The sequence below is a fragment of the Streptomyces actuosus genome (genome assembly GCF_016921115.1).
Taxonomy (GTDB): Bacteria; Actinomycetota; Actinomycetes; order Streptomycetales; family Streptomycetaceae; genus Streptomyces; species Streptomyces actuosus_A.
In genome coordinates this window covers 1-55047 of record NZ_JAFFZS010000003.1, presented here as the reverse complement: position 1 = coordinate 55047, position 55047 = coordinate 1, and the positions used below count along the sequence as shown (strand labels likewise).

The window sequence follows — 55047 nt, the reverse complement described above, 5'->3', positions numbered from 1 at the left end:
GGGCGACCGACGGCGGGCGCGCGGCGTCCCACCGGCCGCGCGGACTCTCCTGTGCCACGGGATCGAGCGGTGCCGTGTCGTCCGACTGCCGTACGTCGTCCACGACGTCGGCGAGCCACCGCCGGTACCGGGCCGGCACGTCTCCGCCCGCTCGGGCGGCCGGTCCGCTCACCCCCGCGGCCCGCGCGTCGGCCGTGCTCAGCGGGCCGATGCCACGCGTCAGCCAGTACAGGGTCCGTGACCGCCCGACTCGCCGGGCGAGGCGCTCCGCTCGGGGCAGGACCGCCGAAGCGGGCGCCTCCGCGAGCAGTTCGTCGCGCAGGCGCCGGGCCGCCACCGCCTCGGCCGGCCAGCCCGCCACCGACAGCAGTCGGCCGAGGCTGTCCAGACGCGCCGCTGCCCGCCGCCGGGCCGCCTCCCCCACGGCCACCGGCTCGCCCGCCGCGGCCCTGGTCCACGGTCGCGTCCAGAAGAGGTCGGTCGACGTGCAGGCGGGTGGCCCGTCGAGGGCGGCCTCCTGGACGACATCGCCCTGGAGCACCAGGCGGACGGTCAGCCCCGCCGGCCAGTCGGCCAGGAGCGGCCCCAGCGGCACATGCAGACGATCCAGCGTCAGACCGTCGCGATCCTCGCCCTGCTCGGCCATCGGCAACCCACCCGGCAGCTCCATGCCGCCGTTCCCGTGGCCATCGTGGCCGCCGGAACCGCCGCCGGGGTCCGCGCGACCGCCGTGCTCGCCGTTTCCACCCTGACCGCCGTGGTCCGCCCGGCGGTCGTCGCCGTGCTCCGCCGTGTCGTGGGGATCCGGGTGGCCGCCACGGCGGTCGTCGGGGGCTGCGCGGTGCGCGCCGACGGCCCCTTGGCGCCCGCCGGGGCGACCGCCCCGGGAGCCGTCTTCAGGGGGCTCTCCGTACGCACCGCTCCCCGGCCCTCCGTCCTCCGCTGCGGGGTCGCCCGCCCTGGGCACCCCGCCCCCCACGCCCCGGTCGCCGGGGTGACCGCGGTCGCTGTGCCCGTTCCCGTCGGCGGTCCCGCGGACGTCGGCACGCGAGCGGCCGGGGGACCTCAGCCGGTCGCGCGCCGCGTCGAGCACGGATGACACGTCGTCAGGCGCTTGCGCCCGCACGCGGGCACGCGGCTGCGGCATGTCCTGCCACAGCCGGTCCAGCGCCGACCGCAGCGGCGGACAGTCGGGCCCGGCGACGACCATCAGGTCCGCTCCGGCGGGAGTGGAGGCCGACGGCCAGTCCCGCGACCGCAGGGCGCGCTCGGCGGCCAGACGTACCGCCGTCCCGCCCGGCACGGTCACCAGCAGCACACGCGGCCGGGCCGCGGCCGCACGCAGCACAACGGCCGTCAGGTCCATCGCAGCGCCCCCTCACGCCAGGCGTGGACGACACCGGCGAGCAGGACGGCGAGGAAGACGAACATCTCGATCACCGCGCTCGGACCCATCACGGAGATCACGAGTGTCCACGGGTACATGAAGACCATCTCCATGTCGAAGGCGAGGAAGAGCATCGTGACCGTGTACCAGCGCACATGGAACCGGCTGACCGCGTGCTCGGCGGGCTCCAGCCCCGACCCGAAGGGCTGCGCGGGCAGCGGACCGTGCGAGACGCGGAACGCCCGGGCGGCCCCGTACACCCCGGCGACCCCCAGCACAGCCACCCCCAGCAGGGACAGCGCGGCCGTGAAGCCGCTCACCGCACCCCGCCACTCACCGCGGAACCCGGCACACCGGGAGTCGCCTGCCCCGCCGAACTGCCGCTGCGCACGCCCGCCCGCGTGCCTTCCGTCCGTGCCGTCACCGGCCGCTCCCTTCTCTCCGTGCCGACCGAGCGTGTACCCGCGAAAGGGCGTGACCCATCACTCCGGGGTGCCCCGGCGGCAGGCCCGGGACGAACTGCCGCGACAGAGCCGCGGTCATCACCCCCCCATGGCCTCCGCACCCGGCATCCGCCCGAGCATCACGGCCACGGCGCCGGAAGCTGAGCCGCCACGCGGAACGGCCGGTGAGCCGGCACCACAAGGAGTAAGCCGGTCACGACCGGCGGAGCGGTCGGAGGCGCGGAGCCGGGCCGGGGCGGTGGACCTGGGCCACGCACCTCCGCGAAAGCGGGTGGGTGATCGGATCCGGGCGCGAGGCGAGCAGGCGGTGGGCGGCCAGGGGAAGGACGGGGCCCGCCTGATGGGTGGTGGTCGGTCGTCGGCGAACATGACGGTCGCGCCGGTGCTCGCCCAGCCGGCGAGGAGGCCGAGCGCGTTCCGCCCCCCGTGAGTCCGGTGCGGGGGTGTGGACGTCGAGGCGCGGGCCGGGGTCGGCACGGAGCCCACCCGTCGCCGGACAGGACGTCGTCGGCGCGGGAGGCGGACGCGGGCGATGCCCCCCGACGACCCGCTGGGCGGGGGCCGGCCCCGAGCCGGGGAACGTCATGCTCGCCGACCAGGGCCGCACCGCCCCCGAGGCCCGGACGGAGGGCCCCCGTGCTTCGGGCCCCCCGCACCGCGCCTCACGGCAGGCGCCAGTCCACCGGCTGTGCGCCCATGCCGATCAGCAGGTCGTTGGCCCGGCTGAACGGGCGCGAGCCGAAGAAGCCGCGGTCGGCGGACATGGGGGACGGATGGGCGGACTCGATGGCCGGGAGGTCCCCGAGCAGCGGCCTCAGATTGCGGGCGTCCCGGCCCCACAGGATCGACACCAGCGGCTTGCCGCGCGCCGCCAGCGCCCGGATGGCCTGCTCGGTCACTTCCTCCCACCCCTTGCCCCGGTGGGCCCCCGGCTTGCGCGGAGCGGTGGTGAGCGCCCTGTTCAGCAGCAGCACCCCCTGCTCGGTCCACGGCGTCAGATCGCCGTCGGACGGCCTGGGCAGTCCGAGATCGGCGTTCATCTCACGGAAGATGTTCTCCAGGCTGCCCGGCAGGGAACGAACCTCGGGCGCGACCGCGAAACTCAGGCCGACGGCCATCCCGGGCGTGGGATAGGGGTCCTGACCGACGATCAGGACCCGTACGTCGTCGAAGGGCTGCCGGAAAGCCCTCAGGACGTTCGCTCCGGACGGAAGGTAGGTCCGGCCGGCCGCTATCTCGGCCCGCAGGAAGTCCCCCATTCCAGCGATGCGTTCGGCGGCGGGTTCAAGAGCCTTCGCCCAGCCGGCTTCAACCAGTTCATGCAAGGGTCGTGGTGCCACACCGCGTCACCCTACTGGCACACACCACGGTCCCGCACACGAGCCGAAGCCCCCGCGCACGGCGCCGCGCGCGACGCTACTCTTCCTCCTCGTCGAGGTCGTCCAGGTCGTCGAGCCGGTCCAGCGGATCGCGCAGCCGGTCACCAGGAAGGCGGAGAGCCTGTTGCGTCCACTGATCGAGCCGCTCCGCCGCGCTGATCGCGTCCCGCCGCTCCGGCGGGCCGGACGGCCGGCCCGCCGGCGCCTGCCGTGACCTCCGGGGCGCCTCGGGCCGAGGACGGTACGTCACCCCCTGAGGACACCGGCTTCCTCGCCGTCGACTCGGGAGGCTCCGGTCTGCGGGTGGCGGTGGGCACGGCCCGGCGCGGTGTGCTCGGGCGGCGCTCCACCGCGACGCCGGTGCCGACGGGTGCGCGGGGCATCGACGCGGAGCGTTTGATGGAAGACCTGGTACCGCTGGTGGAGGCGTTGACCGCGGACACCGGCGCGCCGCGCCCGTCCGCGGCCGTGGTCGGGGCGGCCGGGCTGAGCACGCTCGGCGACGCGCTGCGTGCCGAACTGCCGGGTGCGCTGCGCCGCGCCTTCGGCGTGCGGCGGCTGGCCCTGGCCGCCGACGCCGTGACCGCCTACTGCGGCGCCCTGGGGGCCCGGCCGGGCGCGGTGATCGCCGCCGGCACGGGGCTGATCGCCGTCGGTACGGATCTGGTCCGCTGGCGGCGTGCGGACGGCTGGGGCCATCTGCTGGGCGACTGCGGCAGCGGCGCCTGGATCGGCCGGGCCGGCCTGGAGGCCGCCCTGCGGGCGTACGACGGGCGGTCCGGCGGCTCGGCGGGACTGCTGGCGCGCGCGGAGGAGGCGTTCGGGCCGGTGCAGGGGCTGCCCGGCAGGTTGTACCCGCGGCGGGACCGCCCGGCGGTGCTCGCCTCCTTCGCTCCCCAGGTGGCCGGCTGCGCCGCCGACGGCGATCCGGTCGCCGTCGGCATCCTCGCCTCGGCGGCCCGGCACATGGCGGAGTCGGCGCGCGCGGTGTGCCCGGACGGCGGGCAGCCGCTCGTCGCGCTCACCGGCGGGCTGTGCAGGATGGGCGATCCGCTGCTCGCCCCGCTGGCCCTGGAGCTGACGCGACTGCTGCCGCACGCGCGCAGGGTGCCCGCAGCCGGAGACCCGCTGCACGGCGCGGTACGCCTCGCCGTCGACCTCGCCGCGGGCACCCTCGCTCTTCCGCCCGACGAGAAGATGCTGCAGGTGGTGACCACGGACCGGGGCTGAGGACCTGCCGCCGCCCGGCGCGCGGAGCCCCGGCGAACCAGCTGATCACTTCTGATCCGTCCGTACCTCATCAGACAAAACCGGACGGATACCGCTCACCTGCACCCTCCCCGAACGGGGGAACCGCGGAAACAAGTAACATGCGGCGCCATGAGTTCCCCCACTGGGCCCGCGTCCGGCCTGCCCGTACGAATGCCGCGCCCCCGCCAGCCCGGCCGGCACCGCCGTCCCGAGCCCCTGGCGGCTCCCGAGGGCGCGCCCGCGCTCGTCCTCGCGGTGCCGGGCACGCCCCGCGCCGGCGTGCGCGGCCTCGCCGAGGAGGTCGTGAGCATCGCCCGCTCCGAGCTGCCCGGCCTGGACGCCCGGATCGGCTACGTCGACGGGGACGACGCGGAGTTCCCGACCCTGCAGGCCGTGCTGGCGCACGCCGCCGACGAGCGCACCGCCCGCTACGAGCAGGCCCTGGCCGCCGGTGTGGAGGCCAAGGCGCCCGAGGGCCCCGTCGCCGTCGTCGTGCCGCTGCTGGCCGGACCGGACAACGCGCTGCTGCGCCAGATCCGTCAGGCCCTCATGGACAGCCGCGTCGCGGCCGAACTCACCGATGTGCTCGGGCCGCACCCGCTGCTGGCGGAGGCGCTGCACGTGCGCCTGTCCGAGGCCGGTCTGGCGCGCGCCGACCGGGCCCGCCTGTTCACCGTGGCCACCGCCGCCGACGGCATCGTCCTGGCCGCGGTGGGCGGCGAGGAGGCCGTGCAGGCTGCGGGGATCACCGGCATGCTGCTCGCCGCGCGCCTCGCCGTGCCGGTGATGGCCGCCGCCCTGGACCAGGAGGGTTCGATCACGTCGGTGGCCGAGCAGCTGCGGGCCTCGGGCTCGCAGCAGCTGGCTCTGGCGCCTTACCTGATCGGTCCGGAGATCGACGCGACGCTGGTCGCCGAGGCCGCGAAGGAGGCCGGCTGCTCCGCCGCGGAGGCCCTCGGCCCCTACCCCGCGATCGGCAAGCTGGCTCTGGCCAAGTACACGTCTGCGCTGGGCATCGCCCCCCAGCAGCCGCAGGGCGCCGCCCACTGAGTCGCCCGCGCCCCTGGACGCCGTGGAAGGGCCCGCTCCGAGCGCCGGAGCGGGCCCTTCGGCGTCCGGCAGCGCGGGCCCGGCGGGGGCTCGTCCGCGGGAGGCGTCGTGCGCTCAGCGCGACGGGACTCGGCCCGGTCTCCGCCGGCTCCCGGAGCCCCTCTGCGGGCGACCGCGGCTGCGTGCGGACCGCGGGCCGACGGGGATCAGCCGAGGACCACGCAGGACGCCGCGGGCACCGCGATCGCGCCGGCCCGGCGCGGCAGCCCGGTGTCCGGGTCGAGCGCGAACCAGGTGACGTCCCCGGAACGCTCGTTGGCGACGTACAGCACTCCGTGCGACTGGGCGATCGCGCGCGGCCAGTGCCCGCCGCAGGGCACGGTTCCGACCGGCCGCAGCACCTCGCCCTCCGCGCCGACGGCGAACACGGACAGCACGTCCTCGCCACGCGTCGCGGTCCACACGAAGCGGCCGTCGGGTGAGACGGCGATGCCCGAGGGATAGGCGTCCCCGGCGGGCGCGGCGGGCAGCACCGGAGTCTCGGCGAGCGGCTTGAGCGTGCCGTCGGCGGCGTCCCAGCGGCAGACGGTCACGGTCGGGGTGAGCTCGTTGACGATGTAGGCGTGCTCGCCGGACGGGTGGAAGGCCAGGTGCCGGGGCCCGGAGCCGGGCCGCAGCGCGGTCTCGCGGTGCAGGACCGGTGTGCCGTCGGTGAGGGTGCAGGCCCGCACCGAGTCGGTGCCGAGATCGACGCTGACCATCCATCGGCCGCTCGGGTCGGGCTGCACCTGGTGGGTGTGCGGGCCGTGCTGACGGGGGGCGTGCGGGCCGGAGCCGGTGTGGCGGAGCACCCCGGACGGGGCGGGTGCGAGGCTGCCGTCGGCGCGCACCGGTACGGCGGTGACGCTGCCGGAGCCGTAGTCGGCGGTCAGCACGTGTCCCCGGTGCACGGCGAGATGGGTGGGGCCGCTGCCCACCGGCACGCGCGGTCCGGCGGGTTCCGGCTTGCCGCCGTTCACGCGGTAGGCGGCGAGGGCCCCTTCGGCGGTCTCACTGACCGCGTAGAGGGTGCCGCCGTCGGGCGAGAGGGCCAGGTAGGAGGGATCCGCGAGGCGGTTCACGGTGCTCAGGACGGTCAGCGAGCCCGTGTCGGCTGCCACGGCCGCCGTGACGATGCCGGGGCCGCCGGCTGCTGTGAAGGACCCGATGAACGCCCGCAGTCTTCCGCCGTGTGCCACGGCTGTCCCCTCTCGTCGCCGCAGTGTCCCGGGGCGACGGTAGCAGTCGGCCGGGCTAGGTCTAGACCAAGACCCCAGGCCTTGGCGCGGCGCGGCGCCCCGTCGTCGGGAGTCCGCGGCAGGGGTGGCGCCGGGGTACGGGGCGGTGCCGGGGTACGGGGCGGTGCCGGGACTGCGGGAAGGGGCCGCACGGCGGGCCGACGGACGTCCTGTCCGCTGCGTGGACCCGCGCGTGTCTCAGGCGCCGACGAGCGGTGAGCCGGAAGGGCTGCGCAGCGGAGCGGCGAGCTCGGACAGCGCACGCTCGATGCCGTGCAGGTGGGCGAGCGCGGGCTCGGCGACGTCCGGCCGTTCCGTCGCGGCGACCTCGGCGTCGCCGCCGGTCAGTGCCTCCACCGCGGCCTCCACCCGCCAGCACGCGGCGGCCAGGCGGGCGTCGTGGGAGGCCTCCGGGTCGGCGGCGACGACGACCAGGCCGCGGATCTCGCGGGCGCAGTCGTCGAGCAGGGCGAGCACCTGCCGGGCCCGCCGCTTGCGGCCGAGCATCGGGTTCGACGGGTGGACCAGGGGTGCCACGGACAGCCGCACCCGGCCGAGCAGCTGCTCCAGTTCGGCCACGCGGGGCGCCGGGTCGGCGCCCGGTGTGCCCGCGAGGCGGGCGGCGGCCTCGGCGGTGCAGGCGTGCACGCAGCGCAGGGCGCGCTGGATCCAGGCGTCGGTGACGGCGTGGGTGGTGACGGGCAGGACGAACAGCACCGCGAAGGCGGCACCGAGGGCCCCCACACCGGTCTCCGCCAGGCGCAGGCCGAGCAGCCCGGGTCCGAGGACACCGAGGAGGCCGTAGAGCAGTTCGGCGAGCAGCGTCACGCACAGCATCATCCAGGTGTAGGAGACGGCGGCGCTGTAGAAGATGCCGAAGACGCACACGGCGACGAGGAGGACGGTGGGCAGCGGCGCGCCGTGCAGCGGGACGGCGACGAGGAAGCCCAGACCGAGGCCGATCACGGTGCCGAGGACCCTGCGGAAGCCGCGCACCAGGGTCTCACCGCGCGAGGTGGTGTTGACGAAGATCCACCAGGTGGCGCCGACAGCCCAGTACCAGCGCTCCCCGGACACCAGCTGCCCAGCGACGAGGGCGAACGCGGCGCCCGCCGTGGCCTGGACGGCCTGCCGGGTGGTCACCCGGGTCAGGCCGGCGCCGCCGGGCGGGGCGGGGACCGCGGACGGCGGCAGGCGGCGCTCGTAGCACCACAGGCCGAAGCGGACCGCCGCGGCGGCGAGCACGGAGAGCACGACGGCGGCGTACAGCGCGGGCAGCTGACCGGGGGTGGCGCGCAGGAACTGCGCGACGAAGAAGGTCATGAACGCGAACACGCCGAGGCTGTGGCCGCGCGGGCCGAAACGGCGCGCGTACACTCCGGCGCCGACCACGGCGAGGAAGGTGAGGTCGCGCAGCAGCGGATGATCGTGCAGCTCGGCCGCCGCGGCGAGCACCGGCAGCCCGGCGACCGGCAGCAGCGCGGTGGTGACCGCCTGTTGGCGCACGGTGCTGTCGGTGACGGTGAACAGGGCGAGCAGCGCGGCGAGGCCGCCGGTGACGGCTCCGGGGAGGGAGTGTCCGGCGAGGCCGGAGACGACGACCGCCAGGCCGATGCCGAGGACGGCCCGCGTGGCGAAGCGCAGCCGCGCCCGCCCCGGGTCCGGAGCCACGAACACCCTCTTCAGCACTGTGTACCGCCCTTTCGGACATCGGCATGAAAAAGGCGCCGCGGGGATCCGCAGCGCCATCGACCCGTCTATGACAACACCCTTCCCACCACTGGCTCAAGTCTGCCCCGTTCCACTGGTCCATTGGCTCGATCTCATTGATGGTGGGACGGCCACCGGAGTACCAACGGTCCAGCGGGAGCGGGCCGACCCGCTGGGCCATTGGTACAGTCGCCGATGATCACCGGCGGGACGGGAGGAGGCCGAACGGCCATGACCGTGGACGCGCTCGACACCCGCATCCTGCGGCTGCTGCTGGAGCAGCCGCGCACGAGCGTGCGCGAGTACGCCCGCATGCTCGGCGTCGCCCGGGGCACGCTGCAGGCCCGGCTCGACCGGTTGGAACGGGACGGTGTGATCACCGGTACCGGACCGGCGCTGTCCCCCGCCGCGCTCGGCCACCCGGTGCTGGCGTTCGTGCACATCGAGGTCACCCAGGGGCACCTCGACGACGTCGGGGACGCGCTGTCCGAGGTACCGGAGATCGTCGAGGCGTTCTCGATCACGGGTGGCGGCGATCTGCTGACGCGGGTCGTGGCACGCGACAACGCGCACCTGGAGGACGTGATCCAGAAGCTGATCAGCCTGCCCGGCGTGGTGCGCACCCGCACCGAGGTCGCCCTGCGCGAACGTGTCCCGCACCGGCTGCTGCCCCTGGTGGAGTCGATCGGCCGTACGGCCGGGAAATGAGCCCACCGCGGCCGAGCGCGGACGCGGGCGGTGAGGACCTCCGGGGAGCCCGGCCTCAGGAACGGCGGCGGGGCCGGCCGCCGCCCCGGCGGCCGGTGCTCTTCGCCGAGGCCGAGCGCCCACGCTGGGCCTGGCCCCCGGACCGGCCGGACGCCCGGCCCCCGGTCTGCCGCGCGGCCTTGCCGGTCTGCCCCGACCGACCTGTCTGTCCGGTCTGCCCGGCCGCCTTGCCCGTGCTCTCCCGGCGCTCCCCCTTCGGCTGGTCGGCGGGCGCCTGCGGGCGGCGTCCCCGTGTGCTGTTGACCGTCCGGCCGCGCACGATGCCGATGAGGGCCTCCACGAGGTCGGTGGTCGCCTCCTCCGGCCACGACAGGGCGATGCTCGACCGGGGCGCGTCGGTCACGGGCCGGTAGGTGAGGTCCTTGCGGTGGAACAGGCGGGCCAGCGACTGGGGCACGTAGAGCAGTCCGACGCCGGCCGCCACGAGTTCCACGGCGTCCTGGGTGGTGGCGGGACGCTCGAAGCCCGGCTCGCCGGGCGGCTGCTCCCAGCCGAGCACGTCGTCGAGCGGATGGAAGACGACCTCGTCGGCCAGGTCGGCCAGCGTGACCTCGTCGGCCGCGGTGGCCACGTGGTCCTTGGGGACGACGACGACCGTCGTCTCGGTGTAGAGGGGGATCGCGCTGAACACCGTACGGTCGACCGGCAGCCGCACCAGGCCCGCGTCGGCGCGCCCCGTGCGCAGCACCTCGGGCGTCTCGGCGGCCGCGACCTGGAGCAGGGTGAGGGGGACGTCCGGCAGGCGCTCGTTCCAGATCCTCGCCCACTTGGCGGGCATCACGCCCGGGACGTACGCCAGCGTGAAGGAGGGGGCGTCGGCGACGGCCTCCGGCGGGGAGTCGGCGGAGGGCTGCGGGGGCGGATCCGCGGGGGGATCCGTGGGGTCGTCTGCGGAGCCGGTCACCCCGTCAGGTTACCGGCTGCGGGAGCAGATCCCGCCCGCCAGCCCGTCCAGTGCAGGACGGTGACCACGATCACCGGCCCCTCCGGCGGCCGTTCCCCGTACTGGGGGTACTTCCGGCACAGCAGGGCGATCGCGGCGCCGAACTCCGTACGGGCCTCCTCGTCCCCCGTCGAGGCCTGGAGGGTGCGGGCGCCGCCGTCGGCGCGGACCCACCACAGGCGCTCCCAGTCCTCGTCGTAGGCGTCCACGAGCAGGCTGACGGCCGGGTGCACGGCGATGTTGTGGAGCCGTGCCAGGTGCCGGGAGCGTTTCGGCTTGTGGTCGACGGCGGTGACGATCCGGTCGCCGTCGCGGGCGAAGACGACCGGCACCAGGCGCGGGCGCCCGCCCGGGTCCACCGTCGCCATCCGTGCGACGCGGGCGTCGGCGAACCTCCGGCGCGCCTCGTCGGGATCCATGTCGGGCACGATCGGCCTCCTCTCCCCCGCTCACCCGTACGCGGAGACGATCTCGGCGTACTCGTCGAGGCGTTCCAGCGTGGCGTCCACCGGGCGGGTGGGCAGGTGCAGCAGGACGCGTTCCACACCGAGAGCGGCGTAGGCGTCGAGGGACTCCCGGTCGCGCCGGCCCGCGTACACCACGACGGGGGTGTCGGTCCCCGTCACCTGCCGCATGCGGTCGATCTGCTCGCCCAGGTCCTCGGGAGGTACGCCGGTGGGCATCCAGGCGGACCCGTAGGAGGCCAGGCGGGAGAAGGCACGGTCGCCACCGCCGCCGACGCAGATCGGCGGGTGGGGCCGCTGGACCGGCTTGGGCCAGCAGAAGACGGGATCGAAGTCGACGAACTCGCCGTGGAACTCGGCCTCGTCGCGCGTCCACAGTTCGATCGTCGCGCGCATGCGCTCGTCCATCAGCCGGCCGCGGGTCCGCGGATCCGTGCCGTGGTTGCGCATCTCCTCGCGGTTCCAGCCCGCTCCGATCCCGAAGACGGCCCGGCCGTTCGAGACCAGGTCGAGTGTGGCGACCTCCTTGGCGGTCATGATCGGGTCGCGCTGCACCACGAGCGCGATGCCCGTGCCCAGCAGCAGGGTGCGGGTCGCGGCGGCGGCCGCGCCGAGCGCCACGAACGGATCCAGGCTCCTGTAGTACACGCGGGGCAGTTCACCGCCACCCGGGTACGGCGTGCGGCGCGAGACCGGGATGTGCGTGTGCTCGGCGACGAACAGGGCGTCCAGGCCGCGTTCCTCCAGGGCGGCTCCCAGCGCCGCCGGGCCGATGCCCTCGTCCGTGAGGAAGGTCGACACTCCGAACCTCATCCGCTCCACCTCGCCGCTCGTGCTCCGCCGCCCCGGGACGGCCTGCCTCTCCTCCCTCACCAGTACCCCGGCTCGACGCGGCACCCCTCCCGGAGGGACGATCGGATCCGGACACACATCCGGGCACACGTGGCCGGACGGACCTGTGCAGGTGATGAGCGGCATGGTCGGTGACACGGACGACGACATCCAGGAACGGCGCCGGGGCGGCAGCGGGCACCGGACGGTCCCGCATCCGGCGGACGTGCGCATCGAGGCCTGGGGCGCGAGCCGGGAACGCTGCCTGGTGGAGGCCGCGCTGGGCATGGTGGAGTGCTTCGCGGACGTCCGGGCGGTCCGGCCCACCTCCGTCGAGCACGTCCGGCTGGCGGAGACCGACGACGACGATCTGCTGTCCGCGCTGCTGGACGAGGTCGTCCACCGGCTGGAGGTGGACGGGCGGGTGACGGTCGACCTGGAGGCGGACGACGCCGAGGAGGGCCTGGAGGTACGGCTGGCGCTGGCCGGGCTGTCCGAGGTGAGGACGACCGGCACCGATCCGAGGGACGTGTCGTGGCACGGGGTGCGGTTCGCTCCGGACCCCTACGGGTGGTCGTGCGCCGTGACCGTGGACGTCTGAGGTCGGGCTCCTCGCCCGGGGTCGCGGTCCTGCCCCTGGTCGCGGTCCTGCCCGAGGCCGGAGTGCTGCCCGAGGCCGGGGTCCTGCCCGGTGTGGGTTCCCCGTCGCCCGGATCCGGCGGGAGGGTCCCGGGGGCGGCGCGGCCCGGCCCGGCGCGCGCCGTCGCCCGGCTCGTACCGTGGGGGTATGGCCGACGGCACGGTGACGCTGTTCCTGTGCGGCGACGTGATGCTCGGGCGCGGCGTCGACCAGATCCTGGCGCGGCCCGGCGATCCGGCCCTGCGCGAGGAGTTCGTCGGCGACGCCCGATCGTACGTGCGCCTGGCGGAATCCGTCAGCGGGCCCATTCCGGCCCCGGTGGCCCCGTCGTGGCCGTGGGGCGAGGCGCTGCCGCTGCTGGACGCGGTCGCACCGGACGCCCGGATCGTCAACCTGGAGACGTCCGTGACGCGCAGCGACGCGTTCGCCCTCGGCAAGGCGGTGCACTACCGCATGCATCCGGACAACCTGCCGGCGCTCTCCGTCGCGCGGCCCGACGTGTGCGTGCTGGCCAACAACCACGTGCTGGACTTCGGGCGGCCGGGCCTGGTGGAGACCCTCGACGTGCTGGCACGCGCGGGGTTGCGCACCGTGGGCGCGGGCCGCACCGCCGAGGAGGCCTACGCCCCGGTGGCGGTACCGGTGCCGGACGGCGGGCGGGTGCTGGTGCTCGCGCTGGGCGCCCGTTCCAGCGGTGTCCCACCGGGGTGGGCGGCGCTCGCGGACGTGCCGGGCGTGGCGTACCTGCCCGACCTGTCGCCGGCCACCGCAGCGACCGTCGTGCACCGCCTGCGGCAGGTCAAGCGGGCGGGTGACGTCGCCGTGGTGTCGGTGCACTGGGGCTCCAACTGGGGGTACGCGGTGCCCCGCGCGCAGACGCGCTTCGCCCACGCGCTCGTGGACGGCGGCGCCGACGTGGTGCACGGGCACTCCTCGCACCATCCGCGACCGGTCGAGGTGTATCGCGAGCGTCTGGTGCTGCACGGCTGCGGCGACTTCATCGACGACTACGAGGGCATCACCGGGTACGAGGAGTTCCGCGACGACCTGCGACTCGCCCACGTCGTGACGGTGGAGGCGGGCACAGGCAGACTGCTCGGGCTGCGCATGGTGCCGCTGCGGGCCCGGCGGATGCGGCTGGAGACGGCTTCGGAGGAGGACCGGACCTGGTTGTGCGGAGTGCTGGACAGCGTCAGCGACGGCGTGCGGATCGCCCCGGGCCCCCACGGCACGCTGACACTGCTTCCGCCGGACGCGGAGCCCGGTCCCTGAAACGGCGGCTGCGGCCGGCGTCGCTCCAGGTGCGCACGGGCCGAGCGCCCCGGCAGGCGCCGGCGGCCCCCGGCCCCGCAGCCGTACCGCACGCAGTCCGCGGCCCGGCGGTGGAACCCGCCGCCGGGGTCGCCACGGGGCCCCTCGGACCATGGCTCTCGGACCATGGCTCTCGGACGGCCGCCCGTACGATGCGGTCGCTCCGGGCCATCGGCCCAGGAGGACACCGGAGCGGGGCGCGGGAGGGGGCGACCGGCCCGGCGCGGGGAGGAACACCACGCCGTCGGCCGTCCGACGGCGCCGTTCCGGCGCGGCGAGCGCACACTGGATGTATGACCCCGTAACCGCGAGTGAGGTCCAGGGGGTGTCATGAGCACTCTCGAAGAACATGTCGACATCGGTGTCCCGGCCGACCTGGCCTGGGACTTCCTCCATCGGGTGGAGAACTACCCCCGCTTCCTGACCGGTGTGCACGAGGCGCACGCCGAGGGCGGCGGCCGGGCCCGCCTCGGCGTGACCGCGGGTGGCCGGACCCGGGAGGTCGACACCGAGATCACCGACCATGATCAGGGACGCACCATGGAATGGCAGACCACGAGCGGCCCCGGCCTCGCCGGATCGTTCACCCTGCAGCCCGTCGACGCGCAGCACACCCGGCTCAGCACCCGTCTGGAGTACGACCCGGCAGCCGTCCGGGAGGCGTTCGGCGGACCGGGCGGCTTCGCCCAGGCCATCGCCGTCGAACGGTTGGCGCACAGCGGGCTCGAACAGTGCCGGCGGCTCCTGGAACAGGGCGCCCGGTGATGCGCCGGGCTGCGTCCGGTGCCGGTCCGTCGCATGGTGGTGCCATGGACAAGCACCCCCCGGTGGTCGTGCACCCCCCGTCGGACGACGGCGGACGGCGGGTGACGATCGAGGACGAGCAGGTGGGCACCGCCTACAGCTTCTTCGACGTCCTGGACCTGGTGCACGGGGCGGGCCTGCCGGGCGAGGACAGGGCCGTGGACGACCCCGACCTGATCGAGTGGCGCGGCGGCGGACCCTACGACTGGGCCGACAGCGTCCGGAGGGACGCCGACGGCAGCGAAACGGACGACAGCGCCGACGGCGACGACGACCGGACACCCCGGGAGCCCGGCTGACGGCAGCCGCCCGTCCCACGCACCGCCCCACCCGGAGGCACCGCGCCGACGCCTGTCCGCCGGTCCTCGCACCACCCCTCGGAGTCCGGGTCCGGACGGGGCCCGGCGCCCCGCGGCGGGACGACACCGCACGGCGCCTCGGGCGACCTCAGACGGGCGCGCTCCTCTTCCCGCGTGAGCGGGTGCCGGTCGGGGTACTCGTCGCAGCGCCCGCCGCCGAGTCCGCCGGCCGGGCGGAAGCGGGGTCGGCCGCCGAGGGGTGAGCACCCATGTCAGAGATGTACGAGCAGACACCGTCGCAGGCCGAGGGCGAACGTGACGACCTCGCCGACGAGGGGCGGGGCCCACGTGGCCGAACGGCGAGGCGCGACGTCTACGATCCGCCGCGGACCACGCCCTCGCAGGCGGAGGGCGAACGAGACGACGAGACGCAGGGCATGCCGAACCGGTGACGGCGGTCCGACGCCCGACCCTGGACGAGCGCGGAGAGACGGGTGCGAGAGCCCGTCCCCGGCCGGCCGTCGGACGATCCCGACCGCGAGGATGCGCCCGGATCGGGCGGCCCCGGGCCGACGGGACCAGGAGGGCGCGTCCGCCCGGGATCCGTGGCGCGTCCCCCGGGGTCCACGAGGCGCACAGCGGAGATTCGGGGACGCACGACCGTGGCGCCGCCGCCCCGCCGAGGACCGCACGAGGAGGGTGATCATGAAGTACGCGGACATGGTCAGAACAGCGGGCGACAGGATCGGGTTCATCGACCTCACCGAGGCCGAGCAGACGCTCCGGGCGGTCCTGCGCACGGTCGCCGAGCGGGTCCCCGCGGGCCTGGCGGATCACCTGGCCGCACAACTCCCGCACGAGCTCGACGGTGCGCTGCGGCCCGCCGACCCGGCCGCGGAGGCGGGGCATCCCCGCTCCGTCGGCGAGCGCTTCGACCTCACGACGTTCGCGGGCCGTGTGGCCTGGCGCGCCGGGGTCTCCGAGGACACAGCGCTCCGGCGGTCGGCCGCGGTGCTGGAGGTGCTGGACGCGGCCGTGGCCCCGGAGTCGATGGAGAAGCTCGCCCGTGCCCTGCCGCTCGACATCCGCGCACTGCTCCCGACGGCGCGCGCCTCGGGGCCGCCTGGCGCGTAGGCGAGGCCGGTCGTGCCGACGCACCGGGGCAGCAAGGCGGCGAGGCGGCGGTACCCGGACCGCCCCGAGGGGCCTGACGGCTGCCGGCGCCGTGGCCACGCCGACGGCCGTGAACCGTGCCGGCGCGTCGTCGGCGGTGCCGTGCCGCGAGCGCTCGGGCCGCGGGCCGTACTCTGCGAGGCGCCCGCCTAGACTGGACGGACAGGCCCGGACCACCTCCGCGGTGCTCCGGTGCGGGAAGGCGGTGGCGTCCCATGGCGTACGTCGCGGTCAGCGCGCTCAGCCATCCCGGTCTGCTGCGCGAGCGCAACGAGGACAGTCTCGCCGTCGGACCGTGGACGCTGTGCGCCACGGTGACCGAGAACCCGCAGACGCTGGTCTTCCCGCTCGGCACCCCGCTCGCCGTCGCCGTCGCCGACGGGCTGGGCGGACATCCCGGCGGTCACCTGGCCAGTTCGCTGACCGTCCGCCGGATCGCTTCACTCGGGCCGGTCCTGGACAGTGCGGACGCGGTGCGCGAGGCTCTGCGCGACTGCAACCGGGCCGTGTTCGAGGCCGGCAGAGGGGCCGAGGGCGGGGATCTCACCGCGATGGGCACGACCGTCGCCGGCATCGTGGTGCAACCCGAGTCACTGCTGGTCTTCAACGTGGGCGACAGCCGGGTCTTCGCCCACTCCCCGGACGGGCTGCGGCAGATGAGCGTCGACGACAGCCCACCCCTGCGGCCGGGGCAGCGCACGACCTCCATGGTCACCCAGTGCCTCGGCGGCAGTCCCGGTTTCCAGGACGTGGAACCGCATGTCACCGCCGTGCCCCGCACGCCCGGCGAGCGTTACCTGTTGTGCAGTGACGGTCTCACCGATCCGGTGCCGCCGGAGGTGGTCGACGAAGTGCTGTACGAGCACGACGACGGCGGGGCGGCCTTCGCGCTGTGGAAGGCCGCGATCGAAGCGGGCGGACCGGACAACATCACCGTCGCGCTGGTGCGCACAGGGGACGAGTAGCAGGACCGGGAGGAGTGCAGCGGCCTCGCTCAGGCCGGGCCCGGCATCCCGGTGCCCTGGAGGCGCTCCAGGTCGGACGGGCGGACCTGGATCACCACCAGGGCGATGACCGCGGCGATCGCGGCGAAGATCGCCGCCATGATGAAGGCGGACGAGACGCCCGCGGTGAGGATCTCGTCGGACCAGGGCGGCGGGAGCTCACCGGTGCGCTGGAACCGCAGCCGTTCGGCCGGCGTGGCCTGGGCGAGGAAGTTCGGGATCTGCGTGTCCGCCTCGTTGCCGCTGGCGGTGCCGAACATCGTGACGAGGATGGACAGTCCGAGCGAACCACCGACCTGCTGGGTCGCGTTGAGCAGCCCGGAGGCCGCTCCGGTCTCCCGGACCGTGACGTTGGACAGGGCCATCAGCGTGAGCGACACGAACTCCATGCCCATGCCGAGGCTGAAGACGAGCATCGGCCCGAGAATGCTGCCCGCGTACGTGGAGTGAACGTCCGTCAGGGTCAGCCAGGCCAGCCCGCTCGCCGCGAGGAGGGCGCCCACCACCATGAACGGCTTGGGCCCGAACCGGGGCAGGAAGCGGGAGGCCAACCCGGCGCCGATCGCGATGACCGCGCTCACGGGCAGGAACGCCAGGCCGGCCCGCAGCGGGCTGAAGTCCAGCACGTTCTGCACGAAGAGCGTGAGGAAGAAGAACATGCCGAAGATCGAGGCGGCCAGGCACAGCATGATGCCGTAGGTGCCTGCCCGGTTGCGGTCGGCGAACATGTGCAGCGGGGTGATCGGCTGCCGCGAGCGCCGCTCGACCAGCACGAACAGACTCAGGACGGCGACGGCCGCGGCGAAGGAGGCCAAGGTGATGGCGTCGCGCCATCCGTCCTGCGCCGCTCTGATGAACCCGTAGACCAGCAGCACCATGCCCGCGGTGGAGGTGAGCGCCCCGACGACGTCGAAGTGGCCGGGATGGCGTTCGGACTCGCGGATCCAGCGGGGTGCGGCCAGGGCGATGAGCACGCCGATCGGGACGTTGACGAACAGGACCCAGCGCCAGTTCAGCCACTCGACGAGCATGCCGCCGGCGAGCAGGCCGATCGCGCCGCCGCCCGCGGAGACCGCCGCGAACACCCCGAAGGCCCGGTTGCGCGCCGGGCCCTCGCGGAAGGTGGTGCTGATCAGCGCGAGGGCGGTCGGCGAGGCGATGGCACCGCCGACGCCCTGGAGCGCGCGGGCGGCGAGGAGCTGAGCGGAGCTCTGGGCGAGGCCGCCGAGCAGTGAGGCGAGCACGAACAGCAGCACGCCGATGATGAACATCCGCCGTCTGCCGAGGATGTCGCCCGTGCGGCCGCCGAGCAGCAGCAGTCCGCCGAAGGTCAGGGTGTAGGCGTTGACCACCCAGCTCAGGCTGGTGGTGGAGAAGTTGAGGGCGCTCTGGATGTGGGGCAGAGCGATGTTCACGATGGTGATGTCGAGCACCACCATGAGCTGACAGGAAGCGATGACGAGGAGAGCCATCACGCTTCCGCCGCCGTCCGCTCCGTGCGCGGTGGTCGACGGAGCGGAGGTCGGCTGGGGGCCGCTGCTCATGACATGTTGCACCCTCGGCGGATCGGTTCCCCGGGCCGGGCGCTCAACGAACGCCGGCGTCCACTACGGGCTCCACCGTTCGACCGTACGCCCGTGCCCGGACCCCCACCACTGGATCAACCTGCGGCGATCCCCGCCCCCGCGGTCCCCTCAGGACCCCAGGAAACTCATCCTGACCTGCCTCCCCGCCCGGCGGCGTCGCCAACGACGACGTGAGGCGTCCGTCGTACGGCCGCGTTCGCGCGCGGACGCCTGGCCTCCGAGAGACCTCTCGCGGATGTACTCACGTTCGGACCCGGCCATGCCGGCGAAGAAGGTGAAGAGGGCCCCGTGCTCGGGACGGGTCATAGCCGCCTGGCGCGCCCTCCATCCGACCTTCGCCGGTCCTCTCCATCGGGTTGCCCAGGGTGCCCTGGCACCAGTCGTGCACGTTGTTGTGGGCGGTCATTTCCAGACCATCGACCCTGACGCTGCCCCCCATCACCCTTCCGTAGGTGAATGGAGGTGGGTCGCTGCAGGAGGCCGTCGATGATCGACTGGGTCGGAAGGGCGGCCGTAGGCTTTCCGTTCGGCTTGACACCGGGCGTCGGACGGTTCACGCCGGAGGGTTGCCATACCCAGTCGGGGCGCGCGTGGTCATGGGCGTAGTCCCAATACGGCATCGTGACGTTCGGGTTGACGGTGCGCAGCAGGTTCTCGAATCGAGGCCGTAGGCACGGTGCCAGGGCAGGAAGCGCTCCGCCCCAACCGAACCCAGGGCATGGTCGATCAGGTCAGCGGCTCCGGGGTCACCGACTCCCTCACCGTCCGCTGGGAGGTTCACACCGACGGATCGCTGCATCTCTACGATCAGCGCGACCTCACCGGCTGGATCGGGCTCGACGCCGGCTACTTCACCAGCTGAGGCGACATGGACGGCGAAGGTGTCCCGCTCGGCGATGTGCACCGGGCGGCTCGCACCTCCGCGGCCGTGGGCAGACCGGCAGCCCTTGCGCGCCGAGGCACGGCGTATGGCGGGTTCCGCCGGGCTGCGGCAGTGCTGGGCGGGATCATCGCCGGGTGACCGAGACGGCCCGCCTGGGGCCCGCATCCTGCCGGCGAGACCTCGGCCTCGTCGCTCGCCGTCGTCACCACGGTCGGCAGGACTGTCCGCGGGACTGCCCGCTTCGGCGTTCGGCGGAGGGGCCGTACGCTGCGAAGCCGTCCCGGCGGCCGGCGAGGAACGGAACCCGTACGCCGCCCGTGAGGTGCTTCAGGTCTCGTCCAGCCTGCTCCGCCTGACGCCGTCGGTCGCCGCTCGTATCCCGCGGGCGCGGCCGATGCCGTGGCCCAACGGGAGAAGGAGACCGGTGACCCCGTAGGCATCGTTCTCGTTCCCCGCCCCGGGCCGCCGACCCAAGCCACCGGGCCAGCACCGAGGCGGCTCCTCATCATGCAGGAGCTCCCGTCGGCAGATTCCCCTCAGCCGATCGCCGTCGGCGAGGGCGTCCGCACCACGTCATGGCACCGATCGCCCGGCACAGCAGCACGTGCCTGGAACTCACCGGAGCCGACGGCACCGCGGCGCCCGGTGGTCCTGCGGCGGTCGTCGCAGACTGGCGGGCGACGGCCCCCGGCCATGTGAGCACGGCCCCACCGGCTACGGCATTCCTCACTGTCCGCGTTCACCTCGTGATCCGCTGATGTGGGCGAAGCGCCCCCCGGTGTTATTCAATGAGGTGTGCGGTCAGGGATCTCGGGGCCCCGTCGCACGGGTCCGAGTACAGCCCCGGCGGTGCGCCGGGGATTGCTGAGAGAGCCGCATGGACTCCACACCCACCCCTTCGTCCTCTTCGCCGTTCGACATGGTCAGCAGCGCCCTGGGGCGCTACATCCCGTGCGGCGGAGCGGCAGCGGCCGCCGGTTCTGCCGACGTGCAGGGGGATCGCACCACCAGCCAACACGTGCCCGACAACGCGGCAGCCGGCCGACAGGATCAGATTCTCGGCGCGGTCAACCTGGACCGGGATCTGAGAATCACCCGCTGCAATCTGGACGCCCCCGTATTCGCGGGTCTGGACGCCGCTGCCGGGAGTCGTTTCGTCGATCTCCTGCCACCAGGGGACGTACCGACGGTCACACGGCGGTTGCGGCAGGTCCTGGAAACCGGTGAGGCACACGTCGCCCGGATCCAGCGCCTGCGGCGCGGCGACGGATCGGAGCTGGTGGTCTCGCTGAGCATCCTGCCCGCCGCGGCGCCTGAGGAAGGCCTGACCGTCTCCGTGATCGCCATGGCCAGGAGGCTGCACCTGTACGCCGCCGAGACCGCGATCGGCACCTCGCTGGACATCGGTGAGACCGCTCAGTCGCTGGCCGAGTCCCTGCTGGCTTGGGGAGACGTGGCCGCCGTCGACCTCGACTTCGCCGTGTGGACAGGCGAGGGAGTATCCGAGCAGGCGCATGGACGCATCCGGCTGCGGCGGGCGGCCCTGGTGCCGGACCGGGCATGGCCCGAGGGCTACGTGACTCCGGGCGACGATCTTCCCAGCGACGCCAGTCGCCTGCTGGCGCAGGCGGTACGGCGGGACGATGCCCCGCAGGCCATCGTCATACCCGACCGGGAGGCGGTCGAGCGGATACTCGGCAGTCCGCGAGTGATGCGCGCCCTGGTGCCAGGTGACCCGTCGGCGGGTGTGGCATGCATACCGCTGGTCCTGGACGGTGCGCCGCCTGTCGTACTGGGCGTGGCGGAGGTCTGGCGGCGGGCGGACTCCCCCTTCCGCGACAGCGAGCTGTTCGACCTGCAGGAACTGGTGGCCAGGACCGTCCATCACGTGGACCTGGCCCGTCAGCACCAGCGCGAGCACACGCAGGTGCTGGCACTGCAGCGCCGGCTGCTGCCTCGGACCGGCGGCGACACCATCGAGATAGCCAGCGTCTACCAGCCCGCCACCCCCGACAGCGCGGGCGTCGGCGGCGACTGGGTGAACAGTTTTCCGCTGCCGGACGGCCGTACCGCGCTGGTGGTCGGTGACGTCGTCGGGCACGGCCTGGGAGCCGCGGCAACCATGGGCCAGCTGAGCATGGAGGCCCGCGCGCTGCTGTCCGCGGGTCTGGGACCCGACGAGGTGCTGGAACACCTGGACGAGACCGTGACGGTGCTGGACGACGCGGAGTCCGGGCTGGCGGCCGGCTACAGCGCCCTCGGGTCGACCTGCTGCATCGCCCTCTACGACCCGGTCAGCCACCACGTGGCGCTGTCCAGCGCCGGCCACCTCCCCCCGGTCCTGGTGTCCCCGGACGGGCACGCCAACCCGCTCGCGGTGCACCCTCATCCCGGCCTGGGCGCCGAGTTCGCGCTGCGGGAGCCGTTCGACGTGCACACTTTCGGCGCACCCCCGGGCTCCCTGCTCGTTCTCTATACCGACGGCCTGGTGGAGGATCCAGCGCTGTCCATCGACGAGGCTGTCGACAGGCTCGCGGACGCCGTGTCCACGGTGCACCCCTGGGACGCCCTGCAGCAGGCTGCACGGCGCGTCGTCTCCGCGCTGGCGCCCGTGCGCCAGCGCGACGACGTGACCCTGCTGCTCGCTCGCATGATCGGCTACCGCAAGGGGGACACCGCGACCTGGCGTCTGCCCGCCCGCGACGACGCGCCCGCCCGTGCCCGCGCGCAGGTCTCCACGCTGCTGCGGCGATGGCACACCAGGGACGACACCTTGGACAATGTGTCGTTGCTGGTCAGCGAGCTGGTCACCAACGCAGTCCGCTTCGCCGGCGGTCCTGTCACGGTACGGCTGATCAGGACCGGTCACGGCCTGCTGTGCGAGGTGGGCGACACCGGCAACGGCAGGCCACGTCTGAGCCGGGGCGGGCTCCTCGACGGCGGTCGTGGCCTGCAGATCGTGCACAGGCTCACCACCCGGTGGGGGGTGCGGTGGACGGACACCGGCAAGGTGGTCTGGGCGAAAGTCGCGGGGTGATGCGGCTGCGGGGCGGGGGCGCGGCCGACGTACGGGAGCGCGGCGAGGGTACGGGCGGCGTACACGTCACCCGGGGGCGCCGACCGTACGGTCGGCGCCCCCGGCGGTACCGGTGTCGTGACCGGTGATACGGGCGGCCCGTTTGCCGGTACCGGTGGCGCGGGCTCGCACTACAGCCACTCCCCCTCCAGGGCGGTGGCGGTCAGGCCCGGTGCCGCCGCGTACAGGACGGCGCGGCTGCCCGACCTCTGCCCGGCGTCGTGCGCCCGCCGCATGATGTCGAACACGGCGGCGCCTCCGCGGTTGCCGCTGGTATAGCTGTCTCGGCTGTGGTCCAGCAGCCCAGACGGCCACGCGTCGGGCATCGTCTGCTCCATGTACTCCAGTACCCGGGTCCCGCCGGGATGCGCCAGCAGCACGTCGGGGTGCCAGGAGTCGGGGTGGTCCTGGTAACGGACGCGCAGCCAATCCCACATCGCGGTGACCGTCTCCTGCACGGCGCGCGGGCCACGCCGGTCCATCACGAAGTGGGTGCCGTCCGCCCGCGTGTCCAGACGGTGCAGGTCGCGGGTGCCGGGCAGGGTGTGGTGCCACGCGGCGTCCAGCCGCAGCACCGACTCGCGCCGCGGGCGGCCCGTGACCACCGCGGCGACCGCGGTGTCCGCAAACAGCAACCGGACGATCAGAGACTCGAGAGTGTCGTCCGCGGGCTGGTAGGTCGTGCTCAGCGCCTCCGCGATCACGACCAGGACCACCCGGTCGGGATCCGCAGCCACGAGGTCCGCCGCCAGCGCCAGGGAGCGGGTCCCCGCGATACAGGCCCACTGCGTCGCCGGCAGCAGCATCACGTCGTTGCGGAGCTGAAGCTTGTCGGCCAGGGCGATGTCCAGACCCGGCAGCGCCGGGGTGGTGGAGTTACTGGTGATCAGGCAGTCGATGTCCGCGGCGTCCAGCCCGGCGATCTGCAGGGCCCCGCGCGCCGCACGCTCCCCGTAGGACTGCACGGCCTCCCAGGCGGGCGCGGTGCGCTCCTGGACGGTCTGCGGCGCGGGTATCGCCTCAAGTGCGGCGATCACGCGGTCCACGTCCTGCTGGGTGAACCCGTCGCGTGCCAACGCCTCTTGGGCCGGCCCGATGCCGACAGCCCCCAGGCCGCCGCTGTTGCCGGGCGCGACGGCGGCCTCCAGCGGCAGCATCCACCCGCGTGTCTCGATGCCCGTGCCGGCCGCGATGCCGTCGATCCGCATCGCCCACGCCGCGTGCGGATGCCGGTCGCGCACCTCCGCCACGATCTGGCTGGTCTCCACGGCGTGTTCGCCGTGTATCACGGCAGGAGGACAGAGGTAAGCGGCCATAATGGGGCACCTTTCCAGGGGAACCAGCAGGAGTGTCACGCGTGCTGCGTCATGGGCCACTGTGGAACTTCGCGCCCAAGAGGTTGTCGATGGGCTCCACTTCGGGAGTCGCTGTCCGTTTCGAGCATGGACGCTAAAGGGACATTTCCGCTGTGATGCAGGCAACTTGGGCAGCGCCTGGAATGCGTGACACGGCACACACCGCGGAAACAGGGCCCTCAGAGCGGTTCCGCAGGCCTTACCCGACTCACCGTCAGCCAGGACCACCACCTGTCGACAACTGTCCGACACGACGGGCGGCAGCGGACGGCGTCCCGTGGGGAGTTCGGCCATGGAGGCTTCGGAGAGGCAGCGGCTGCCGAAAGCCTGCCGTTCATAGCGGAGTTCGGCCAGGGCGGCGGCGATCCGGTCGACGGCGACGGGATCGAGGGCGACCTGGACGACGTCGGCTCGGCGTTCGATCTCCCGGTTCGGTCCACCAGGGGATCGGTGGACCATGTCTTCTTCCAGTGGGCCGCCGGGAAGTCCGCGTCCAGCAGCATCGCCTCGACCTGGGGAAACCAGCGTCCGAGCATGTCAGCGACCACGCACAGCGGGTGCGGACCGCCTCACCGGTGGTCTGTACGAAGCCCGTCCGGACGGCCGCCGCCACCTTTCCTCCCGAACCCCTTTCGATCACGGAGAAGGGGTCCGGCACGAAGTGGATCCGGCACCCTTGCCAGGCCGCGCCGAGGAAAACGGTGCGGATCGCGGCCACCAGCCCGACGTGGCTGCCGGAGATCGCCCTCCGCATCGATCACCACCGCGGGCCTGCGGCTCGGCCCTGCCTCGTCCACCGCGCCCAGAGGCCCGGTCTTCCGCAAGCCCCGCTCTGCGCGTCCGCTGGGACGTGCCGGCGCAGCGCTGACTCGAAGCCGGGTCACTCCTGCGTTGCGCCATACCGGCACCGCCGAAGAAGGCCAGGACGACATGACCACCACCCCGCCGTGTGCGGCAACGTCGAACGGTGATTGGCTGTCCCCGGTTCCGTCAGCCAGTCCATCCATGGAAAGGTCCCAGCCATGAGCAACCCCTACGCACTCGAGTACAAGGTCGTCACCTTCCGCGAATCACTGATCGGGGACGCACTGGACGGCGACAAGCTGGAGAAGGTTCTGAACAAGCACGCCGAGGACGGCTGGGCCGTCAAGGCGATCACGTCCGCCGACGTGAAGGGCCGTATAGGCCCCGGTGCGGTCGAGGGTCTGCTCCTCACTCTGGAGCGTCCGCGCCGCTGACGGCTGCGGGTCCTGCACAGCACGGTGAACGGCAGGCTCCGTCGGACCCGGCAGTCTCGCGCGTACGGGGCCTGGGCCACCGGGCTCCAGGGGCCCAGAGGACGCAGATCGCTCAGCGCGAACCGGCGCATCGGACACCGCCGGCGTGACGGCGACGAGCGCCCTGTACTCCAGGGCCGGAACACGCCCGTCGAAAGACGGTGTTCGCCGTCGCACGCGCCGACAGACTCGCGCTGAGTCGTTGGGGTCCACCATCGCGTCCGGGCCGCGGACGGCTGTGCCGCGGCCCGGCGCGCAGGCGCGGCAAGACGAGGTGAACCGCAAACCACCTATGGACCAGAAACTCAGTGGGTTCACTCGCTGAGGAGGTAGCGGACGTGCGGGCCGCCGGAGTACCCGCGCACCATGTGGGGCTGACGTTGCCGGCGGTGGAAGAACCTGCGGGTCCCCCGCTGGGGGTCTTGATGGTGCCGAAGCCGTCCTGAAACTCCGTGCCGTCGCCGCTAACGGTGATCTTGGCGCCTACTGGAAACACCACCTCACCGAGGAACACCGAGGCCTCCACCCACCCCATGACCAGGCCAGATACACCCTCACTGCCTGACCGCGATCTCACTCAGAACGAGCCGCACCCCTTGAGGAAAGGGCCGCATGAAGACGGTGCTGGGCACACACAGGCACGTGTGTGTGCCCAGCACCGTCTGTGTGGGCGGTCAGATGAATGCGACTGCGGCGGCCCCGCCGAACGCAGCCAGCACGTATGCCAGCGTCTCCTGCCAGCCCTTGAGCGGCTTCTTGTCGCCGTGTGTGCTGAGAAGCATGACGGAGTTGGCGGCGTAGCCCGGAACCAGGACACCGAGAACGCCGAGCAAGCTCAGCGTGCCGACGCTCCACTCGAAGTCGATACCACTGAACACAGCTTTGGCGACCAGCGCCAGTGCGGCGACCGAGTACACCAGGCCGGGTCCGATCCTGATGTCGTCACGCTCCCGGGGTGCCGCTTCACCCTTCTTGTGGTGGCGCCAGTGCCGCCGTTCGGTGCCGAGACGGGCGAGCAGCATGATGATGATCTCCGCAGCCAGAACGGCAACAGAGACTTGTTCAAGAGTCACTTGTCCACCTCAGACAGTGTCAGGTGCAGGCTTTCTGAATGGCGCTGATGCCGATGAACGCCTTTACGGCTTCCCGCTCCTTTGAACCTACATGCTTGCCCTTCATGAAGCGCCAGAGGATCGTGGCTGTCTTCTTGGCGCCGTAGCTCTTGAACAGCTTGACGGCGCGGGCCACTCTGACGCCGGAGCCGGCGGGGACGAAGGAGATCAGCACCCCTGCCACAGCCGCGGAGCAGCCAACAATGAACTTGGTCTTGCCCCACCAGCCGAAAGCAACCATGGGAGCCTTCTCACCGCTCTCGGCAGCCAGGTTCTGGAGAGTGACGTGGCGGACCTTCTCGTTGGCCAGGACGGGCAGCATGGCGGCTTGAGCGTCAGCATCGCCGGGGTAGGCGGCCTCGGCGATCTGCTGGGCGGTGGGCGTTGCGGGCAGCGCCGCAAGGCGGTCGCGCAGGCCGTTGGCGTCGATGGTGCGGGTGAGCGAGATCTCCAATGCGTTGGCAAACTGGCTCTCGCTGATTCCGAGTTCGGCTATGCCGTCGTCGAGGATCTTGCCCTGCTCCAACTCATCGGCGGTGAAGTCGCCTTGGACGCTCCGGCCAGTTGCATCGGAGTCCTCGTCGCCTGCCACGACGGCGGCCGCGGACGTGGCGGCAGTGCGAGGAGTGGCCTCAGCCCCCTGCGCCCCGGTGCTGGCGGCGAAGACCGCACCGGCCGTGAGAGTGGAGACGAGTACAGCGGCGCGCGTGAACATGGTGCGGTTGATCGTTCTGTTGGACATGTGCCCGAAGTTCCCCATTCTGGGCTACTTTTGGGTACGGCGGAACGACCCCTAATCCCCGTATGAACGGAAAGGGGTGCGCGTACCCGAATGGTCGCGGACCACTCCATCACACCAAGATCATGACAGCTATGACGAAAGACACACTCCCGCCTCAACTCTTCCTCAACTACGCATGTGGTCAACAAACGTTGTGAAAGCCTCTGGCCGGAACAGCACCCACCACCGGCCCGAGCGCGGAAGGCCAAGCTCGGGCCGGTCACGCGACGCGAGCTGGACCCCTGGTCGCTCCGACCATGTGGGGCAGGGCGTTTGGGGTGGGGCGGGCGCGGTGGGTTTCATGGCTCATCGCCGACCGCCTCGCCATAGCGCGGAACACTGGGGGCTTGACGGCGCCGAAGCCGTGCTGGTGCTTCGAGCTACCACCCCAACGGGGCCTCGAAACGTACTGGCCATTCCATGTCGCTCAAGGACATCGACGGCTCTATCTCACCGGCGACTAGGAGGGCTACACCCGCACCGCTGATCGCCGAGCCCACTCGAAACGAGCCGCACCCAAGCGAATTCGTCCCATGTGGCCTAGCGATCAGCCTGCCCGCGGCATCAAACGTGTACGTCAGCGTGCGCCCGTTGAAATCCGTCTCCGCGATCAGCCGGCCAGCCTCGTCAGGTCCGTCACCGCGAGCGGCCGGGCTCCGTACTCGTCCCACTCCGTACGGGTGACATGCCCGAGCGGGTCCGTCCCTTCCACCACCATCCTTCCGGCATTGTACCGGTGGACCGAGACATTGACCCTGCGAGTCCGTGTACGACGTGGTGCGGGCGGTGTTGTCGTAGGTCAGGGTGCCGGAGAGGATGCCGTCGACGCCGACCAAGGGGCATTGGGTGCGGCTGGAATTCGACGCTGCAGGTCCAGCACATGCATCAGCCGAGGAAGCTCAGCCGCACCTGACGGTTGGCGTTGTCCTTGTTGGTGTCCACCAGGCACACCGACTGCCATGTCCCGAGCTCCAGCCGGCCTCCCAGCACCGGAAGCGTGGCATGCGGGGGGACGATGGCCGGGAGGACGTGGTCACGGCCGTGTCCGGGGCTGCCGTGGCGGTGCTGCCAGCGGTCGTCGGCCGGGAGCAGGGTGTGCAGCGCGGCGAGGAGGTCGTCGTCGCTGCCGGCGCCGGTCTCGATGACGGCGAGGCCGGCCGTGGCGTGCGGCACGAAGATGTTGAGCAGACCGTCACGGCCCGCCGCCGCCTCGCGCAGGAAGGCCTCGCAGTCACGGGTGAGGTCGACGACCCGCTCCGCGGAGCCGGAGGACACGTGAAGGACCCGGGTGGTGAACACATCTGCCATGCCACCATCGTGGACCATACGACCGGCCGAGCGCCGGAACGGCTTCTGACGGACGCCTGCCGCGGATCGCACCCGGCGGGGGGTGGGAAGATCCTCCCTCCCCGGCAGGTTGGTAGAAACGTGAACAACACTGAGGTGGTCGTCATAGGGGCGGGGCAGGCCGGACTGTCCGCCGCCTACCATCTGCGGCGCACGGGTCGTGCACCGGGCCGCGACTTCGTCGTCCTCGACCACTCCCCCGGGCCGGGCGGGGCCTGGCAGTTCCGGTGGCCGTCGCTCACCTACGGCAAGGTGCACGGGATGCACGCGCTGCCGGGCATGCAACTGGCGGACGCGGACCCCGCGCGGCCGTCGTCGGAGGTGATCAGCGCGTACTTCGACCGGTACGAACTCGCCTTCGGCCTGCGGGTGCGGCGTCCGGTGGACGTGCGCGCCGTGCGCGAGGGGCCTGGGAGCCGGCTGCTCGTCGAGACCTCGCAGGGCGTCTGGGCGGCGCGCGCCCTGATCAACGCCACCGGGACCTGGGACCGGCCGTTCCGGCCGCGCTACCCCGGCCAGGAGGTCTTCCGCGGGCAGCAACTGCACACGGCGCGGTACCCGGGGCCCGAGGCGTTCACCGGGCAGCGGGTCGTGGTGGTGGGCGGCGGCGCGTCCGGCACCCAGCACCTGCTGGAACTCGCCCCGTACGCGGCCGCCACCACCTGGGTGACCCGGCGCCCACCGGTCTTCCGCGAGGGTGCCTTCGACGAGATCGCGGGGCGGGCGGCGGTGGCACTGGTGGAGGAGCGGGTGCGGCAGGGCCTGCCTCCGCGCAGCGTCGTGTCGGTGACGGGTCTGCCGCTCGACGAAGCGATCCGCCGGGGCATCGCGGACGGCGTGCTGGACCGGCGGCCCATGTTCGACCGGATCACCCCTGACGGCGTCGTCTGGCGCGACGGGCGGCGCGTCGAGGCGGACGTCATCCTGTGGGCTACGGGTTTCCGGCCCGCCATCGGCCATCTGGCCCCGCTGCGGCTACGGGAACCCGGCGGCGGGATCCGCGTCGAGGGCACCCGTGCGGTGGCCGACCCGCGCGTCCATCTCGTCGGCTACGGTCCCTCGGCCAGCACGATCGGCGCCAACCGAGCAGGCCGGGCCGCCGTGCGCGACATCGTCCGGCTGCCGACGATGCCGCCGCAGTCGGACGCGGCGGGGGAACCGGACGCGGCCTGAGCTCTCCGGCGAGGCCGTGCAGCGCCCTCCCGGGACGCAGGACTCCGACCCCCGCACCCCGGCCGGCGGAAGGATCCGCACCCGCCGGCCGGGACTCGACGGCCCGGTCGCGGTACCGGCTCCGGCGCCGGGCACCCCGGCATCCGGCACCCGACCGGACCACGCCCTCGCTCCGCCCGGCATCCGCAGGTTCCCTCCGTGAGGCGGGCACACCGCCGATGCCCCGAGCAGGCAGTGCCCGCACCATCGTCGACAGTCGGCACCTCGCGCTGTCGGCGGTGTACGGCCGGTCCGTCCGGCATACGCGTCCGGCCCCGCTCCGGGGAGCAGGACGGCTCGACACGGTGGCCGGCCAGGACGCGGACGGGCGTGCTGCGGCCGGGACCTCCGTCAGCCCGCCGTCGGACTCCCACTGGGCTGGTTGCGGTTGAACTCGGCGACGTTGCGCCGATGTTCGGCGTAGTCGGAGGTGAAGCGCGTGTCGCCCGGCTTCACGGTGACGAAGTACAGCCAGTCTCCCGGCGTCGGATTGATGGCCGCGCGCATCGCGTCCTCCCCTGGGTTGTCGATCGGGGTGGGGGGCAGCCCCATGCGCTGGTAGGAGTTGTAGGGGCTCTCGATGCGGGTGTCGCTCTCGGTCGTGCGGAGCGTCGAGCGGTTGAGCGCGTAGTTGAGGGTGGAGTCCATCTGGAGCGGCATGCCGCGCTCCAGCCGGTTGAAGACGACCCGGGCCACCTTGCCCATGTCGGCCTTGGTGGCGGCCTCGGCCTGGACGATGCTGGCGATCGTGACGGCCTGGTACACGTTCATGGCGTTGCGCTGCGCGCCGGCCGCGACGGGTGCCCCGTTGAACTTCTTGTTCGCCGTGTCGACCATGGCCGACAGCAGTTGCTGCGGTGTCGTGCTGTCGGTCAGGGGATACGTCGCCGGGAAGAGGTACCCCTCCGGGTTGCCGTCGGCGTCGCTCGGCAGCTTCAGTCTGGCCTTGGTCAGGGACTTCCTCGTCGTACCCGCGGGCAGTTCGAGGGCCTTGTCGACGGCGGCGTAGACCTGCCCGGTACGCCAGCCCTCGGGGATCACCAGAGAGGTGGGCTTGGTGGCCTCGTCGCCGCCGGCGCTCAGCAGCGGCACCGCCACGGCGGTGCCGGCCACGACCGCTCCGGTCGCGATGAGGACCAGACGTCCCCTGCGCGTCAGTCGAATCGTCCTCCGTGACGGAGTGTTCATGTGCATGCGGGCACGGTAACGCCCATAGCATTACAAACCCGGCATAACTCGACATATATTCATCTCATCGGCTCCAGATGGGCATCCCTGCGCACCAGAGCCGCGTAACGCCCTCCCACCTCCAGCAGTTCCTCGTGCGTGCCGCGTTCGGCCACACGCCCGGACTCCAGGACCACGATCTGGTCCGCACCGCGAACGGTGGACAGGCGGTGGGCGATGGTGAGCGTGGTGCGGTTCGCCGACAGCGCGTCGACGGCCTGCTGCACGGCCGCCTCGGTGCGGGTGTCCAGGGCACTGGTCGCCTCGTCGAGGATGAGCACGGGCGGGTCGCGCAGGATGGTGCGGGCGATCGCCAGACGCTGCTTCTCGCCACCCGAGAAGCGGTGGCCGCGCTCGCCGACGACCGTGTCGTACCCGTCGGGCAGGGATGCGATGTGGTCGTGGATCTGCGCCGCCCGCGCCGCCGCGTGGAGGTCCTCGTCGGTGGCGTCGGGCCTGGCGAACCGGAGGTTGTCGGCGACGGAGGCGTGGAAGAGGTACGTCTCCTGCGAGACGACGCCCACCGCTCGCGCCAGGGTGTCGAAGTCGAGGTCGCGCACGTCGACCCCGTCGAGGGTGACCCGCCCACCCGTCACGTCGTACAGCCGCGGCACCAGATAGCCGAGGGTGGACTTGCCGGCGCCGGTCGGTCCGACCACGGCGAGACTGCTGCCGGCGGGGACAGCGACGTCGATGCCGTCCAGGACGGGGCCCGACCGGGCGACGCGGCCGCCCCCGTGGCTGCCGCCGTCGCGGCCGTCGGCGGAGGCTCCGTCGGCGTTGCCGTCGTAGTGGAAGACGACGTTCTCGAAGCGGACCTCGCCCTTGATCTGGTCCAGGTGGACCGGTTCCTCGCGCTCGGTGATGTCGATCGGCAGGTCGAGGTACTCGAAGATCCGCTGGAACAGTGCCAGCGAGGTCTGGACCTGCACACCCGTCGACAGCAGGCTGACGGTCGGCCGGAACAGTCCCTGCTGCAGGGAGACGAAGGCGACGATCGTTCCGATCGAGACGTCCCCACCACCCACCTGCAGGGCGATGCCGGCGGTCCAGTAGATGACGGCGGGCATCGCGGCCATGACGATCGTGATGACCGCCATCCGCCAGCGGCCCGCCATGTTCGACCGGACCTCCAGATCGACCAACCCCTCGGACTCCTCCGAGAAGGACCGGGTGAGCGAGTCGGAACGGCCCATGGTGCGACCGAGCAGGATGCCGCTGACGGAGAGCGACTCGGTGACCGTGGCGGCCATGGCCGCCATCTGCCTCTGGCGCTGGGTGGTGATCTTCTTGCGTTCTCTGCCGACGCGCCGGCTGATCCACACGAAGACCGGCAGCAGGAGCAGGGAGACGACGGTGAGCCGCCAGTCCAGCGCCACCATGGCGATCACGGTGGCGACGACACTGGTGAAGTTGGAGACGAGCGAGGTGGCCGTGGAGGTGACGGTCGCCTGCATGCCGCCGATGTCGTTGGCGATGCGGGACTGCACCTCGCCGGTGCGCGTGCGGGTGAAGAACGCGAGCGACATGCGCTGCAGGCGGCCGTAGACGGCGGTGCGCAGGTCGTGCATGACCCGCTGCCCGACGGTCGTGGAGATCAGGGTCTGCAGCACGCCGAAGACACTGCTGAGAACGGCGCTCAGGATCATGCCGAGGGCGAGCAGGCTGAGCAGCCCGGTGCGGCCCTCGGGCAGGGCCACGTCGAGCGTCTCCTTCAGGAGGAAGGGTGTGGCGACGGAAACCAGTGACGAGGCGCCCACCAGGAGGCCGACGACCGCGAGACGGCCGCGGTAGGGGCGGAAGAGACGCACGATGCGCCGGACCTGCCGGGGTTGCCGACCGGCGTCGGCAGGTGGAGTCCAGGAGGCTTCGCGATCGGGATGCATGAGCTCCTACGAGGGAAGAGTGTCGGATCCGGCGGCATGCACGACCCCGCCGGACGTACGGACCTTAGCTCATTGTTACCTATGCTCACAATGAACGGCATCCTGATATTGTTCCCGCATGAGCACCCCCGATCCCGACGGCCTGCTCGCCGAGCAGCTCCTGCGCCTCACCCGCCGGGTGCACCGCATCCAGAAACGCCATCTCCTCCAGCGCGATCTCGGTGTCACCCCGGCCCAGTCACGGCTGCTGCGCACCCTCGCGCACTACGGCGAGCCGCCGCGGATGATCGACCTCGCCGAACGGCTGGAGGTGGTGCCGCGGGCGGTGACCACACTGGTGGACGGACTGGAGGCGAACGGCAAGGTGCGGCGGGTTCCCGATCCCGCCAACCGCCGGGTGATCCGGATCGAGCTCACCGACGACGGCCGCACGACGCTGCGGGAACTGCGCACCGCCCGCCGCTCGGCGGCCGAGGAGATCCTCGCCCCCCTGACACGGGAGCAGCGCGAGGTCTTCGGCGACCTGCTGGACACCCTGATCGACGGCGTTCCGGCCGAGCGCTGCTGAAGTCCGGTCCCGCCGCGATCCGGGTGAGCGCGGCGGCCCGGCACGTGGCATCTGCCGTGCCCGCCCTCCGGGGACCGGGTGAGCGGCTCGCCGGAGGGTGGGCCCGACCGGCCGTTCAGGCCTCCAGGTCCGCCTTGTCGCCCATCACGACGACCGGATGCCGGGCCGGGTCGAGCGTGAGCAGGAGGTACTCCATGGCCGGCTTGGCGACGCTGACGCACGCCGACGTGCCGCTGCCGTGGTCCATGTGGATCCAGATGCTGCCGCCCTTCGAACTGCCCTGGGGGCGGGTGGGATCGTTGGGCGGGGTGCCCTTCACCCGGTTGTAGTCGATGGCGATGACGTAGTCGAAGTCGTGCCGGTACCTCTCGGCCCAGGTGCGCGGCGCCGCGAAGGACGCGGACCTGGTGTAAGGCAGACCGGCGCCCGGATCCTTCAGCACGCCGCCCGCGTCGGTGAGCGTGAACACCCCGACCGGGCTGCGCTTGTCGCCCTCGTGGTGGTCGAGCGTCCAGCCCTTCGTGCCGTTGTGCGCCGCCCAGCTGCGGGTGCGCTCCCAACCGGACCCGTGCCGGGTGTAGAAAACGAGTGTCGCGTCCGCGGAGTCCTTGCGTTCGCCGTAGACGGCAACGACCTGACCGGAATCGGCGGGGATCCGGCTCTGCAGGCGGTCGCCGACGCCGGGGATGCGGGTCGGGTCGGCGGCCGTGCTCGGGCGCGGTGTCGCGGAGGGTGCTCCCGAGGCCGCTCCGCCGCGGCCGCCGCGCCCATCGGAGCGCGAGCCGCCGCACCCGGACACGACCCCCGCCATCAGCCCGCAGACCGCCGCAGCGACCACCACGCTCCGTACACCGCCAGTTCGCACCGCTCCATGATGGCACCGCGACGCGGACGGCGGCGCCGGGGCGTGGAGGATCGCAGCGCGGAGCGGCGTACGAAGGCGCACGTCCGCACCGCACGGGAGCGCACAGAATCACGTCCGCACCGCAGGGCGGCGCCGGGGGGCGGAAGCCCGCTTCCCGGGGGCAGCTCCGACGGGCGCGGTTGCGCCTCGCACGGCGGGTTTCGGCCGGAGACCGGTCGCCGGTCCGTGCACCCGCCGTGACCGGCGCACGCACGTGTGGAAAACCGTTTGATTTCGACCACGCTCCGCCGTCAGCCTTGCACGGTTTGCTGTCGCCGACAGCGGACCCCCTTGCACCCACCCCTGACCCGAGCGGCTTGGGACGTCATGCAGATCCAAGATCTTCCGTATCCCGACCCGGGCGTGCCGGACACACGCTCGGGTCCCCGATTCCTGTGGTGGCTCGGCCGGAACCAGTTGGACGGCCAGCTCAGATCCCTGGCCTGGGGACTGCTCCACTTCATGGCGGTGGCGGCGCTGCCCTTCTGCGTCGGCTTCGCCGTCCAGGCCGTCGTCGACCGCTCAGGCGGCCGACTCGCCCTGGCCGGCGGGCTGCTGGCCCTGTGCAGTGCGGCGACCGCCCTCGGCGACACCCTCCTGCACCGGAGCGCCGTCACGAACTGGATCACGGCGGCGGCCCGGGTCCAGCAACTGCTCGCCCGCAAGGCGGCACACCTGGGTGCGGCGCTGACACGACGGGTCGCGGCCGGTGAGGTAGTGGCCGTGTCCACGGGCGACGTCGAGAAGATCGGGTGGTTCGTGGAGGCGGCGTCGCGCTTCACCGCCGCCGCCCTCACCGTCGCCGCGGTCGGCATCGGCCTCCTGGTGTACCAGCCGGCGCTGGGCGTGGTCGTCGCCGCCGGTCTGCCCGTGGTGGCGCTCGCCGTGCTGCCGCTGCTGCCGCACGCCACCCGAAGGGCCGACGCACAGCGCGAGAAGGCCGGCCGGGCCACCGAGCTGGCCTCGGACACCGTGGCCGGGCTTCGGGTGCTGCGCGGCATCGGCGGCGAGGAACTGTTTCTGGACCGCTACCGGCGCGCGTCCCAGGAAGTGCGCCGGGCGGCGGTACGCAGCGCCAGGATGTGGTCGCTCATCGCGGCGACCCAGGTGCTGCTGCCCGGGCTGCTGCTCGTCGCCGTCGTCTGGTACGGCATCCACCTGGCCCGGCAGGGCCGGATCTCCGTGGGTGAACTGGTCACCGTCTACAGCTCCGTCATGGTGCTCAACTACCCGCTGTGGCACTTCCAGGAGATCGCCATGGCCTACTCGTTCTCGCGGCCCTCCGCGCAACGCGCCGCACGCGTACTGTCCCTGGAACGGGCCACGGAGCGGTCCGGTGCCCGGGTCCGCGCGTCCGACGGACCAGGCGGGGGCCCCGGTGACGCGGGCAGCACCGGGCCGGGCACCCCCGGGACGCCGTCCGGCGACCTGTACGACCCCGCCACCGGCCTCCTCGTGCCGTCCGGGCTGCTGACCGCCGTGGTGTGCGGCGACCCCGACGCGTCGGGGCTGCTGGCGCAGCGCCTGGGCGGCCACGCACCCCAGGACGGTCCGTCGGTCCTGCTCGGGGGTGTCCGCCTCGACGAACTCCCGCTGGACGTCGCCAGGACGGCCGTCCTGGTCCAGGACAAGGATCCCGTGCTGCTGTCGGGATCGGTGCGCGAGCTGCTGGACGTGCCCGCCTCCGGTGCGGTCCGCCCCATCGAGGCGCTGACGGCCGCCCGGTGCGACGACGTGCTGGATGCGCTCGCGCAGGGGTCGTCGGATGCCGCCGACCCGCTGGACGCCCGGCTCACCGAGCGGGGCCGGTCCCTCTCCGGCGGTCAGCGCCAACGCCTCGCACTCGCCCGCTCCCTGCTGACCGACCCCGAGGTGCTGGTCCTGGACGAACCGACCTCGGCGGTCGATGCGCACACCGAGGCACGCATCGCCGAGGGCCTGCGGCACCTGCGGAACGGCCGGACGACGGTGGTGTTCGCCTCCTCCCCGCTGCTGCTGGACCACGCCGACCGGGTCGTCCTCGTCCATGAGGGCGAGGTCGTCGTGGTGGGCGCCCACCGCGACCTGGTGGACACCGAGCCCCGGTACCGGGCGGTCGTGACCCGTGGCACCGACGCCGCGACGGCCCCGGACACCGCCGGGGACGCCTCCGACCGCGACGGCGACCCGCGCGACGGCCGCGGGGCAGCGACCCTGAAGCCCCGGGCCGAACTGCCCGAGCTCGTAGGGCTCGAAGAGATCGAGGAGACCGCATGATCGGCGTGACGCCACCGGCGTACGACCCGGCGGCCGCGACGGCGGCGAGCACGCTGCCGGTCGGTGCCCCGGCGACCGTGCGCGCCTACGTGGCCGAGCTGTACCGCCGGCACCGGGGTGCCTTCGCGGCCCTCATCGCCGTCAACACGGTCGCCGTCGTCGCGTCGATGGTGGGACCGTGGCTGCTCGGCGACCTGGTCGAGCGCGTGGCGGCCGGGGCCGGCGACCTCCGTCCGGAACGCGTCGCCGCGCTGTTCGTGCCGGCGCTGCTCGTCCAGGCGGTCTTCGTACGGCAGGTGCGGCTGCGTGGGGCGATGCTGGGCGAGCGGATGCTCGCCGACCTGCGCGAGGACTTCCTCGTGCGGTCGGTCGGGCTGCCGCCGGGAGTGCTGGAGCGGGCGGGGACGGGTGATCTGCTCTCCCGCATCACCACGGACATCGACCGGCTGGCCAATGCCATGCGGGAGGCGGTGCCGCAGCTGGCGATCGGCGTGATGTGGACACTGCTGCTGCTCGGCGGGCTCGTCGTGACCGCGCCTCCGCTCGCCCCCGCGGTGCTGCTGGCACTGCCGGTGCTGATCGTCGGCTGCCGCTGGTACTTCCGCCGGGCCCCGTCCGCCTACCGCTCGGAGGCCGCGGGGTACGCCGCCGTCGCCGCCGCGCTGGCCGAGACCGTGGACGCCGGGCACACCGTCGAGGCACACCGCCTGAGCGACCGCCGCGTCGAGTTGTCGGAGCACCGGATCCGGCAGTGGACGGCATGGGAGCGGTACACCCTGTGGCTGCGGTCGGTGCTCTTCCCCGTCGTCAACGCCGTGCACGCCGTCGTCCTCGGCTCGGTCCTGATGGTCGGCGGGGTGTTCGTGCTGCACGGCTGGATCGGGGTCGGTCAGCTGACGACGGCCGCACTGATCGCGCAGATGCTCGTCGACCCGGTCAACCTCATCCTGCGCTGGTACGACGAACTCCAGGTCGCCCAGGTGTCGCTGGCCCGACTGGTCGGGGTCCGCGACATCGAGCCGGATGCCGGGGACGCCTCGCTGGCTCCGGCCGGGCGGGAGGTACTGGCGAAGGGCGTGCACTTCGGCTACCGCGAGGGCGTCGACGTGTTGCGGGAGGTCTCGCTCCGCGTGGCGCCGGGCACCCGCCTGGCCCTGGTCGGTCCGTCCGGAGCGGGCAAGTCCACCCTGGGCCGGCTGCTGGCCGGTGTCTACGGGCCCCGCGCCGGCAGGGTCGCCCTCGGTGGCGCCGAACTGTCCCGGATGACCGCCGAGCAGGTGCGCTCCCATGTGGCGCTGGTCAACCAGGAGCACCACGTCTTCGTGGGTTCCCTGCGGGACAACCTGCTGCTCGCCGCCGTCCACGCCACGGACACCGACCTGTGGGCCGCTCTCGGCGCGGTCGGCGCCGACGGCTGGGCCCGGGCGCTCGACGACGGTCTGGAGACCGAGGTCGGCTCCGGCGGTGTCGCGCTCACCCCGGCCCAGGCGCAGCAGATCGCCCTCGCCCGCCTGGTCCTCGCCGACCCGCACACCCTGGTCCTGGACGAGGCGACCTCGCTCCTCGATCCGCGCGCCGCCCGCCGTCTGGAACGGTCCCTGGCCCGCGTCCTGGAGGGCCGCACGGTCGTCGCCATCGCGCACCGGCTGCACACCGCGCACGACGCCGACGTGATCGCCGTGGTGGAGAACGGCCGCATCAGCGAGTTGGGCAGCCACGACGACCTGGTCGCGGCGGGCGGCCCCTACGCGGCGCTGTGGCGGTCGTGGCACGGGTGAACGGAGGGGAATGCGCGGGGAGTCGGCGCCGATCCGGTGATCCGTTCCGTCGGGGGCGCGTGCGCGGAGCGGAGCGGCTCCGTCTCACCGCCCAGCCGGTCAGCAGGGCCTGCGTCCGAGGGCCCCGGGTACCGGGTACCGGGTGCGGTCATGAGGGTGCCCGACGTGGCAGGCGCACCGCGCCGTCGTCCCGGCCTTGATCGCGCCGCCTCGGGGCCCGCCTCCACACGCACCCCGGGTCGATGAATCGAGCGGGCGCGTCCCACAGGAGCGAGGCGACGATCTTCGCCCCCGTCTGCGCGGCCTGAATCCCCTTGAGCGTGGGCGCGCAGCGCGCGTCGGCCGCCGTCTCGGTCACACGACGGTTCGGACGACGTCCAGCAGCATGCGGGCCCGGTTCTCCGATGACCCTCGCCACCTCGTGCTCACGTAGCGCAACACTCCGGCTTCCATCCGTGCGCGGACCGCGGGTTCTCCCCGGACAGTCCGTCCCGCTCCGCTGCGCGCATCTGATGGTTGTGCAGGTCAGGGCTCTGGCATTGCCCACGCCGTGCTGCCCTCGACAGGGCTGCCGCCCACGCCGGGCTCCGGGGGCACGCCGACTGCCGCCCGGGGCGTGGTGGCCGGGACCGCGCGCCCCTGAAACCGCCGGGTCCCGGTTCCGACCGCCGTGCCGGTGCCCGGGCGGTGCGGTGAGGTGCGGTGCGGCGGCCGGCTCGCGGGACCCGGAGTCCCCGGTGCGGCCCCGTGCCGTTGCGCGGTCCCGAACAGGGGTGGAAGTCTGAGAGGAGGCACCGGCTCGGGGAGCACCCGGGCACCGCTCGGTTCGGTGACTCGGCGCCTGCGCCCCGTGCAGGGGCGGCCCGACACCGGCTGCGGTGCGAACGGGCCTGCCCCCACCCCCTGGAGGTACCCGTGAACAACGCCGACGGATCCGGATGGGGAGACGACGTCTACCAGCCGGACGGATCCGAGCAGAGGGAGGACACCGGGGTGCTCGACACCGAGGACACACTGGAGAACGACGGTGTCGACGATCCCCTGGACCGTGGCTGGTCCCCGCCCGAGAGAGCCTGGGCGGTGGAGCACACGGGGGTGACGGCGGCCGAGCGGCAGCGCGGCGAGACGCTGGACCAGCGCCTGGCAGAGGAGCTGCCGGACCTTCTCTCTGCGGACGACGACGGCATCGGCGACTCCCAGGACACCGACGGCGAACTGCTCGACGACGAGGTCGGCGGCACACGCTCGGGTCGGCTCGTCGCACCCGACGAGGGTGCCCACGAGGATGACGAAGCCGGACTGGTCGCCACCGACGTCGGTATCGACGGCGCCGCCGCCTCCGCCGAGGAGGCCGCCGTGCACATCGTCGACGACGACTCCCACCGGGGCTGACGCCGGTACGCCCGCCGCCCGCCCCGCCCGTCCCAGGAGCTGCCATGCAGCAGGACAAGCACCCCGACTACCACCCCGTCGTGTTCCGCGACCGCGCCGCCGGCTACGCCTTCCTCACCCGGTCCACCGCGACCAGCGGCGAGACCATCGAGTGGGACGACGGGGAGACCTACCCGGTGGTGGACGTGGAGATCTCCGCCGAGAGCCACCCCTTCTACACCGGCAAGGCGCGGGCTGTGGACACCGAGGGCCGCGTCGCCCGGTTCGAACGGCGCTACGGCGGTGACCAGAGGTAGGCCGGGGTCGCGGGTGGGCCCGCTCAGATCACGTTGAGCGCCACCGCTCCGCCCACCCCGCCGAGGACCATGAACACGGGCATGAGCACCTTCAGCTCCACCCAGCTGCCCGCGCGGAACCTCATCCCCTTGGGCGGGCCAAGCGGGTACCAGCGCTTGCGGCCCACCGGGATCGGCCACAGGATCGGACAGCCGGAGACGGTCAGCGCGTCCCCGATGTCGTGTACCAGCGCACCCAGGACGATCGGCAGTCCCAGCCACAGGTACTCCTGGCCCGGCGCCGTGAACAGCCAGTCCGACCCTTTGCCCGGCTTGTCCAGTACGCCGGCGATGATCCATGCGCTGGTCGCGGCCAGCAGCCACACCAGGACGTCGCTGCTGGAACCGCGGGCCGCCCGCCACAGGAGGCCTTCGATGGCCAGCACCATGTGCACGAACAGGATCGCCAGAACCGCCCACCGCCCCCCGGTGACCGCCAGCCCCGAGGCAGCCGCCCCGATCAGTGCCGCCCAGACCCAGGTGTGCGTGAGCGTGCGGTGACCGCCGGAGCGACGCGAGTCGCCCGGTTTGCGCGTCGCCTTGTAGACCGCGTAGGACAGCTTGTCGACGATCTCGCAGAGCCACCGCGACACCGGGCCGAAGGCCCGCGAGATGGTGGCCGCCTTGTGGTCGAGGTCGGGTGCGAGCGCGGCGCCGGCGCAGATCAGCGCGCCGGTCAGCAGGACCGGCCAGGGCATCGGATGCCCGGCCGCGGCGGCCGCCGCTCCGACGCCGAGCCAGGCTGCGGCCCCCGACAGAGAGTGTGCTGGTCCCATCATGGCTGTTGCCCGCCCCATTCCTCGCATGCCGCTGATCAGTCGACCGGGGGCGTTGACCCTCGGTCGGCGACACAGCGTAGCGGTCGTGATCTTCCACGGGGCATCCGATTCCCGCATCGGGCCGGCGGACAGGCAAGATGGGGGCGTGACCCTCATCGATCAGCTGCCGCCGACCGCCGACCCCGACACCCTCTACGAGGCCTTCGAGTCCTGGGCCCAGGAGCGCGGCCTGACGCTCTATCCCCACCAGGAGGAGGCGCTGATCGAGGTGGTCTCCGGTGCGAACGTGATCGTGTCCACCCCCACCGGGTCCGGCAAGAGCATGATCGCGGCCGGCGCGCACTTCGCGGCGCTGGCCCGGGACGAGGTCACCTTCTACACGGCGCCGATCAAGGCACTGGTGTCGGAGAAGTTCTTCGAGCTGTGCAAGCTGTTCGGCACGGAGAACGTCGGCATGCTGACCGGCGACGCCTCCGTGAACGCCGATGCCCCGGTCATCTGCTGCACGGCGGAGGTGCTCGCGTCGATCGCCCTGCGCGACGGCAAGAACGCCGACATCGGCCAGGTCGTCATGGACGAGTTCCACTTCTACGCGGAACCGGACCGTGGCTGGGCCTGGCAGATCCCGCTGCTGGAGCTGCCGCAGGCGCAGTTCGTACTGATGTCGGCCACGCTCGGCGACGTGGGCTACTTCGAGAAGGACCTCACGCGGCGCACCGGGCGCCCCACCGCGGTGGTCCGCTCCGCGACCCGGCCCGTGCCCCTCTCCTACGAGTACCGCTACACGCCCCTCACGGAGACCCTCACCGACCTGCTGGACACCAAGCAGGCCCCGGTCTACATCGTCCACTTCACGCAAGCGCAGGCGGTGGAACGGGCGCAGGCGCTGATGAGCATCAACATGTGCACCCGCGAGGAGAAGGACAGGATCGCCGAGTTGATCGGCAACTTCCGCTTCACCACCAAGTTCGGGCGCAACCTCTCCCGCTACGTCCGGCACGGAATCGGTGTCCACCACGCCGGCATGCTGCCGAAGTACCGGCGCCTGGTGGAGAAGCTGGCGCAGGCCGGCCTGCTGAAGGTGATCTGCGGCACCGACACGCTGGGCGTCGGCGTCAACGTGCCCATCCGCACGGTGCTGTTCACCGCGCTGACCAAGTACGACGGCAGCCGGGTGCGAACCCTGCGGGCCCGCGAGTTCCACCAGATCGCGGGTCGGGCGGGCCGGGCGGGCTTCGACACGGCGGGCTTCGTCGTCGCACAGGCGCCGGAGCACGTCATCGAGAACGAGAAGGCACTGGCCAAGGCCGGCGACGACCCGAAGAAGCGCCGCAAGGTGGTCCGCAAGAAGGCCCCGGAGGGCTTCGTCGCGTGGACGGAGAACACCTTCGACAAGCTCATCGCCTCCGAGCCGGAGCCGCTCACGTCCCGTTTCAGGGTCACGCACACCATGCTGCTGGCGGTCATCGCCCGGCCCGGCAACGCCTTCGACGCCATGCGGCACCTGCTGGAGGAGAACCACGAGCCGCGCAAGCAGCAGCTGCGGCACATCCGGCGGGCGATCGCCATCTACCGCTCGCTGCTGGACGGCGGCATCGTGGAGAAGCTGGACCAACCGGACGGCGAGGGCCGCATCGTCCGGCTCACCGTCGATCTGCAGCAGGACTTCGCGCTCAACCAGCCGCTGTCCACGTTCGCGCTGGCCGCCTTCGACCTGCTGGATCCGGAGTCGCCCTCCTACGCCCTGGACATGGTGTCCGTGGTGGAGTCCACGCTCGACGATCCACGGCAGATCCTCGCCGCCCAGCAGAACAAGGCACGCGGTGAGGCCGTGGCCGCGATGAAGGCGGACGGGGTCGAGTACGAGGAGCGCATGGAGCGCCTCCAGGACATCACCTACCCCAAGCCCCTGGAGGAGCTGCTCTTCCACGCCTACAACACCTACCGCAAGAGCCACCCCTGGGTCGGCGACCATCCGCTGTCGCCGAAGTCGGTGATCCGCGACATGTACGAGCGGGCGCTGTCCTTCACGGAGCTGGTCTCCTTCTACGAACTGGCCCGCACCGAGGGAATCGTGCTGCGCTACCTGGCCAGCGCCTACAAGACCCTCGACCACAACATCCCGGACGATCTGAAGTCCGAGGACCTGCAGGATCTGATCGAGTGGCTCGGTGAGATGGTCCGCCAGGTCGACTCCAGCCTGCTGGACGAGTGGGAGCAGTTGGCCAACCCGGAGGAGATGACCGCGGAAGAGGCCCAGGAGAAGGCCGACGAGGTCAAGCCGGTCACCACCAACGCGCGGGCCTTCCGCGTCCTGGTGCGCAACGCCCTGTTCCGGCGCGTGGAGCTCGCCGCCCTCGATCAGGTGGGGGAGCTCGGCGAACTGGACGGCGACTCCGGTTGGGACGCCGACGCGTGGGGCGAGGCCATGGACAAGTACTGGGACGAGTACGACGACCTGGGCACGGGGCCGAACGCCCGCGGCCCCAAGCTGCTGGTCATCGAGGAGGACCAGCACAGCCGCCTGTGGCGCGTCCGGCAGATCTTCGACGACCCGAACGGCGACCACGACTGGGGCATCAGCGCGGAGGTCGATCTCGCGGCCTCGGACACGGAAGGCCGTGCGGTCGTCCGGGTGACCGACGTCGGCCAGCTGTGAGGACGGGAGCAGCGCAGCCATGACGAATCCGGCCGAGAGACTCGTCGACCTGCTCGACCTGGAGCAGATCGAGGTCAACATCTTCCGCGGGCGCAGCCCGCACGAGTCCCTGCAACGGGTCTTCGGCGGACAGGTGGCGGGCCAGGCGCTGGTCGCCGCCGGGCGTACCACGGAGGGCGACCGCCCGGTCCACTCCCTGCACGCGTACTTCCTTCGCCCGGGCCGGCCGGGCGTCCCGATCGTGTACCAGGTGGAGCGGGTGCGGGACGGGCGGTCGTTCACGACCCGCCGGGTCACCGCCGTGCAGCAGGGCCGCACGATCTTCAATCTCACCGCCTCCTTCCACAAGCCCGAGGAAGGGCCGTTCGAGCACCAGCTGCCACCGGCCCGCGAGGTCCCCGACCCGGAGTCCCTACCGACGGTCACGGAGGAGATCCGGGAGCATATGGGCGCGTTGCCCGAGCGGTTGGAGCGGACGGCGCGCCGACAGCCCTTCGACATCCGCTATGTGGACCGGCTTCGCTGGACCCCGGAGGAGGTCAAGGACGCCGAGCCGCGCAGTGCGGTGTGGATGCGCGCCGTCGGGCCCCTCGGCGACGATCCGCTGGTGCACACCTGTGCGTTGACCTACGCCAGCGACACGACCCTGCTGGATGCGGTGCGTCTGCCGATCGAACCGCTGTGGGGGTCACGGAACTTCGACATGGCGTCGCTGGACCATGCCATGTGGTTCCATCGGCCGTTCCGCACGGACGAGTGGTTCCTGTACGACCAGGAGTCGCCGATCGCCACCGGCGGCCGGGGACTGGCCCGCGGGCGGATCTACGACCGCCGGGGACACCTGCTGGTGTCCGTCGTGCAGGAGGGCCTGTTCCGGGCGCTGTAGGTCAGGCCCCCGTGCGCAGCAGCCGCCCCAGCAGCCTGCGGCGTCGTACCGGCCGCTCGGCCGGGGCTGCGGCCGAGCGCACGGCCGGCTGCGGGGCGGGGTCGGTCCGGGTCGGCCCGGCGGGCGGGCACGGCGCGGGCTGCCGCGCCCGGGCCTGGTCCAGTGCCTGCGTCAAATCCGCGCGGAGCCAGGCGATCTCCTCCCCGTCGTCCGCGGTCGTGAGCCGCGCGGACAGCTCCGCCGCGGGTGATCCCGGGGCTCCGTGGCCCGGTGGGCCGGGGCGGAAACGGTGCAGGTGTGCGCGCTCGGCGGGATCAGGAACCGCTTCGGTGATCCGGGCGGTATCGAGGAGAGCGGCCACGGCTCCGGCGCGCTGCCAGGGCCCGGCCGCCTGGCGCAGCAGGAATCCGAGGTGCCGTCCGCGCCAGTTGCGGGGCCGCAGATCCGCGCCGTCCGCCAGTTTCTCGCGCAGGTCCCCGGGCATGCGGCCGTTCAGCAGGGGCGCGTTGTTCCGGTCCGCGGCGAACTGCCGCAGTTCATCAACCATGTACATCCAGACAACGGCTCGGTAGCGGTTGATGGCGAAGCGCACCGGGACCACCGCACCCAGGCGGGCCAGCCGGGTGAACCTGGTGGGCGTCACGTCCATCAGCGCGGCACCGTGCTTGGTGCCCACCGTCCTGATGCGCTGGTGCAACGCGCCGGGAAACCCGTCCTGGGCCCGCAGGCGTTCGATCTCGGCGAGGAGGACGCGGCGGCCACCGCCTCCCTCGTCGGGCACGGTGCGGATCCTGCCGAGATGCACGGCGAGGTCGAAATCGGCGCGCTTCAGACCCAGTTCCCGCGCGGCGCGGCTCGGAGCGCGGGACGGCTGGTGCTCGGACATGAGAGTGTCGCGTGACATGGCCTGTCTCCCCCGTGGAGTCACCGGCTCGCGCGCTCTGCGCTCGCCGTGACTCCACCGTAGCCGCGTCCGCCGATCTCGTGGCAGCCTGTGGAAAACTCCCGGGATGAGCAGGAGCGCAGGTCAGAGGCCTGTCAGAGATCTGCCAGAGGGTCGTGCGCCGGGCGCCGGGCATCCACGTCGAGATGTTCTCCGACCCGATTGACCAGGAGGGCCATCTCGTAGGCGATCTGCCCGAAGTCGGCCTGCGCGCCGCTGAGCACGCACAGGCAGCTGCCGGCCCCCGCGGCGGTGACGAAGAGCACCGCGTCGTCGAACTCGATCATCGTCTGGCGCACTCCGCCCGCCCCGAAGTGCCGTCCCGAGCCCTTGGCGAGGCTGTGCAGGCCCGAGGAGACGGCCGCCAGATGCTCGGCGTCCTCGCGCTCCAGGCCCGTACTCGCCCCGGTCACCAGTCCGTCGTTGGACAGGACCAGGGCGTACCGCACATGGTCGACGCGCTCGGTCAGATCGTCCAGCAGCCAGCCGAGGCCCTGGTGGTGCGCCATGTTCACATCTCCCCGTGTGAGGTCTCCCCCGGGCCGGGGGACTTCCCCCGCCAGCCTTCCCCAGGACCGGGCCCCGGGCAAGGAGGATGGGGACATGGCAGAGAAGATGACCGACGCGGAATGGCGGGAGTTCGTCTCGTACGGCACCCGAACCGGCAAGCTGTCCACCGTCAGGGCGGACGGCAGCCCGCATGTGACACCGATCTGGTTCCTCCTCGACGGGGACGAGGTCGTGTTCAACACCCACAAGGAGAGCGTCAAGGGCCGGAATCTGGTCCGGGACGGCCGGGTCGCCCTCTGCGTGGACGACGACCGGCCGCCCTACGGCTTCGTGGTGCTGCAGGGCCGGGCCCGGGTCTCGGAGGACCTCGGCGAACTGCGGGCCTGGGCCACCCGCATCGGCGCCCGGTACATGGGCGAGGATCGTGCCGAGGAGTTCGGGGCCCGCAACGGCGTACCGGGCGAGTTCCTGGTGCGGGTCGCCGTGGACCGGGTGCTGGCGCAGAAGGCCGTGGCGGACTGACCCGCGCGGGATCCCTCAGCCCACGGAGTCCAGCAGTCGGGCGGTGTGCATGCGGCCGGCGTACTCCACCAGGCTGATCAGTACCTCCTTGCTCGAATTGCGGTCCCGGGCGTCGCAGAGCACCACGGGGGTGCCGTCGTCGAGGTCGAGGGCTCGAGCGACCTCGCGGGCGGCGTGGGTGCGGTTCCCGGCGAAGCAGTTGACGGCCACGACGAACGGAACGTGCCGGTGCTCGAAGTAGTCCACCGCCGGGAAGCTGTCCTCCAGGCGGCGGGTGTCGGCGAGCACCACGGCGCCGAGGGCTCCCTGCGCCAGTTCGTCCCACAGGAACCAGAAGCGGTCCTGGCCGGGAGTGCCGAACAGGTACAGCGACAGGCCGGCGCGGATGGTGATGCGGCCGAAGTCCATGGCGACGGTCGTCGTGGTCTTCCCGTCCAGCCCGCCGGTGTCGTCCATCCACCGGCCCGCCTCGCTGAGCAGTTCCTCGGTGCGCAGCGGTCTGATCTCGCTGACCGCGCCCACGAGGGTCGTCTTGCCGACGCCGAATCCGCCGGCGACCAGGATCTTCAGGGCCAGGGCGGCCTGGTCGCCGCCGGTGGCGTCGGAGTGTTCGGAGACCATCGTTCACTTCTCTCGGGGAGTGCCGGAAACCGGTCGGCGTCGGTAGGCCTCTGCGCCGTGCCGGGCCCGTGCGCGTGTGTGTGCTGTGCCGACACGTGTGTGCGAAGTCGTCATGATGGCAATCGCGTGCCCGTTTCGAAGGCTCGGACCGGTATTCGTCCGATCCGGGCGCTTCGCGACTGTTCCGCGGTCGCTCCGCTGCGATTCCTTGCCGTACCCGTTCGTCCCCGCCCGGACGGGTCCCGCTCGTCCGCCGGGCCCCGCAGGCCGTCGATGACGTCACGCAGGATCCGTTCGTCCGGGAGCCGTGCGGGTTGCACGGGGGCGTTGACGGCGACGCGGCCCAGCTCCAGCAAGTCGCCGAGGAGCACCCTGACCACGCCCAGCGGCAGGTCGGTGTCCGCGGCGAGTTCCGCCACGGTCCGGGTCCCCGTGCGGCACAGGCCCGTCAGGGTGCGGTGTTCCGGCCCGATCGCCGGGTGGTCCGGTCGCAGCGCTGCCGGGTCCCGCGCGACGAGCGCGATCAGGTCGAACCGCGCGTTCTCGCGGCCGGACCGGGTACGGCCGCCGGTCAGGGCGTAGGGCCGGACGAGCGGGCCCGCCCGACGGTCGTACCGCAGGCTGCCCGTCCCGGGTGGGTCGCCGTGCGGGGGCACGGTCATGCGGAACGCCCTGTCATCCGCGTGCCGGTGGGCGCGCGGCGGAGCGTGACGGTGCGTGCAGATGCTCCCCGACGCGCTTGACCAGCCGAGCCATCTCGTAGGCGACCAGGCCGATGTCGGCGGTCACGGCCGTGAGGACGGCGAGGCAGGATCCGCCGCCGACGGCGGCCACGAAGAGGAACCCGCCGTCCATCTCCACCACCGTCCGGCGGACGCCGCCGGCACCGAAGTGTCGGCCCGCGCCCTTGGCCAGACTGTGGAAGCCGGAGGCGACCGCGGCGAGGTGCTCGGCGTCCTCGCGGCCGAGGCCGGTGGAGGAGCCGATGGCGAGCCCGTCGCCGGACAGCACCACCACGTGGCGCACATCGCTCGCGCGGGTGACCAAGTCGTCCAGCAACCAGTCCAGTTCGCCGGAGAGCTGGGCCGCCCTGGTGTCGGGGTCGTCCGTCATGCGGGGTCTCCTTCGGTGCTGCCGCCGCCGGGCGCGGGGGCGGTGCCGCCGCCCGGTGGTCTGCCACCGCCCCGTGTCCAGCCGTCGCGGTGGGCGGTCATGCGGTCGCGGGCGAGGTCGAGGGTGCGCCGGTCGCGACACCCAGTCCCGTGGTCGGTCCACCGACCAGCAGCGCGCGCGTGCGGTCGCGGCCGCAACCGAAGGCTGAGACGCCCGTGCAGACGACGATCACGGCGACGAGCAGGCTCAGGACGGTCAGGGGCACGTCGTAGCGGATGGCGGTGCCGCTGACGGCGAACCCGAGCATGGCGACGAAGTGCACGGTCCAGATCCCGGTGGCGATCGCCGAAGCGGCCGTGAGAGGCCGATCACGGCGGGCACGCCCGGTCGAGCCGAGCCCGCGCACGGCGCGGCGCAGGCCCAGAGCGGCACCCGCGGACACCATCACGAACGACAGCACGGGAGTCAGCGAGCCGAACGTGGCGTGGTCCAGGTGTCCCATGGCCCCGGGACGCTAGTGGGAGCAGGGGCGCACGAAGGGGGCGCATTTCGAAAGCTGTCGGAATGTGACGCGCCTGCGCGCCGAAGCGATCGGACCTGACCCGAGCATGTGCACACAGGCGTCATCCATGTCGGTGAGGGATCATTCGGTGCATGAGCGACGACCACACACGCGTCCAGGAGTTCTTCACCGCACGTGCGGCCGACTGGGACAGCCGGTTCCCGGACGACGGCCCGGCCTACGCGGCGGCCGTCGCCGAGCTGGGCCTGCACGAGGGCGACCGGGTGCTCGACGCCGGCTGCGGCACGGGACGGGCGCTGCCACCGCTGCGCGCGGCCGTCGGTCCGTCGGGCACGGTACTGGGCGCCGACCTCACCCCGGCCATGCTGCAGGCCGCGGTACGGGCGGGCCGTGACCGGGACGGGCGGTTGCTGCTCGCCGACGTCACCGCGCTGCCCGTGCGCTCAGGGGCGCTCGACGCGGTGTTCGCCGCCGGGCTCGTCGCGCATCTGCCGCGCCTGGCGACGAACCTGCGCGAGCTGGCACGCGTGGTACGGCCCGGCGGCGTCCTGGCGCTGTTCCACCCCATCGGCAGGGCGGCGCTCGCGGCCCGGCAGGGGCGGCAGATCACCCCGGACGACCTGCGCGCGGAACCCAACCTCCGTCCCCTACTGGCTCGCTCCGGGTGGCGCATGACGTCGTACGCCGACCGGGACGACCGGTTCCTGGCACTGGCCCTACGGGAGGGGTGACCTTCAGAACTGCCCGGCTACGGCGGCGGCGAAGGCGTCGGGATTGTCGAACATGACATTGTGACCGGCGCCGGGAACGGTGATCACCCGAACGCCCGCCGCCCGGAGGGCCTGCTCGCCGGCGAGCGCGCCGCTGTGCTCGCCCTGGAGGTAGACCCGGTCGATCGTCAGCGCCTCCAGGAGGCTGTGCATGATCGGGTCGGAGCCCTGCCGGAGGCGGACGGCGCTGCGGTGCAGTCCGCGCGGGTCGGCCGGACGCATGGTGGCGGCCCACACGGGGCCGACGTCCATTGCGCGGGCGACGTCACGCGCCGAGCTCACCTGGCTGCGCGACACCCTCGCCTCACTGGGCGGGTGACCCGTCCGCACCCCGCACGGGGCAACCCTGCACTCCGGGAACCGGACGGGTACCCAGGTCGTTCAGCCGGTAGCCGTCCGGATAGCTCTTGATCTCCCAGTTCTGCCGTGCGAAGTGCGGGGCGCGCCGCGGCGGAAGCAGGCGGACCGCACGCCCCCTCATCCGGACCGCCCTGCGCACGAGGGCACGGACGGCGGGGTCGGGCGGCGAGTAGCGGAAGGCCCGCAGGAGCGGGTCGTCGAGCAGGGCCAGCGTCGCGGTGCGCAGAAGGGGGGCGAGGGCGCGCGGATACCAGGAGCCCATCAGCGTGAGGGTCGCGTCCGAGACACGGCGCGCCTCCTCGTCCCAGGCGAAGTGGGACTCCTCGTAGGCGTCGAGGCACGCCTCGAACTCCTCGTAGGACTGCGGGATGTCCTTGATGCCCATGTGCTGCCCCAGCGTGCGGTAGTGGACGGAGCAGGCGACGACCTCGTGGTGCGACAGCCTCCGCCACCCGTAGGCGTCGATCCACCGCTTGGGCATCACCACGAAGGTGCACAGCACGTACCGCATGTCGTCGTTGCCGATGTCATAGCTGCGGTGCATCTGGTTGATGCGGCGGATCGCCGTACGACCCTGGATACTGTCGAAACCGTGCTCGACGACGGCATCGAGCAGCAGGGACGTGTCGTCGTACCGCTTCTGCGTACGGTCGGTCAGCTCGGCCGTCTCGGCGAGCAGCCGACCGATGCTGGGCACGGCGTAGGTGCGGTACAGCGCGAGCTCCAGGGCTCGGGTGAAGTCCCAGGGGAATTCGTAGGCCGAGGTGAGGCGGTAGATCTCGGACGCTTCGCCGTGCGGGTCCATCCGCCGGATCTGTGCGAGTCGTTCGAAGCGCTTCACCGCACTGTCCCCCTTCTTATGACGCCGAGGCCGCAACTCTACTGTCAGGGGCGGGAGATGCCCGAACGGCGGGGGGAACAGCACCACGGTCCGGGGCGAGCGCGGTGCAGCGGATGCGCGTGCCCCGCCCGGGACTTCTCCGGCACACGGGCGCGGCCCCGCCGGCCGGACCCGCGCCCGGCGCCCCAGGTTCGAGATCATCCGGGCACGCGCTTCCTACCCGGGCAGCGCCCAGGACAGGGGCGACGGGGCCGCGCCGGCCGGGTGCCGGCGGGACGCGCCGCCCTCGGGCCGGCGGGCCGACGCGCCCCGCCGCGGAAGCCGTCGCCCGCCGCACTGCCCGGCGCCGGGTTCCGACGGCACGGCGGGCGCAGCCTGCCGGCGGGACGGACCGGACATGGCGGGCCCGGGGCGTCGCGCGCACGTTCGTCGCGCCCCTGCCCGGGAGGAGAACCGCAGCTCCGACCGTGGTGGGGAGTCGTGACAAGCAGCTTGCAGTCGCATTAGGGTGCGCGCCGTTGGACGAACCCATGGGAGGCTGGGATGGCCGGGACGGAGGAGGACGCCGTCATCGCAGACGACGACGCGCTCTATGTGCTCACGGCGGTGCTGGTGACACCGGCGCAGTTCCCGAGCGTGCTGGGTGACGACTACCCGCAGGCCTGCGCGGCCCTCGGTCTGGCGCCGCTCACCGACGGCTACGGTCTGGTGCTGGGCCAGGACGGTGCCGGCGCCCGGTGGACGGTCGTCACGGACGACGTGTCGCTGGTGGCCGTGGCCATCGCGTCGTGGGACTGCGGCATGGAGTACGACCTGTCGCCGGACGAGCGCTCGGTCGTCACCGCTCTGCCCGGCTGGCCGCTGGCCGTCGCCGTCGCGGCGCCCGGCCTCCCCGCACCCCATGATCCCGATCCCGAGCCTGAAGCGGGGATCGGGCCGGCGCTGTCGCCCCCGGACACCTCGGGATGGGGGCCGGCCCAGCGGCGGCTGGGGGCCGACGAGATCGCGGTGCAGTGGTCGACGTGGCGGGGCCAGGTCGACGAGTCCTCCTTCGTCGTCGCCGGCGCCCCGGAAGCCGTTCCCGGGGTGGAGTCGACGGGCGAGGAGGCGGCGTCCGCGCCGGGCGGAAGCGGCGGGGTCCGCCGTGTCCTCGCGGAAGTCCGCGCCTACCTGGAGACACCGCCGCCCCTGGGTCGGGTGCGGTCGTCGTTCGCTCCCGGCGAGGCGCGGACGCTGCGCGCCGACGGGCCCGGCTGGTCACTGGTGGCCAGAACCGACGACATCGCCTTCGTGCTGCTCGACGACGAGCCCGGTGAAGTGCTTCCCGTCGGCCGCGGGCCGGAGCTGCCGGCCCTGCTGGAGGCGCTCGACAAGATGGCGGTACGCCCGAACTGACAGGGGTGTCCGGCGGGCGGGCGCAGGCCGAGGTCCCGCTCCGGAGCCGCCGGCCGAGGCGCCGCTCGCCGGTCAGCGCGCAGGCGGCCCGTCGGGAGAGGGGTGCGCTACCGCCCGCGGGCCACGTTCTCGTCGGGCCCGCGGACGGTGACGTACCCGGTTCGCTCGGTGAACGGGGCAGGGTCTCCGAGGTGGGGGGCGCCTCAGCGGCCCAGCTCCTTGCGCGTGGCCCGGCGCAGCCTGCGCCGCTGCGACGGGTCGAGCGCCAGGTAGGCGGCGGCCGGGACACCCAGCACTATCAGGAGCGCAGCCCACCACGGCAGCCAGATCAACAACAGGAGCCCGACCACCACACCGCCTGCGGCGATCTTCGCGTTCTTCGACATGTGCGTCGCCTCCTTCGCGGCCTGTGCCGCTGTCTGTTGTGAGAACGGCCCTGCGCTTCCCGCGGTTCCGGACGGCGACCCTGACAGACCCCTGAAGCCCGACCCCTAGGTGTCCGGGAGACGGCCCGGCCGGGCGGCAGGGCGACCCGCGACCCTGCCGGAGCCGTGGATCGACGACACGGTGAGGCCGCCACGCCCCGTTCACGCCTCGAGTATGCGGTCCCGCCGGGCCGGGCGGCAGCTTCCGCGCGCCTCGCCCGGCGGTCGCGCTCGAAGGCGCTGCCCCGGCCCTCTCTCCCCGCGCACGGCCGCCCACGGCGCGGAGGGGGCCGTGAGCCCGGTGCCGTGCGCTCCGGGGGCGCGGCCGCCCCCTGAGCCCCGGCTCGACGAGCGGTCGCCGTCCCCAGTTCATCCGAGGGTTGTACGGCGTTCCGCACGGGGACCGAATCTGGCCGCTGTCAGTGATCACGCCTTCAGGAGGCCCCGATGTCCCCGCACGTACCCGGCCGTCGCCGCGTCCAGCGCTCCGTCGCAGCGGCCGTCCCCCTCGCCCTGCTGGGCGCCCTCGGCGCGGCTGCGCCGACCATGGCCGCCCCGTCCGGGTCGGCGCACGTCATCCGTACCGCCACGCTCGGCGACATCCCTCTGGGGGACTTCAGCAACGCCCTGTTGCCGGGCACGGTGGACGACGATCACGGCGTGGACCTCGGTGGAATCGGCAGCGACATGTACCCGGCGGGGGCCAGGGGCGAGTTCTGGACCATCACGGACCGCGGTCCCAACGGCCAGATCAAGGTGGACGGCAGCAAGCGCCGCACGTTCCCCGTGCCCGGCTTCGACCCGGCGATCGTGAAGATCCGCGTGACCGGGGACACGGTGCGGGTCCTGCAGGCCATCCCGCTGACCACGTCGTCGGGCAAGCCGGTCACGGGCCTGCCCAACCAGCAGGGCCGCGACGAGGCGCCGTACTCCTTCGACGCCCGAACGGCGCTCGACTACGACCCCGACGGCCTGGACGCCGAGGGGATCGTGCGGGCGAAGGACGGCAGCTTCTGGCTGGTCGACGAGTACGGCCCGTCCCTGGTGCACCTCTCCGCGCGCGGGAAGGTGCTCGCCCGGTACGTCCCCGAGGGACTGAACCTCACGGGCACCGACTACCCGGTCGTGGAGGCGCTGCCGGCAGTGCTCCTGCACCGGAAGGCCAACCGCGGTCTCGAAGGGCTCGCCCAACTGCCGTGCGGCGACCTGGTGATGGCGATGCAGAGCCCGCTGTCCCTGCCGGACACGGATGCGGGGAAGGCGTCCCGCAACACCCGGCTGCTGCGCTTCTCGCCGCGGAAGAAGGCGGTCACGGCCGAGTACGTGTACCGCTTCGACCCGGTGGACGTCGTCGATCCGGGCGAGGACGACACCTCCGAGCTGAAGATCTCCTCCGTGGTAGCGGTGGGCGGGGACGGACTGCTGGTGGAGGAGCGCACCGACCGGGCCGCGCGGCTGCACGTGGTGCGCCTGGACCACCACGCGGACGTCCTCGGTGGACGCTGGGACGACGACGCCACGTCGCCGTCGCTGGAGCAGCTGGCCGACCCCGCGGCGTCCGGCGTGCCGGTGCTGACGAAGCGGCTGGTGGTCGACCTGGGCAAGGTCCCCGGGGTGCCGGGCAAGATCGAGGGCGTCGCGCGCGTGGGTCGCGACACGCTCGCCCTGATCAACGACAACGACTTCGGGATGACGGACGGGACCGGCGCGTTCGACGCGCAGGGCCGGCTGGTGGACAGCGGCGCCGAGACGACGGTGACGTACGTGCGTCTGCCGCGGGGCTCCTTCTGATCAGTGGCGCGTGCGCGTTCCGCGGGGCCTCTACCCCAGGGCGCCCTCTCCCGCCGCCCGACCCGGCTGGTCCGCCGGGGAGGCGATCAGTGACTCCAGCCAGCTGGGCAGCCCGCTCGGCAGCTCGGTCGGGACCTGCGACGGCAGCGACGGCACCGCGGCGGGCAGTTCGCTGGGCCATGCCGTCGGGATGCTGAACGACGGAGCCGGCGTGCTACTCGAACCGTTCCCGCCGGAGGGCCGGTCGCCGGGCGAGTCGCCGCCCGACGACCCCATGAGGACGACGAGGACGACCGCACCGGCGGCCACCAGCACGGTCATCCCGAACAGCAGGCTCCGGTTCCGGTGACCGCCGGGCCCCCGGTCGCCCCTCGGAGAGGGGCCGTAGCCCCCTCCGGTGCCGTCGGGTGGTTCGGGCGGCGGTCCCGAGCCTCCGCCCGGGGGCGGCGTGTCGTTCGGCGGCCCGGGCGGCCTGGGCGGTACCGGCGGCAGGCTCATGCCCTCCAGGGTCGCCGTGAGCCGCGCAGGGTGCGACCGGCGCACGGAAGCCGGGACACCGGGACCGGATCACGGTATGGACGGCACGATTCCGGAGCATTCCGTGCTGCGCGCTTCGCCCCCCGACCGGTCGGGGGCCTGCGGGTCGGGTGGCGCCGGTGGCGCTGTCGGCATCGGCGGCGCGACGACCGGCAGCTGTCACCGGCCGGGCGACGCCCGGCACGGCAGCGCATCGCGTTGCCGCCCTACCAGCACCGATCCGGCACGCGGCCGGCTCCGCCCTGCGACGGTCCCTCACAGCCCGGACGGCATGGCAGGTGGCCCGGGGCACCAGGGCCGTGGACGCGCCGACGGGCGCCCACGGTCCCGGCGCCGGGGAACGACGCCCGCGTGGCGCCGCCGCGGAGGCCGGGCCCCGCGGCGTCCGGCGCAGGCGAGCGCGCGGTGGCCGTCGCTCTCGTACGGGCCCGCGCGGGCGGTCCCGGCGATGCGGTGAGAGCGCTTGCCGGGCGCCGTGGGGCGGGTGGGACGTTCGCACGCACTAGTAGATTGTTGCGGCTTATTTTTGCTGTGATGTTGGGTAGAGGTGGCGCAGTTTCACGCGTGCGTCGTCGGTGGTGAAGTGCCAGTCGACTTGGCGTTGGTCGCTGTTGGTCTGCTGCTGCCAGGCGGCAAGTTCGG

51 protein-coding genes and 5 pseudogenes (1 of these 56 only partly in view) are annotated in these 55047 nt (G+C 72.8%); 25 read left to right on the top strand and 31 right to left on the bottom strand.

The genetic code is table 11. The annotated features are described in order from the left end of the window. The 4 genes from JS756_RS05355 to JS756_RS05340 form a co-directional block, all read right to left on the bottom strand. Positions 1-1366, bottom strand: the 5' portion of a protein-coding gene (locus tag JS756_RS05355) for a hypothetical protein (RefSeq protein WP_205381769.1). It extends 125 nt beyond the left edge of the window; 1366 of the gene's 1491 nt are visible here — the first part of the coding sequence; its start codon is at positions 1364-1366; the stop codon falls past the left edge of the window. Next, on the bottom strand, positions 1357-1707 hold the full coding sequence (locus tag JS756_RS05350; protein ID WP_205381768.1) for an NADH-quinone oxidoreductase subunit A: 351 nt from the start codon (positions 1705-1707) through the stop codon (positions 1357-1359). Before JS756_RS05350 ends, JS756_RS05355 begins: the two co-directional genes overlap by 10 nt. An 806-nt stretch (positions 1708-2513) precedes the next feature. Continuing rightward, entirely contained in the window at positions 2514-3191 is a 678-nt protein-coding gene (locus tag JS756_RS05345) for a uracil-DNA glycosylase (RefSeq protein ID WP_205381767.1), read from the bottom strand. A 76-nt stretch (positions 3192-3267) separates the two neighbouring features. Beyond that, entirely contained in the window at positions 3268-3480 is a 213-nt protein-coding gene (locus JS756_RS05340) for a hypothetical protein (RefSeq protein WP_205381766.1), read from the bottom strand. Between JS756_RS05340 and JS756_RS05335 the strand changes: the two genes are divergently transcribed. Next, a complete protein-coding gene (locus JS756_RS05335) occupies positions 3441-4460 on the top strand; it encodes an N-acetylglucosamine kinase (RefSeq protein ID WP_205381765.1) in 1020 nt (339 codons plus the stop codon). The two genes, JS756_RS05340 and JS756_RS05335, sit on opposite strands and share 40 nt — an antisense overlap. A 150-nt stretch (positions 4461-4610) precedes the next feature. After that, a complete protein-coding gene (locus JS756_RS05330; protein ID WP_205381764.1) occupies positions 4611-5531 on the top strand; it encodes a sirohydrochlorin chelatase in 921 nt (306 codons plus the stop codon). 206 nt (positions 5532-5737) lie between these two features. Here the strand turns inward: JS756_RS05330 and JS756_RS05325 are convergent, their stop codons facing one another. Next, positions 5738-6769, bottom strand: a complete 1032-nt coding sequence (locus JS756_RS05325) for a lactonase family protein (RefSeq protein WP_205381763.1) — start codon at positions 6767-6769, stop codon at positions 5738-5740. A gap of 237 nt (positions 6770-7006) precedes the next feature. Further along, positions 7007-8497, bottom strand: a complete 1491-nt coding sequence (locus JS756_RS05320; protein ID WP_205381762.1) for an FUSC family protein — start codon at positions 8495-8497, stop codon at positions 7007-7009. Between the two features lie 252 nt (positions 8498-8749). Here JS756_RS05320 and JS756_RS05315 point away from each other — a divergent pair, with 252 nt between their 5' ends. After that, positions 8750-9226, top strand: coding sequence for an Lrp/AsnC family transcriptional regulator (locus tag JS756_RS05315; RefSeq protein WP_205381761.1), 477 nt, complete (start codon positions 8750-8752; stop codon positions 9224-9226). A 55-nt stretch (positions 9227-9281) separates the two neighbouring features. On the opposite strand, the gene JS756_RS05310 is transcribed toward JS756_RS05315, so the two are convergent. The 3 genes from JS756_RS05310 to JS756_RS05300 all read right to left on the bottom strand — a co-directional run bounded on the left by JS756_RS05310 (position 9282) and on the right by JS756_RS05300 (position 11506). Further along, the gene (locus tag JS756_RS05310; protein ID WP_205382065.1) at positions 9282-10064 is read right to left on the bottom strand and encodes a LysR family substrate-binding domain-containing protein; all 783 of its coding nucleotides are present in this window, start codon (positions 10062-10064) and stop codon (positions 9282-9284) included. Positions 10065-10186: 122 nt separating this feature from the next. Beyond that, the gene (locus JS756_RS05305) at positions 10187-10657 is read right to left on the bottom strand and encodes a TIGR03668 family PPOX class F420-dependent oxidoreductase (RefSeq protein ID WP_205381760.1); all 471 of its coding nucleotides are present in this window, start codon (positions 10655-10657) and stop codon (positions 10187-10189) included. Between the two features lie 21 nt (positions 10658-10678). Then, on the bottom strand, positions 10679-11506 hold the full coding sequence (locus tag JS756_RS05300) for an LLM class F420-dependent oxidoreductase (RefSeq protein WP_205381759.1): 828 nt from the start codon (positions 11504-11506) through the stop codon (positions 10679-10681). 163 nt (positions 11507-11669) lie between these two features. On the opposite strand from JS756_RS05300, the gene JS756_RS05295 reads away from it, so the two are divergent. The 7 genes from JS756_RS05295 to JS756_RS05265 all read left to right on the top strand — a co-directional run bounded on the left by JS756_RS05295 (position 11670) and on the right by JS756_RS05265 (position 16716). Then, a complete protein-coding gene (locus JS756_RS05295; RefSeq protein WP_205381758.1) occupies positions 11670-12125 on the top strand; it encodes an archease in 456 nt (151 codons plus the stop codon). 186 nt (positions 12126-12311) lie between these two features. Beyond that, complete coding sequence (locus JS756_RS05290; RefSeq protein ID WP_205381757.1) at positions 12312-13436, top strand: CapA family protein; 1125 nt, start codon at positions 12312-12314, stop codon at positions 13434-13436. 369 nt (positions 13437-13805) lie between these two features. Next, on the top strand, positions 13806-14240 hold the full coding sequence (locus tag JS756_RS05285) for an SRPBCC family protein (protein ID WP_205381756.1): 435 nt from the start codon (positions 13806-13808) through the stop codon (positions 14238-14240). 44 nt (positions 14241-14284) lie between these two features. Then, complete coding sequence (locus JS756_RS05280) at positions 14285-14578, top strand: hypothetical protein (RefSeq protein WP_240203319.1); 294 nt, start codon at positions 14285-14287, stop codon at positions 14576-14578. 269 nt (positions 14579-14847) lie between these two features. Beyond that, entirely contained in the window at positions 14848-15030 is a 183-nt protein-coding gene (locus tag JS756_RS05275; protein WP_205382091.1) for a hypothetical protein, read from the top strand. Between the two features lie 253 nt (positions 15031-15283). Beyond that, positions 15284-15712, top strand: coding sequence for a DUF2267 domain-containing protein (locus JS756_RS05270; protein ID WP_205381755.1), 429 nt, complete (start codon positions 15284-15286; stop codon positions 15710-15712). 254 nt (positions 15713-15966) lie between these two features. Beyond that, the gene (locus JS756_RS05265) at positions 15967-16716 is read left to right on the top strand and encodes a PP2C family protein-serine/threonine phosphatase (protein ID WP_205381754.1); all 750 of its coding nucleotides are present in this window, start codon (positions 15967-15969) and stop codon (positions 16714-16716) included. Between the two features lie 29 nt (positions 16717-16745). Here JS756_RS05265 and JS756_RS05260 read toward each other — a convergent pair whose 3' ends face one another. After that, the gene (locus JS756_RS05260) at positions 16746-18299 is read right to left on the bottom strand and encodes an MFS transporter (protein WP_205381753.1); all 1554 of its coding nucleotides are present in this window, start codon (positions 18297-18299) and stop codon (positions 16746-16748) included. Positions 18300-18643: 344 nt separating this feature from the next. Continuing rightward, complete coding sequence (locus JS756_RS38020; RefSeq protein ID WP_205382064.1) at positions 18644-18961, bottom strand: hypothetical protein; 318 nt, start codon at positions 18959-18961, stop codon at positions 18644-18646. 56 nt (positions 18962-19017) lie between these two features. On the opposite strand from JS756_RS38020, the gene JS756_RS05250 reads away from it, so the two are divergent. Together JS756_RS05250 and JS756_RS05245 are read left to right on the top strand one after the other, a co-directional pair. Continuing rightward, complete coding sequence (locus JS756_RS05250; protein WP_240203318.1) at positions 19018-19203, top strand: hypothetical protein; 186 nt, start codon at positions 19018-19020, stop codon at positions 19201-19203. Positions 19204-20101: 898 nt separating this feature from the next. Next, entirely contained in the window at positions 20102-22261 is a 2160-nt protein-coding gene (locus JS756_RS05245; RefSeq protein WP_205381752.1) for a SpoIIE family protein phosphatase, read from the top strand. Between the two features lie 170 nt (positions 22262-22431). Here JS756_RS05245 and JS756_RS05240 read toward each other — a convergent pair whose 3' ends face one another. Together JS756_RS05240 and JS756_RS05235 are read right to left on the bottom strand one after the other, a co-directional pair. Then, positions 22432-23616: a beta-ketoacyl-[acyl-carrier-protein] synthase family protein gene (locus JS756_RS05240; protein WP_205381751.1), complete on the bottom strand. Its 1185-nt coding sequence runs from the start codon at positions 23614-23616 to the stop codon at positions 22432-22434. A 279-nt stretch (positions 23617-23895) separates the two neighbouring features. Then, positions 23896-24412, bottom strand: a pseudogene (locus tag JS756_RS05235) (transposase); the annotation flags it as partial. Positions 24413-24677: 265 nt separating this feature from the next. Between JS756_RS05235 and JS756_RS05230 the strand changes: the two are divergent. Beyond that, entirely contained in the window at positions 24678-24893 is a 216-nt protein-coding gene (locus tag JS756_RS05230) for a DUF4177 domain-containing protein (protein WP_205381749.1), read from the top strand. 713 nt (positions 24894-25606) lie between these two features. Here the strand turns inward: JS756_RS05230 and JS756_RS05225 are convergent. From JS756_RS05225 to JS756_RS05210, 4 genes and pseudogenes are all read right to left on the bottom strand, one after another. Continuing rightward, positions 25607-26005 (bottom strand): hypothetical protein, encoded by a 399-nt coding sequence (locus tag JS756_RS05225; protein ID WP_205381748.1) that lies wholly within the window; start codon positions 26003-26005, stop codon positions 25607-25609. Between the two features lie 19 nt (positions 26006-26024). Then, on the bottom strand, positions 26025-26786 hold the full coding sequence (locus tag JS756_RS05220) for a hypothetical protein (RefSeq protein ID WP_205381747.1): 762 nt from the start codon (positions 26784-26786) through the stop codon (positions 26025-26027). Positions 26787-27340: 554 nt separating this feature from the next. After that, positions 27341-27454, bottom strand: a pseudogene (locus tag JS756_RS38520) (RHS repeat domain-containing protein); the annotation flags it as partial. A 256-nt stretch (positions 27455-27710) separates the two neighbouring features. After that, positions 27711-28133 (bottom strand): YjbQ family protein, encoded by a 423-nt coding sequence (locus JS756_RS05210; protein WP_205381746.1) that lies wholly within the window; start codon positions 28131-28133, stop codon positions 27711-27713. A gap of 120 nt (positions 28134-28253) precedes the next feature. Between JS756_RS05210 and JS756_RS05205 the strand changes: the two genes are divergently transcribed. Then, complete coding sequence (locus tag JS756_RS05205; protein ID WP_205381745.1) at positions 28254-29345, top strand: NAD(P)-binding domain-containing protein; 1092 nt, start codon at positions 28254-28256, stop codon at positions 29343-29345. 390 nt (positions 29346-29735) lie between these two features. Here the strand turns inward: JS756_RS05205 and mltG are convergent, their stop codons facing one another. Together mltG and JS756_RS05195 are read right to left on the bottom strand one after the other, a co-directional pair. Then, positions 29736-30578 carry an endolytic transglycosylase MltG gene (gene mltG / locus JS756_RS05200; protein ID WP_205381744.1) on the bottom strand — a complete coding sequence of 281 codons (843 nt, stop codon included), beginning with the start codon at positions 30576-30578 and terminating at the stop codon, positions 29736-29738. A 53-nt stretch (positions 30579-30631) separates the two neighbouring features. Then, a complete protein-coding gene (locus JS756_RS05195; RefSeq protein WP_205381743.1) occupies positions 30632-32497 on the bottom strand; it encodes an ABC transporter ATP-binding protein in 1866 nt (621 codons plus the stop codon). A gap of 118 nt (positions 32498-32615) precedes the next feature. Here JS756_RS05195 and JS756_RS05190 point away from each other — a divergent pair, with 118 nt between their 5' ends. Continuing rightward, positions 32616-33065, top strand: coding sequence for a MarR family winged helix-turn-helix transcriptional regulator (locus JS756_RS05190; RefSeq protein ID WP_205381742.1), 450 nt, complete (start codon positions 32616-32618; stop codon positions 33063-33065). A 115-nt stretch (positions 33066-33180) separates the two neighbouring features. On the opposite strand, the gene JS756_RS05185 is transcribed toward JS756_RS05190, so the two are convergent. Further along, complete coding sequence (locus JS756_RS05185; RefSeq protein ID WP_205382062.1) at positions 33181-33876, bottom strand: hypothetical protein; 696 nt, start codon at positions 33874-33876, stop codon at positions 33181-33183. A 420-nt stretch (positions 33877-34296) separates the two neighbouring features. On the opposite strand from JS756_RS05185, the gene JS756_RS05180 reads away from it, so the two are divergent. The 4 genes from JS756_RS05180 (at position 34297) to JS756_RS05165 (ending at position 39691) form a co-directional block, all read left to right on the top strand. Beyond that, positions 34297-36225 (top strand): ABC transporter transmembrane domain-containing protein, encoded by a 1929-nt coding sequence (locus JS756_RS05180; protein ID WP_205381741.1) that lies wholly within the window; start codon positions 34297-34299, stop codon positions 36223-36225. Then, positions 36222-38003, top strand: coding sequence for an ABC transporter ATP-binding protein (locus JS756_RS05175; protein WP_205381740.1), 1782 nt, complete (start codon positions 36222-36224; stop codon positions 38001-38003). Before JS756_RS05180 ends, JS756_RS05175 begins: the two co-directional genes overlap by 4 nt. Before the next feature lie 915 nt (positions 38004-38918). After that, positions 38919-39395: a DUF5709 domain-containing protein gene (locus JS756_RS05170; protein ID WP_205381739.1), complete on the top strand. Its 477-nt coding sequence runs from the start codon at positions 38919-38921 to the stop codon at positions 39393-39395. Positions 39396-39439: 44 nt separating this feature from the next. After that, entirely contained in the window at positions 39440-39691 is a 252-nt protein-coding gene (locus JS756_RS05165; protein WP_205381738.1) for a type B 50S ribosomal protein L31, read from the top strand. A 23-nt stretch (positions 39692-39714) separates the two neighbouring features. On the opposite strand, the gene JS756_RS05160 is transcribed toward JS756_RS05165, so the two are convergent. Continuing rightward, positions 39715-40509 (bottom strand): metal-dependent hydrolase, encoded by a 795-nt coding sequence (locus JS756_RS05160; RefSeq protein ID WP_205381737.1) that lies wholly within the window; start codon positions 40507-40509, stop codon positions 39715-39717. Between the two features lie 145 nt (positions 40510-40654). Here JS756_RS05160 and JS756_RS05155 point away from each other — a divergent pair, with 145 nt between their 5' ends. Together JS756_RS05155 and JS756_RS05150 are read left to right on the top strand one after the other, a co-directional pair. After that, positions 40655-43168 (top strand): DEAD/DEAH box helicase, encoded by a 2514-nt coding sequence (locus tag JS756_RS05155; RefSeq protein WP_205381736.1) that lies wholly within the window; start codon positions 40655-40657, stop codon positions 43166-43168. A gap of 19 nt (positions 43169-43187) precedes the next feature. Next, positions 43188-44054, top strand: coding sequence for an acyl-CoA thioesterase (locus tag JS756_RS05150; RefSeq protein WP_205381735.1), 867 nt, complete (start codon positions 43188-43190; stop codon positions 44052-44054). A 1-nt stretch (position 44055) separates the two neighbouring features. On the opposite strand, the gene JS756_RS05145 is transcribed toward JS756_RS05150, so the two are convergent. Together JS756_RS05145 and JS756_RS05140 are read right to left on the bottom strand one after the other, a co-directional pair. Beyond that, a complete protein-coding gene (locus JS756_RS05145; RefSeq protein ID WP_240203316.1) occupies positions 44056-44958 on the bottom strand; it encodes a DUF6397 family protein in 903 nt (300 codons plus the stop codon). Positions 44959-45092: 134 nt separating this feature from the next. Next, positions 45093-45506, bottom strand: coding sequence for a roadblock/LC7 domain-containing protein (locus JS756_RS05140; protein WP_205381734.1), 414 nt, complete (start codon positions 45504-45506; stop codon positions 45093-45095). A 94-nt stretch (positions 45507-45600) separates the two neighbouring features. Between JS756_RS05140 and JS756_RS05135 the strand changes: the two genes are divergently transcribed. After that, complete coding sequence (locus JS756_RS05135; protein WP_205381733.1) at positions 45601-46029, top strand: PPOX class F420-dependent oxidoreductase; 429 nt, start codon at positions 45601-45603, stop codon at positions 46027-46029. Between the two features lie 15 nt (positions 46030-46044). Here the strand turns inward: JS756_RS05135 and JS756_RS05130 are convergent, their stop codons facing one another. From JS756_RS05130 to JS756_RS05115, 4 genes and pseudogenes are all read right to left on the bottom strand, one after another. Beyond that, a complete protein-coding gene (locus JS756_RS05130) occupies positions 46045-46650 on the bottom strand; it encodes a GTP-binding protein (protein ID WP_205381732.1) in 606 nt (201 codons plus the stop codon). Between the two features lie 260 nt (positions 46651-46910). Further along, positions 46911-47312, bottom strand: a pseudogene (locus JS756_RS05125) (DUF742 domain-containing protein); the annotation flags it as partial. A 13-nt stretch (positions 47313-47325) separates the two neighbouring features. Beyond that, on the bottom strand, positions 47326-47763 hold the full coding sequence (locus tag JS756_RS05120; RefSeq protein ID WP_205381730.1) for a roadblock/LC7 domain-containing protein: 438 nt from the start codon (positions 47761-47763) through the stop codon (positions 47326-47328). 130 nt (positions 47764-47893) lie between these two features. Beyond that, a pseudogene (locus JS756_RS05115) lies at positions 47894-48265 on the bottom strand (MHYT domain-containing protein); the annotation flags it as partial. A 152-nt stretch (positions 48266-48417) separates the two neighbouring features. On the opposite strand from JS756_RS05115, the gene JS756_RS05110 reads away from it, so the two are divergent. Continuing rightward, a complete protein-coding gene (locus JS756_RS05110; protein WP_205381728.1) occupies positions 48418-49017 on the top strand; it encodes a class I SAM-dependent methyltransferase in 600 nt (199 codons plus the stop codon). 3 nt (positions 49018-49020) lie between these two features. Here the strand turns inward: JS756_RS05110 and JS756_RS05105 are convergent. Then, positions 49021-49317: pseudogene (locus JS756_RS05105) on the bottom strand (alpha/beta fold hydrolase); the annotation flags it as partial. Positions 49318-49360: 43 nt separating this feature from the next. Next, positions 49361-50257: an oxygenase MpaB family protein gene (locus JS756_RS05100; RefSeq protein WP_205381727.1), complete on the bottom strand. Its 897-nt coding sequence runs from the start codon at positions 50255-50257 to the stop codon at positions 49361-49363. A 543-nt stretch (positions 50258-50800) separates the two neighbouring features. Here JS756_RS05100 and JS756_RS05095 point away from each other — a divergent pair. Then, positions 50801-51652, top strand: coding sequence for a hypothetical protein (locus JS756_RS05095; RefSeq protein ID WP_205381726.1), 852 nt, complete (start codon positions 50801-50803; stop codon positions 51650-51652). Positions 51653-51855: 203 nt separating this feature from the next. Here the strand turns inward: JS756_RS05095 and JS756_RS05090 are convergent, their stop codons facing one another. Beyond that, positions 51856-52038, bottom strand: coding sequence for a tail-anchor membrane protein (locus JS756_RS05090; RefSeq protein ID WP_205381725.1), 183 nt, complete (start codon positions 52036-52038; stop codon positions 51856-51858). 486 nt (positions 52039-52524) lie between these two features. Here JS756_RS05090 and JS756_RS05085 point away from each other — a divergent pair, with 486 nt between their 5' ends. Next, entirely contained in the window at positions 52525-53868 is a 1344-nt protein-coding gene (locus JS756_RS05085) for an esterase-like activity of phytase family protein (RefSeq protein WP_205381724.1), read from the top strand. Positions 53869-53898: 30 nt separating this feature from the next. Here the strand turns inward: JS756_RS05085 and JS756_RS36555 are convergent, their stop codons facing one another. Next, a complete protein-coding gene (locus JS756_RS36555; protein WP_240203315.1) occupies positions 53899-54189 on the bottom strand; it encodes a hypothetical protein in 291 nt (96 codons plus the stop codon). Positions 54190-55047 lie beyond the last annotated feature (858 nt).

What these genes read in the sequence shown, in the direction of transcription:
- JS756_RS05245 (WP_205381752.1), top strand. Translation starts at nt 20,102, where the DNA reads ATGGACTCCACACCCACCCCTTCGTCCTCTTCGCCGTTCGACATGGTC.
- JS756_RS05140 (WP_205381734.1), bottom strand. Translation starts at nt 45,506, where the DNA reads ATGGCGCACCACCAGGGCCTCGGCTGGCTGCTGGACGATCTGACCGAG.
- JS756_RS05145 (WP_240203316.1), bottom strand. Translation starts at nt 44,958, where the DNA reads ATGTCACGCGACACTCTCATGTCCGAGCACCAGCCGTCCCGCGCTCCG.
- JS756_RS05260 (WP_205381753.1), bottom strand. Translation starts at nt 18,299, where the DNA reads ATGAGCAGCGGCCCCCAGCCGACCTCCGCTCCGTCGACCACCGCGCAC.
- JS756_RS05150 (WP_205381735.1), top strand. Translation starts at nt 43,188, where the DNA reads ATGACGAATCCGGCCGAGAGACTCGTCGACCTGCTCGACCTGGAGCAG.
- mltG (WP_205381744.1), bottom strand. Translation starts at nt 30,578, where the DNA reads ATGCACATGAACACTCCGTCACGGAGGACGATTCGACTGACGCGCAGG.
- JS756_RS05190 (WP_205381742.1), top strand. Translation starts at nt 32,616, where the DNA reads ATGAGCACCCCCGATCCCGACGGCCTGCTCGCCGAGCAGCTCCTGCGC.
- JS756_RS05220 (WP_205381747.1), bottom strand. Translation starts at nt 26,786, where the DNA reads ATGTCCAACAGAACGATCAACCGCACCATGTTCACGCGCGCCGCTGTA.
- JS756_RS05160 (WP_205381737.1), bottom strand. Translation starts at nt 40,509, where the DNA reads ATGATGGGACCAGCACACTCTCTGTCGGGGGCCGCAGCCTGGCTCGGC.
- JS756_RS05300 (WP_205381759.1), bottom strand. Translation starts at nt 11,506, where the DNA reads ATGAGGTTCGGAGTGTCGACCTTCCTCACGGACGAGGGCATCGGCCCG.
- JS756_RS05095 (WP_205381726.1), top strand. Translation starts at nt 50,801, where the DNA reads ATGGCCGGGACGGAGGAGGACGCCGTCATCGCAGACGACGACGCGCTC.
- JS756_RS05175 (WP_205381740.1), top strand. Translation starts at nt 36,222, where the DNA reads ATGATCGGCGTGACGCCACCGGCGTACGACCCGGCGGCCGCGACGGCG.
- JS756_RS05270 (WP_205381755.1), top strand. Translation starts at nt 15,284, where the DNA reads ATGAAGTACGCGGACATGGTCAGAACAGCGGGCGACAGGATCGGGTTC.
- JS756_RS05120 (WP_205381730.1), bottom strand. Translation starts at nt 47,763, where the DNA reads ATGACGGACGACCCCGACACCAGGGCGGCCCAGCTCTCCGGCGAACTG.
- JS756_RS05085 (WP_205381724.1), top strand. Translation starts at nt 52,525, where the DNA reads ATGTCCCCGCACGTACCCGGCCGTCGCCGCGTCCAGCGCTCCGTCGCA.
- JS756_RS05265 (WP_205381754.1), top strand. Translation starts at nt 15,967, where the DNA reads ATGGCGTACGTCGCGGTCAGCGCGCTCAGCCATCCCGGTCTGCTGCGC.
- JS756_RS05330 (WP_205381764.1), top strand. Translation starts at nt 4,611, where the DNA reads ATGAGTTCCCCCACTGGGCCCGCGTCCGGCCTGCCCGTACGAATGCCG.
- JS756_RS05185 (WP_205382062.1), bottom strand. Translation starts at nt 33,876, where the DNA reads ATGGCGGGGGTCGTGTCCGGGTGCGGCGGCTCGCGCTCCGATGGGCGC.
- JS756_RS05275 (WP_205382091.1), top strand. Translation starts at nt 14,848, where the DNA reads ATGTCAGAGATGTACGAGCAGACACCGTCGCAGGCCGAGGGCGAACGT.
- JS756_RS05130 (WP_205381732.1), bottom strand. Translation starts at nt 46,650, where the DNA reads ATGGTCTCCGAACACTCCGACGCCACCGGCGGCGACCAGGCCGCCCTG.
- JS756_RS05110 (WP_205381728.1), top strand. Translation starts at nt 48,418, where the DNA reads ATGAGCGACGACCACACACGCGTCCAGGAGTTCTTCACCGCACGTGCG.
- JS756_RS05240 (WP_205381751.1), bottom strand. Translation starts at nt 23,616, where the DNA reads ATGGCCGCTTACCTCTGTCCTCCTGCCGTGATACACGGCGAACACGCC.
- JS756_RS05230 (WP_205381749.1), top strand. Translation starts at nt 24,678, where the DNA reads ATGAGCAACCCCTACGCACTCGAGTACAAGGTCGTCACCTTCCGCGAA.
- JS756_RS05090 (WP_205381725.1), bottom strand. Translation starts at nt 52,038, where the DNA reads ATGTCGAAGAACGCGAAGATCGCCGCAGGCGGTGTGGTGGTCGGGCTC.
- JS756_RS05290 (WP_205381757.1), top strand. Translation starts at nt 12,312, where the DNA reads ATGGCCGACGGCACGGTGACGCTGTTCCTGTGCGGCGACGTGATGCTC.
- JS756_RS05180 (WP_205381741.1), top strand. Translation starts at nt 34,297, where the DNA reads ATGCAGATCCAAGATCTTCCGTATCCCGACCCGGGCGTGCCGGACACA.
- JS756_RS05165 (WP_205381738.1), top strand. Translation starts at nt 39,440, where the DNA reads ATGCAGCAGGACAAGCACCCCGACTACCACCCCGTCGTGTTCCGCGAC.
- JS756_RS05135 (WP_205381733.1), top strand. Translation starts at nt 45,601, where the DNA reads ATGGCAGAGAAGATGACCGACGCGGAATGGCGGGAGTTCGTCTCGTAC.
- JS756_RS38020 (WP_205382064.1), bottom strand. Translation starts at nt 18,961, where the DNA reads ATGCCGTATTGGGACTACGCCCATGACCACGCGCGCCCCGACTGGGTA.
- JS756_RS05295 (WP_205381758.1), top strand. Translation starts at nt 11,670, where the DNA reads ATGGTCGGTGACACGGACGACGACATCCAGGAACGGCGCCGGGGCGGC.
- JS756_RS05280 (WP_240203319.1), top strand. Translation starts at nt 14,285, where the DNA reads ATGGACAAGCACCCCCCGGTGGTCGTGCACCCCCCGTCGGACGACGGC.
- JS756_RS36555 (WP_240203315.1), bottom strand. Translation starts at nt 54,189, where the DNA reads ATGACCGTGCTGGTGGCCGCCGGTGCGGTCGTCCTCGTCGTCCTCATG.
- JS756_RS05310 (WP_205382065.1), bottom strand. Translation starts at nt 10,064, where the DNA reads ATGCCCGCCAAGTGGGCGAGGATCTGGAACGAGCGCCTGCCGGACGTC.
- JS756_RS05285 (WP_205381756.1), top strand. Translation starts at nt 13,806, where the DNA reads ATGAGCACTCTCGAAGAACATGTCGACATCGGTGTCCCGGCCGACCTG.
- JS756_RS05210 (WP_205381746.1), bottom strand. Translation starts at nt 28,133, where the DNA reads ATGGCAGATGTGTTCACCACCCGGGTCCTTCACGTGTCCTCCGGCTCC.
- JS756_RS05315 (WP_205381761.1), top strand. Translation starts at nt 8,750, where the DNA reads ATGACCGTGGACGCGCTCGACACCCGCATCCTGCGGCTGCTGCTGGAG.
- JS756_RS05195 (WP_205381743.1), bottom strand. Translation starts at nt 32,497, where the DNA reads ATGCATCCCGATCGCGAAGCCTCCTGGACTCCACCTGCCGACGCCGGT.